This is a genomic window from Pseudomonas sp. (assembly GCF_017744435.1).
In the GTDB taxonomy this organism is placed as follows: domain Bacteria; phylum Pseudomonadota; class Gammaproteobacteria; order Pseudomonadales; family Pseudomonadaceae; genus Aquipseudomonas.
Genome location: NZ_JAGIBG010000048.1, coordinates 1 through 53228 on the forward strand (window position 1 = coordinate 1; position 53228 = coordinate 53228).

The 53228-nt window shown below is 64.4% G+C and carries 47 protein-coding genes; 22 read left to right on the forward strand and 25 right to left on the reverse strand.

The genetic code is table 11. The features are described 5' to 3' along the window. Positions 1 to 151: 151 nt before the first annotated feature. Together lpxH and J7573_RS24195 are read right to left on the reverse strand one after the other, a co-directional pair. Positions 152 to 874, reverse strand: coding sequence for a UDP-2,3-diacylglucosamine diphosphatase (lpxH, locus tag J7573_RS24190; RefSeq protein WP_294340884.1), 723 nt, complete (start codon positions 872 to 874; stop codon positions 152 to 154). Then, positions 871 to 1374, reverse strand: a complete 504-nt coding sequence (locus tag J7573_RS24195) for a peptidylprolyl isomerase (protein WP_079227872.1) — start codon at positions 1372 to 1374, stop codon at positions 871 to 873. The genes lpxH and J7573_RS24195 overlap by 4 nt, the downstream gene beginning before the upstream one ends. Before the next feature lie 234 nt (positions 1375 to 1608). On the opposite strand from J7573_RS24195, the gene J7573_RS24200 reads away from it, so the two are divergent. Next, complete coding sequence (locus tag J7573_RS24200; RefSeq protein WP_060507419.1) at positions 1609 to 3312, forward strand: glutamine--tRNA ligase/YqeY domain fusion protein; 1704 nt, start codon at positions 1609 to 1611, stop codon at positions 3310 to 3312. A gap of 9 nt (positions 3313 to 3321) precedes the next feature. Continuing rightward, entirely contained in the window at positions 3322 to 4704 is a 1383-nt protein-coding gene (cysS, locus tag J7573_RS24205; protein WP_103447067.1) for a cysteine--tRNA ligase, read from the forward strand. Positions 4705 to 4739: 35 nt separating this feature from the next. On the opposite strand, the gene J7573_RS24210 is transcribed toward cysS, so the two are convergent. The 6 genes from J7573_RS24210 to J7573_RS24235 form a co-directional block, all read right to left on the reverse strand. Next, complete coding sequence (locus J7573_RS24210; protein ID WP_294340887.1) at positions 4740 to 6131, reverse strand: HAMP domain-containing sensor histidine kinase; 1392 nt, start codon at positions 6129 to 6131, stop codon at positions 4740 to 4742. Then, positions 6109 to 6789, reverse strand: a complete 681-nt coding sequence (locus J7573_RS24215) for a response regulator transcription factor (RefSeq protein ID WP_103447069.1) — start codon at positions 6787 to 6789, stop codon at positions 6109 to 6111. Before J7573_RS24215 ends, J7573_RS24210 begins: the two co-directional genes overlap by 23 nt. A gap of 146 nt (positions 6790 to 6935) precedes the next feature. Continuing rightward, positions 6936 to 7955, reverse strand: coding sequence for a branched-chain amino acid aminotransferase (locus J7573_RS24220; protein ID WP_013972500.1), 1020 nt, complete (start codon positions 7953 to 7955; stop codon positions 6936 to 6938). Between the two features lie 157 nt (positions 7956 to 8112). Then, positions 8113 to 9717 carry an ATP-binding cassette domain-containing protein gene (locus J7573_RS24225; RefSeq protein WP_294340919.1) on the reverse strand — a complete coding sequence of 535 codons (1605 nt, stop codon included), beginning with the start codon at positions 9715 to 9717 and terminating at the stop codon, positions 8113 to 8115. A gap of 164 nt (positions 9718 to 9881) precedes the next feature. After that, positions 9882 to 10235, reverse strand: coding sequence for a hypothetical protein (locus J7573_RS24230; protein WP_294340920.1), 354 nt, complete (start codon positions 10233 to 10235; stop codon positions 9882 to 9884). Then, entirely contained in the window at positions 10232 to 10609 is a 378-nt protein-coding gene (locus tag J7573_RS24235) for a glyoxalase superfamily protein (RefSeq protein ID WP_294340921.1), read from the reverse strand. The genes J7573_RS24230 and J7573_RS24235 overlap by 4 nt, the downstream gene beginning before the upstream one ends. A gap of 272 nt (positions 10610 to 10881) precedes the next feature. Here J7573_RS24235 and J7573_RS24240 point away from each other — a divergent pair, with 272 nt between their 5' ends. From J7573_RS24240 to ureG, 8 genes are read left to right on the forward strand one after another with little or no spacing between them, the layout of a single operon-like run. Next, positions 10882 to 11715, forward strand: a complete 834-nt coding sequence (locus J7573_RS24240) for an urease accessory protein UreD (RefSeq protein ID WP_294340922.1) — start codon at positions 10882 to 10884, stop codon at positions 11713 to 11715. A 9-nt stretch (positions 11716 to 11724) separates the two neighbouring features. Further along, positions 11725 to 12027, forward strand: a complete 303-nt coding sequence (locus J7573_RS24245) for an urease subunit gamma (RefSeq protein ID WP_027916767.1) — start codon at positions 11725 to 11727, stop codon at positions 12025 to 12027. 19 nt (positions 12028 to 12046) lie between these two features. Beyond that, positions 12047 to 12364: an urease subunit beta gene (locus J7573_RS24250; protein WP_294340923.1), complete on the forward strand. Its 318-nt coding sequence runs from the start codon at positions 12047 to 12049 to the stop codon at positions 12362 to 12364. Next, positions 12361 to 14064, forward strand: a complete 1704-nt coding sequence (gene ureC / locus J7573_RS24255) for an urease subunit alpha (RefSeq protein WP_294340924.1) — start codon at positions 12361 to 12363, stop codon at positions 14062 to 14064. Before J7573_RS24250 ends, ureC begins: the two co-directional genes overlap by 4 nt. A 10-nt stretch (positions 14065 to 14074) precedes the next feature. Beyond that, entirely contained in the window at positions 14075 to 14566 is a 492-nt protein-coding gene (gene ureE, locus J7573_RS24260; protein WP_294340925.1) for an urease accessory protein UreE, read from the forward strand. A gap of 23 nt (positions 14567 to 14589) precedes the next feature. After that, on the forward strand, positions 14590 to 15135 hold the full coding sequence (locus tag J7573_RS24265) for a HupE/UreJ family protein (protein ID WP_294340926.1): 546 nt from the start codon (positions 14590 to 14592) through the stop codon (positions 15133 to 15135). Next, positions 15135 to 15809 (forward strand): urease accessory UreF family protein, encoded by a 675-nt coding sequence (locus tag J7573_RS24270; protein ID WP_294340927.1) that lies wholly within the window; start codon positions 15135 to 15137, stop codon positions 15807 to 15809. The genes J7573_RS24265 and J7573_RS24270 overlap by 1 nt, the downstream gene beginning before the upstream one ends. A gap of 11 nt (positions 15810 to 15820) precedes the next feature. Next, positions 15821 to 16444: an urease accessory protein UreG gene (gene ureG, locus J7573_RS24275; protein ID WP_027916761.1), complete on the forward strand. Its 624-nt coding sequence runs from the start codon at positions 15821 to 15823 to the stop codon at positions 16442 to 16444. Here ureG and J7573_RS24280 read toward each other — a convergent pair. The 3 genes from J7573_RS24280 to J7573_RS24290 all read right to left on the reverse strand — a co-directional run bounded on the left by J7573_RS24280 (position 16407) and on the right by J7573_RS24290 (position 19703). After that, positions 16407 to 18005, reverse strand: coding sequence for a sensor domain-containing diguanylate cyclase (locus J7573_RS24280; protein ID WP_294340928.1), 1599 nt, complete (start codon positions 18003 to 18005; stop codon positions 16407 to 16409). The genes ureG and J7573_RS24280 overlap by 38 nt on opposite strands. 101 nt (positions 18006 to 18106) lie before the next feature. After that, the gene (locus J7573_RS24285) at positions 18107 to 18835 is read right to left on the reverse strand and encodes a thioredoxin family protein (RefSeq protein ID WP_294340929.1); all 729 of its coding nucleotides are present in this window, start codon (positions 18833 to 18835) and stop codon (positions 18107 to 18109) included. A 208-nt stretch (positions 18836 to 19043) separates the two neighbouring features. Beyond that, entirely contained in the window at positions 19044 to 19703 is a 660-nt protein-coding gene (locus J7573_RS24290) for an HAD-IA family hydrolase (protein ID WP_294340930.1), read from the reverse strand. A gap of 92 nt (positions 19704 to 19795) precedes the next feature. Here J7573_RS24290 and lexA point away from each other — a divergent pair, with 92 nt between their 5' ends. Genes lexA through J7573_RS24310 form a run of 4 tightly spaced genes read left to right on the forward strand, consistent with a single transcriptional unit; the run spans position 19796 to position 25547 of the window. Next, positions 19796 to 20413 carry a transcriptional repressor LexA gene (lexA, locus tag J7573_RS24295; protein WP_294340932.1) on the forward strand — a complete coding sequence of 206 codons (618 nt, stop codon included), beginning with the start codon at positions 19796 to 19798 and terminating at the stop codon, positions 20411 to 20413. Continuing rightward, a complete protein-coding gene (imuA, locus tag J7573_RS24300; protein WP_294340934.1) occupies positions 20413 to 21033 on the forward strand; it encodes a translesion DNA synthesis-associated protein ImuA in 621 nt (206 codons plus the stop codon). Before lexA ends, imuA begins: the two co-directional genes overlap by 1 nt. A gap of 6 nt (positions 21034 to 21039) precedes the next feature. Continuing rightward, positions 21040 to 22458, forward strand: a complete 1419-nt coding sequence (locus J7573_RS24305) for a DNA polymerase Y family protein (protein ID WP_294340935.1) — start codon at positions 21040 to 21042, stop codon at positions 22456 to 22458. Then, positions 22455 to 25547: an error-prone DNA polymerase gene (locus J7573_RS24310; RefSeq protein ID WP_363264487.1), complete on the forward strand. Its 3093-nt coding sequence runs from the start codon at positions 22455 to 22457 to the stop codon at positions 25545 to 25547. Before J7573_RS24305 ends, J7573_RS24310 begins: the two co-directional genes overlap by 4 nt. A gap of 109 nt (positions 25548 to 25656) precedes the next feature. On the opposite strand, the gene J7573_RS24315 is transcribed toward J7573_RS24310, so the two are convergent. After that, entirely contained in the window at positions 25657 to 26478 is an 822-nt protein-coding gene (locus tag J7573_RS24315) for an aldo/keto reductase (RefSeq protein WP_294340937.1), read from the reverse strand. Next, positions 26466 to 27371, reverse strand: coding sequence for a LysR family transcriptional regulator (locus tag J7573_RS24320; RefSeq protein ID WP_152957890.1), 906 nt, complete (start codon positions 27369 to 27371; stop codon positions 26466 to 26468). Before J7573_RS24320 ends, J7573_RS24315 begins: the two co-directional genes overlap by 13 nt. Positions 27372 to 27511: 140 nt before the next feature. Here J7573_RS24320 and J7573_RS24325 point away from each other — a divergent pair, with 140 nt between their 5' ends. The 3 genes from J7573_RS24325 (at position 27512) to J7573_RS24335 (ending at position 30511) form a co-directional block, all read left to right on the forward strand. After that, positions 27512 to 28210: a CoA transferase subunit A gene (locus J7573_RS24325; RefSeq protein WP_027916752.1), complete on the forward strand. Its 699-nt coding sequence runs from the start codon at positions 27512 to 27514 to the stop codon at positions 28208 to 28210. A gap of 35 nt (positions 28211 to 28245) precedes the next feature. Continuing rightward, positions 28246 to 28902 (forward strand): CoA transferase subunit B, encoded by a 657-nt coding sequence (locus tag J7573_RS24330; RefSeq protein WP_159410121.1) that lies wholly within the window; start codon positions 28246 to 28248, stop codon positions 28900 to 28902. Between the two features lie 190 nt (positions 28903 to 29092). Then, positions 29093 to 30511 (forward strand): TIGR00366 family protein, encoded by a 1419-nt coding sequence (locus J7573_RS24335; RefSeq protein ID WP_294340939.1) that lies wholly within the window; start codon positions 29093 to 29095, stop codon positions 30509 to 30511. Between the two features lie 126 nt (positions 30512 to 30637). Here the strand turns inward: J7573_RS24335 and J7573_RS24340 are convergent, their stop codons facing one another. Beyond that, the gene (locus tag J7573_RS24340) at positions 30638 to 31525 is read right to left on the reverse strand and encodes a dihydrodipicolinate synthase family protein (RefSeq protein ID WP_294340940.1); all 888 of its coding nucleotides are present in this window, start codon (positions 31523 to 31525) and stop codon (positions 30638 to 30640) included. A gap of 33 nt (positions 31526 to 31558) precedes the next feature. After that, positions 31559 to 32341, reverse strand: a complete 783-nt coding sequence (locus tag J7573_RS24345; protein WP_294340941.1) for an aldolase — start codon at positions 32339 to 32341, stop codon at positions 31559 to 31561. A gap of 152 nt (positions 32342 to 32493) precedes the next feature. On the opposite strand from J7573_RS24345, the gene J7573_RS24350 reads away from it, so the two are divergent. Both J7573_RS24350 and J7573_RS24355 read left to right on the forward strand, forming a co-directional pair. Further along, positions 32494 to 33036: an XRE family transcriptional regulator gene (locus J7573_RS24350; protein WP_294340943.1), complete on the forward strand. Its 543-nt coding sequence runs from the start codon at positions 32494 to 32496 to the stop codon at positions 33034 to 33036. A 10-nt stretch (positions 33037 to 33046) separates the two neighbouring features. Next, a complete protein-coding gene (locus J7573_RS24355; RefSeq protein ID WP_294340944.1) occupies positions 33047 to 33874 on the forward strand; it encodes an AraC family transcriptional regulator in 828 nt (275 codons plus the stop codon). Between the two features lie 58 nt (positions 33875 to 33932). Here J7573_RS24355 and J7573_RS24360 read toward each other — a convergent pair whose 3' ends face one another. After that, positions 33933 to 34514, reverse strand: a complete 582-nt coding sequence (locus tag J7573_RS24360; protein WP_294340945.1) for a LysE family translocator — start codon at positions 34512 to 34514, stop codon at positions 33933 to 33935. A gap of 260 nt (positions 34515 to 34774) precedes the next feature. On the opposite strand from J7573_RS24360, the gene J7573_RS24365 reads away from it, so the two are divergent. Continuing rightward, on the forward strand, positions 34775 to 36346 hold the full coding sequence (locus J7573_RS24365) for a TerC family protein (protein WP_294340948.1): 1572 nt from the start codon (positions 34775 to 34777) through the stop codon (positions 36344 to 36346). Here the strand turns inward: J7573_RS24365 and rarD are convergent. Both rarD and J7573_RS24375 read right to left on the reverse strand, forming a co-directional pair. Then, positions 36309 to 37196 carry an EamA family transporter RarD gene (rarD, locus tag J7573_RS24370; protein WP_294340950.1) on the reverse strand — a complete coding sequence of 296 codons (888 nt, stop codon included), beginning with the start codon at positions 37194 to 37196 and terminating at the stop codon, positions 36309 to 36311. The genes J7573_RS24365 and rarD overlap by 38 nt on opposite strands. A gap of 32 nt (positions 37197 to 37228) precedes the next feature. Next, positions 37229 to 38815, reverse strand: a complete 1587-nt coding sequence (locus tag J7573_RS24375; protein WP_294340951.1) for a cyclic diguanylate phosphodiesterase — start codon at positions 38813 to 38815, stop codon at positions 37229 to 37231. Between the two features lie 302 nt (positions 38816 to 39117). Between J7573_RS24375 and hppD the strand changes: the two genes are divergently transcribed. After that, complete coding sequence (gene hppD, locus J7573_RS24380; RefSeq protein WP_079227918.1) at positions 39118 to 40194, forward strand: 4-hydroxyphenylpyruvate dioxygenase; 1077 nt, start codon at positions 39118 to 39120, stop codon at positions 40192 to 40194. A gap of 16 nt (positions 40195 to 40210) precedes the next feature. On the opposite strand, the gene J7573_RS24385 is transcribed toward hppD, so the two are convergent. Together J7573_RS24385 and J7573_RS24390 are read right to left on the reverse strand one after the other, a co-directional pair. Further along, positions 40211 to 41017, reverse strand: coding sequence for a CSS-motif domain-containing protein (locus J7573_RS24385; protein WP_294340955.1), 807 nt, complete (start codon positions 41015 to 41017; stop codon positions 40211 to 40213). Between the two features lie 131 nt (positions 41018 to 41148). Then, positions 41149 to 41835, reverse strand: a complete 687-nt coding sequence (locus tag J7573_RS24390; RefSeq protein ID WP_294340956.1) for a type 1 glutamine amidotransferase domain-containing protein — start codon at positions 41833 to 41835, stop codon at positions 41149 to 41151. Positions 41836 to 42153: 318 nt separating this feature from the next. On the opposite strand from J7573_RS24390, the gene J7573_RS24395 reads away from it, so the two are divergent. Continuing rightward, positions 42154 to 44142 carry a response regulator gene (locus tag J7573_RS24395; protein ID WP_294340957.1) on the forward strand — a complete coding sequence of 663 codons (1989 nt, stop codon included), beginning with the start codon at positions 42154 to 42156 and terminating at the stop codon, positions 44140 to 44142. Positions 44143 to 44148: 6 nt separating this feature from the next. Here J7573_RS24395 and J7573_RS24400 read toward each other — a convergent pair whose 3' ends face one another. The 5 genes from J7573_RS24400 to mexE all read right to left on the reverse strand — a co-directional run bounded on the left by J7573_RS24400 (position 44149) and on the right by mexE (position 52929). Then, positions 44149 to 45753 carry a response regulator gene (locus tag J7573_RS24400; protein WP_294340958.1) on the reverse strand — a complete coding sequence of 535 codons (1605 nt, stop codon included), beginning with the start codon at positions 45751 to 45753 and terminating at the stop codon, positions 44149 to 44151. A gap of 104 nt (positions 45754 to 45857) precedes the next feature. Continuing rightward, the gene (locus J7573_RS24405) at positions 45858 to 46913 is read right to left on the reverse strand and encodes a tetratricopeptide repeat protein (protein ID WP_294340960.1); all 1056 of its coding nucleotides are present in this window, start codon (positions 46911 to 46913) and stop codon (positions 45858 to 45860) included. Between the two features lie 167 nt (positions 46914 to 47080). Further along, a complete protein-coding gene (locus J7573_RS24410) occupies positions 47081 to 48499 on the reverse strand; it encodes a TolC family protein (RefSeq protein ID WP_294340962.1) in 1419 nt (472 codons plus the stop codon). Next, complete coding sequence (locus tag J7573_RS24415; protein ID WP_294340963.1) at positions 48496 to 51675, reverse strand: efflux RND transporter permease subunit; 3180 nt, start codon at positions 51673 to 51675, stop codon at positions 48496 to 48498. Before J7573_RS24415 ends, J7573_RS24410 begins: the two co-directional genes overlap by 4 nt. Positions 51676 to 51687: 12 nt before the next feature. After that, entirely contained in the window at positions 51688 to 52929 is a 1242-nt protein-coding gene (gene mexE / locus J7573_RS24420; RefSeq protein WP_294340964.1) for a multidrug efflux RND transporter periplasmic adaptor subunit MexE, read from the reverse strand. Positions 52930 to 53228 lie beyond the last annotated feature (299 nt).

Below are 53228 nucleotides of genomic sequence, written 5' to 3' on the forward strand. Positions count from 1 at the left end.
TCCTGAAAGTCCGAGCCGACTGCTTCGCGGGCACGTCGAATCGCCGCACCGCCGCTCCCACAGGTCCACCACATACCTTGGAACTGTGGTGATCCTGTGGGAGCGGCGGTGCGGCGATTCGACGTGCCCGCGAAGCAGTCGGCTCGGACTTTCAGGAGAACTCGAACGGCTCCAGGGCAAAGCCTTGGGCATCGACCTGCAAGGTCCAACCCCGCCGGTCCCAATCCCCCAGCACAATGCGCCGTGCCGGTTCGCCATCCACCACCAGCTTGTGGATCGCCGGCCGGTGGGTGTGGCCATGCACCAGCGTGCGCACGCCGTGCGCCGCCATCACCTTCGGCACTTCTTCCGGCGTGACGTCGACGATCTCGGTGGCCTTCATGCGCGTCTGCGCACGGCTTTCGCTGCGCAGCTTGCGCGCCAGTTTCTGCCGGGTGGCCAGCGGCAGGTGCCGGAGGATCCACAGGCTTACCGGGTTGCGCAGGTGGCGGCGCATCTTCATGTAGGCCAGGTCGCGGGTGCACAGGGTGTCACCATGCATCAGCAACACCTGTTCACCGCCCAGTTCGATCACGCTCGGGTCGGCCAGCAGCGTGCAGCCGGCGGCCGCGCAGAAGTCGTGGCCAATCAGGAAGTCGCGGTTGCCGTGCATCAGGTAGATCGCCGTGCCGCTGTCGCTGAGCTGGCGCAGGGCCTGGCAGATCGACTGCTGGAACGGGGTCATGGCATCGTCGCCGATCCACGCTTCGAAGAAGTCGCCGAGGATGTACAACGCCTTGGCGTGACGGGCGCGGCCGTCGAGCAGATCAAGAAACGCCCGGGTAATGTCCGGGCGTTCTTCTTGCAAGTGCAGATCGGAGATCAGCAGGATCACTCAATGATCTCGGCTTTCTCGATGATCACGTCTTCTTTCGGCACGTCCTGGTGGCCAGCTTTGGAGCCGGTGGCAACTTTCTCGATGGCGTCGACGACTTCACGGCCTTCGATCACTTCGCCGAATACGGCGTAGCCCCAGCCCTGGGTGTTCTTGCCGCTGTGGTTGAGGAAGTCATTGTTGGAGGCATTGATGAAGAACTGCGCGGAAGCGGAGTGCGGATCCATGGTGCGGGCCATGGCGATGGTGTACTTGTCGTTCTTCAGGCCATTGTCGGCTTCGTTCTGGATGCTGGCACGCTTGTCACGCTTTTCGTTCATGCCTGGCTCGAAACCGCCGCCCTGGATCATGAAACCCTTGATCACACGGTGGAAGACGACGTTGCTGTAATGGCCGGCCTTGACGTACTCAATGAAGTTGGCCACGGTCAGAGGGGCTTTCTCGGCGTTCAGTTGCAGGACGATGTCGCCGTGGTTGGTGCTCAGTTTGACTTTGGACATGCTGAAATTCGCTCTTTCAAGGCAATCGGAATAGGGTGCGCAGGGCGCGGGTTATCACCTGACGCAAAATATGATGACCGCGACACATGGTGCGCAGCGGCCATTTTGCACGGATCGCGATAAATCGCGCCAGTTTGTCGGTGCCCGGCTGTCAGCAGCTTGACTGCTTCGGCTATGATAGGCCCTTTGATTCAATCGGCCTACCCAGGCCGGACACGTGCATTCAAGGATCCTATGAGCAAGCCCACTGCCGACAACGCGCCCAACGCCGCTGCCAAAGGCGCCCCCGCTGTCCCTGCGAACTTCCTGCGGCCGATCATCCAGGCCGACCTGGACTCGGGCAAGCACAGCAGCATCGTCACCCGCTTCCCGCCGGAGCCCAACGGCTACCTGCACATCGGCCACGCCAAGTCGATCTGCGTCAACTTCGGCCTGGCCAAGGAGTTCGGCGGCGTCTGCCACCTGCGCTTCGACGACACCAACCCGGCCAAGGAAGACCAGGAATACATCGACGCCATCCAGAGCGACGTCAAGTGGCTGGGCTTCGACTGGGCCGGCGAGGTGCGCTATGCCTCCAACTACTTCGACCAGCTGCACGACTGGGCCGTTGAACTGATCAAGCGTGGCAAGGCCTATGTCTGCGACCTGACCCCTGATCAGGCCAAGGAATACCGCGGCAGCCTGACCGAACCCGGCAAGAACAGCCCGTTCCGCGAGCGCGGCGTCGAGGAAAACCTCGACCTGTTCGCGCGCATGAAGGCCGGCGAGTTCAAGGACGGCGAGCGCGTGCTGCGCGCCAAGATCGACATGGCCTCGCCGAACATGAACCTGCGCGACCCGATCCTGTACCGCATCCGTCATGCCCACCACCACCAGACCGGTGACAAGTGGTGCATCTACCCGAACTACGACTTCACCCACGGGCAGTCCGACGCCATCGAAGGCATCACCCACTCGATCTGCACCCTCGAGTTCGAAGGCCACCGCCCGCTGTACGACTGGTTCCTCGACAACCTGCCGGTACCGGCGCACCCGCGCCAGTACGAGTTCAGCCGCCTGAACCTGAACTACACCATCACCTCCAAGCGCAAGCTCAAGCAGTTGGTCGACGAAAAGCACGTCAGCGCCTGGGACGACCCGCGCATGTCGACGCTGTCGGGCTTCCGTCGCCGCGGCTACACCCCGGCGTCGATCCGCAACTTCTGCGAAATGATCGGCACCAACCGTTCCGACGGTGTGGTCGACATGTCGATGCTCGAGTTCAGCATCCGTGACGACCTCGACCGCACCGCGCCACGTGCCATGTGCGTGCTGCGCCCGCTGAAGGTGGTCATCACCAACTACCCGGAAGGCCAGGTCGAGCAGCTCGAACTGCCGCGCCACCCGAAGGAAGACATGGGCGTGCGCGTGCTGCCGTTCGCCCGCGAGCTGTACATCGACCGCGATGACTTCATGGAAGAGCCGCCAAAGGGCTACAAGCGCCTGGAGCCAGCCGGTGAAGTGCGCCTGCGCGGCAGCTACGTGATCCGCGCCGACGAGGCGATCAAGGATGCCGACGGCAACATCGTCGAGCTGCGCTGCTCGTACGACCCGGACACCCTGGGCAAGAACCCGGAAGGCCGCAAGGTCAAGGGCGTGATCCACTGGGTGCCGGCCGAAGGCAGCGTCGAGTGCGAAGTACGCCTGTACGACCGCCTGTTCCGCTCCGCCAACCCGGAGAAGACCGAAGATGGCGGCAGCTTCCTCGACAACATCAACCCGGATTCGCTGCAAGTGCTGACCGGCTGCCGCGCCGAGCCGTCGCTGGGCCAGGCCCAGCCTGAGGACCGCTTCCAGTTCGAGCGCGAAGGCTACTTCTGCGCCGACCTCAAGGACAGCCAGCCGGGTCGCCCGGTGTTCAACCGCACCGTCACCCTGCGTGACTCCTGGGGCAGCTAAGGAATCGCCGTGCTTACCATCTACAACACGCTGAGCAAGACCAAGGAAGCCTTCAAGCCGCTCGATGGCAACAAGGTGCGCATGTACGTGTGCGGCATGACCGTGTACGACTACTGCCACCTTGGCCACGGCCGCAGCATGGTGGCGTTCGACCTGGTGACCCGCTGGCTGCGTAAAAGCGGCTACGACCTGACCTACGTACGCAACATCACCGACATCGACGACAAGATCATCAACCGCGCCAACGAAAACGGCGAGGCGTTCGACGCCCTGACCGCGCGCATGATCGACGCGATGCACGAAGACGAGCGCCGCCTGAACATCCTCAAGCCGGACCTGGAGCCGCGTGCCACCGACCATATCGCCGGCATGCACGCGATGATCCAGACCCTGATCGACAAGGGCTATGCCTACGCGCCGGGCAACGGTGACGTGTACTACCGGGTCGGCAAGTTCGTCGGCTACGGCAAGCTGTCGCGCAAGAAGATCGAAGACCTGCGCATTGGTGCGCGCATCGAGGTCGACGAGGCCAAGCAGGACCCACTGGACTTCGTCCTCTGGAAAGGCGTCAAGCCGGGCGAGCCTTACTGGGATTCGCCGTGGGGCCCTGGCCGTCCGGGCTGGCACATCGAGTGCTCGGTGATGTCCACCTGCTGCCTGGGCGAGAGCTTCGACATCCACGGTGGCGGCAGCGACCTGGAGTTCCCGCACCACGAGAACGAGATTGCCCAGAGCGAGGCAGCCACTGGCAAGCAGTACGCCAACAGCTGGATGCACTGCGGCATGATCCGTATCAATGGCGAGAAGATGTCCAAGTCGTTGAACAACTTCTTCACCATCCGCGACGTGCTCGACAAGTACCACCCGGAGGTGGTGCGCTACCTGCTGGTGGCCAGCCACTACCGCAGCGCCATCAACTACTCCGAAGACAGCCTGCGCGATGCCAAGGGCGCCCTTGAGCGTTTCTACCACGCCCTGCGTGGCCTGCCACGGGTTGCCGCCAAGGGTGGTGAAGCGTTTGTCGAGCGCTTCAGCGTGGCGATGAACGACGACTTCGGTACCCCGGAAGCCTGCGCCGTGCTGTTCGACCTGGTGCGCGAGATCAACCGCCTGCGTGACAGCGATGTCGACGCGGCGGCTGGCCTGGCCGGTCGCCTGCGCGAGCTGGGCGATGTGCTGGGCGTGCTGCAGCTGGAGGCCGACGACTTCCTGCGTGCCGGCGCTGAAGGCAAGGTCGATGCGGCTGAGGTGGAAGCCTTGATCCAGGCGCGCCTGCAGGCGCGTGCGGACAAGAACTGGGCGGAATCCGACCGCATCCGTGACCAGATCACTGCCATGGGCGTGGTGCTGGAAGACAGCAAGGGTGCCACTACCTGGCGTCTGGCTGACTGATCGGCATAACTGGGGCCGCAAAGCGGCCCCAGCTTTTACTTGGCTAGCCCGGCAAGCGGGCAATGTAGCACCAGCTTCGCCCCACCCAGCTCGCTCTCGCCAATCTCCAGCCCGAACCCATGCAGGTCGACGATCGCCGCAACGATCGACAAGCCTAGCCCGAACCCGGAATGGCGGTGGCCTTCCTCGCTGCGATAGAACCGCTTCAACACCGCAGTCCGCTCTTCTTCGGCAATCCCCGGCCCGCTGTCTTCAATGGCGATGTGCACACCCAGCTCATCCTGAGCCGCCTTGATGGCAACCCGGCCGCCTTCGGGTGTGAACTTGATGGCATTGCCCACCAGGTTGGCCAGCGCTTCGAACAGCAGCTCGCGATCACCATGCAGCGCCGGCAACTGGGCAGGCTGTTCGAGATTCAGGCGGATGCCGCCATCCTCGGCCAGCGGCAGGTAGAAGTCGTGCAGTTCCACCAGCAAGTCGTGCGGATCGAGCTGAACGAAGCCGGCGCGGCGCTGGCGGTCTTCCAGCTCGCTGATACGCAGCAAACCACGGAAGCGTGCCATCAACGTGTCGGTCTCACCGATCGCCTGGTCCAGCGCTTCGGCTTGTGGCGAATCATTTGCGCTCTGCTGACGAATACGGTACAGCTGCGCCCGCAGGCGGGTGAGGGGCGTGCGCAGGTCGTGGGCGATGTTGTCACAGACGCCTTTGACTTCATGCATCAATCGCTCGATGCGGTCGAGCATGGCGTTGACGATGTCGGCGAGCATGTCCAGCTCATCGCGGCGGGCCGACAACGGCAAGCGGTGGGTGAGGTCGCCGGCGACGATCAGCTCGGCCTGGGCCTGAATCGCACGAATGCGCTTCAGCGGGCGGCGGCGCAGCAGGTACCAACCGGCAAACCCTGGAATCAGGGTCAGCGAGATACCCCACAACAACGCATGCAGGATGATGCGGGTGACCACGAACAACGAGCCATTGTCGCGGAACAGCACCAGCCAGCGGCCATCCTGCACTTGGATCGCCACGGCATCGCAGCTGTCACGTGGCATGTGCGGGTCGTCAGCGTCCAGGCAGCGCTTGAGTTCGTGCACCTTGCCGTCCAGGCCAAGGTCAGGGGGGATCGAGCGGATGCGCCCACCCACGGGGTTGAACTGGGCGTCGAACAGGCCATAGGCATCGAAACTGCGTTCTTCGAACGCCTGGCTGGCGATCAGGGCATCGTCCAGCTGCTTGCCGCTCATGTGCGCGAACAGGTGCTGGCGCTGCAGCATGGAGTGGCGGGTGAGCTTGTTCAGGTAACTGGAGACCTCGAAATACAACACCCCCATGAGGATGCTGCTCCACGCCACGAACAGGAAACTGTACAGCGCCAACAGGCGACTGGTGGACGAACTCCAGCCCTTAGACGGGTTCAGCAATGGCATAACCCGAGCCCCGTACCGTACGGATCAGCGGCGACTGGCCGGCGGAGTCGATCTTCTTGCGCAGGCGGCCGATGTGCACGTCGATCAGGTTGGTGCCCGGATCGAAGTGGTAGCCCCAGACTTCCTCGAAGATCATCATCCGCGTGATCACCTGGCCGCTGTGGCGCATCAGGTATTCCAGCAGCTTGTACTCGGTGGGCAGCAGGTTGAGGGTGTGCTCGCCGCGGCGGGCCTCGTGGCTGATCAGGTCCAGCTGCAGGTCGGCGACCTGCAGGCGGGTCTGGGTCATGGGTACGCTGTTGCGCCGCAGCAGCACCTCGACCCGCGCCGCCATCTCGTCCGAGGCGAACGGCTTGGTCAGGTAGTCGTCGCCACCGGCACGCAGGCCGCGCACGCGCTCGTCCACGTCGGAGAGGGCGCTGATCATCAGGATTGGCGTCGCGATCTTCAGGTTGCGCAGGGTGGTGACGATCGTCAGGCCATCGACCTCGGGCAGCATGCGGTCTACGGTGATCAGGTCGTAACCGCCGGCAATGGCCTTGGCCAAGCCCTCGCGGCCATTGTCGGCCCAATCCACTTCCAGGCCGTGGCTGGAGAGTTCGGCGACGATTTCCTGGCCGGTGACGGCGTCGTCTTCGATGGTCAGTACGCGTGGCATGCTCGTTCCTGGGCGTCTATTTGGAGATTTGATTGTGCCAAAGAATAGCCAAACGGCGATTTAAGAAAAATTCATCTACGCCGGGTAAAACAAAACGGGGCATGCCAGTGTCTGGCATGCCCCGTCGATCAGCATGGCGCAGCGGCTCAGGCGACCTTGACGATCCAGCCTGCCGGTGCTTCGACGTCACCGCTCTGGATACCGGTCAGCTCGTTATAGAGCTTCTGGGTGACCGGGCCGACCTTTTCCAGGTCGTGGAACACGTGCAGCTTGCCGTTGTACTCGATGCCACCGATCGGGGTGATCACCGCAGCGGTGCCGCAGGCGCCGGCTTCGATGAAGCGGTCGAGCTTGTTGATCTCGACGTCGCCTTCGATCACGGTCAGGCCCAGGCGCGATTGCGCCAGTTCCATCAGCGACAGGCGGGTGATGCCTGGCAGTACCGAAGCCGATTTCGGGGTGACGAATTCGTTGTTGGCGGTGATGCCGAAGAAGTTGGCCGAACCGACTTCCTCGATCTTGGTGTGGGTCAGCGGATCGAGGTAGATGGCGTCGGCGAAGTTGGCCTTCTTGGCTTCAGCGCCCGGTTGCAGGCTGGCCGCGTAGTTGCCACCGACCTTGGCTGCGCCAGTGCCCTGAGGGGCGGCACGGTCGAAGCTGGAGATCTGGAAGTTGTGCGGCTTCATGCCGCCCTTGAAGTACGAGCCAACCGGGATGGCGAAGATCGAGAAGATGAACTCGGGGGCGGTGCGCACGCCGATGTTGTCGCCGGTACCGATCACGAACGGGCGCAGGTACAGGGCGCCTTTGCCGTGCGGCGGGACGAACTTCTCGTTGGCCTTGACCACTTGCTTGCACGCTTCGATGAACACATCGGTCGGCACCTGCGGCATCAGCAGGCGCGCGCAGCTGCGCTGCATGCGGGCGGCGTTCTGGTCTGGGCGGAACAGGTTGATCGAGCCGTCCTTGCAACGGTAGGCCTTGAGGCCTTCGAAGCACTGCTGGCCATAGTGCAGGGCGGTGGAGCCTTCACTGATGTGCAGCACGTTGTCTTCGGTCAGGGTGCCTTTGTCCCACTCACCATTGCGCCACACGGACAGATAGCGCTTGTCGGTCTTGATGTAGTCGAAACCCAGCTTGTCCCAGTTAATGCTTTCGTTACTCATGACACCCTCGATTGTCTTGCAAGTGCCCGATCGCTCGGGCTGCTGTTATATGCGCACCACGCCACGATAATACAAACCTTGCGGATCGGGAACCGTGGCAGCGGCCTTGCGTCGCGAAAGGCAGCGAAGCCCCCCGATCGGAGGTCACGTTGCAGCCCTATTGCGACACAGAGTCGCTCTCACAAACGAGATGCAGGTAGCCGTCAAGTTTGAGACGCTCGAGAAACACCGCATCATGGGAGCTGACCAGCAAAGCCCCCTGGAACTGATCCAGCATGCGCTCCAGGGCTTCCAGCGAAGGCAGATCGAGATGATTGCCAGGCTCATCGAGCAGCAACAGATCGACCGGTCGTTCGCCATACAGGATGGCGGCCAGCGCCGCCTTGAGACGTTCGCCACCGCTTAGCAGGCCACTGGGGAGCTCGATGCGAGAAGCATCCAGGCCCAGTTGGGCCAGGCGAGTGCGCAGGGTGGCCTGGTCCTGCGCCGGGTGGGCCGCTGACAGGTGGTCAAGTGCGCTGTGCCGGCTCGGCAAGGCGCTGCAATGCTGGTCTAGCAGCGCCACTTCGCCGTTTTGATGCAATTCGCCCGCCTTGAGCGACAGATTGCCGAGCAGCACCTCGAACAGAGTGGATTTGCCGCTGCCATTGGCCCCGGTCAAGGCCATCCGCTGGCCCAGGCATAGGCGCAGGTCGATCGCCTGGGCACTGCCCCTGGGCAGTTGCGCCCCTTGCAGCCGCAACACTTCACCTCCCGCATGGCGTCGAGGTACTGGCGGGAGAACCACGACCGGGCTGTCCTGCTCGACCTGGCGAGCCGCCTCGCACACCTGCGTCTGCAGCCCTTGCAGGACCGTGCGATGGTCGCGCCGTTGCTTGCCTGCGGTGGCTTGGCTGCGTTCCTGCTGGCGGTCGACGAGAATCTTGGCCTGGTTGGCATGCTTGGCCTGGCGGCCGGCACGTGCCTGGTGGCGCTCCAGGCGCTCGCGTTGGCGCTGCAGTTCGCGGGCCTGATGCTGGCGTTCCTGTTTGGCGCGGTCGAGTGCCTGCAAGGCCTGCTCACGCTGCTCAGCCTTGTTTCGTTCATAAAAGTCGTAATTGCCGCCGAACGATTGCAGGCCCAGGCCCGATAGTTCGACGATGCGCGTCATGTGCCCGAGCAGCTCGCGGTCATGGCTGATTACCAGCAATCCCTTGTCCCAGGCCTGGAGCATGCGCAGCAGTTCGGCGCGGCCCTCGCGATCCAGGTGGTTGCTGGGTTCGTCGAGGATCAGGTAGTCGGCCTCGCTGAGCCAGGCACCCAGCAGGGCGATCCGCATGGCCTGGCCGCCGCTGAGGCGGGCGACCGGGTGGTGGTGGTCGAGGTGCCCCAAGCCCTGCTGTTGCAGGTGCTGGTGCAGCTGTTCGCGAACGTTCCAGCGCTCGCCCACGGTCTCGAAATCGTCCGGGTCGACTCCGCCTTGCTCGATGCGCTCCAGCGCGGCGATCACCCCGGCAACCTGGGCCAGGTCGGCCACCCGCGGGCTGTGTTCGATCGCCCGCTGGTCCAGGTAATGGACCCGCCCCTGGCGCAGGCAGCGGCCACTGCCGGGCTCGCGCCGGCCGGCCAGTATCTGCCCGAGCAGGCTCTTGCCCACGCCGTTACGCCCGACCAGGCCGGTACGGCGTTGGTCGAACGACAGGTTGAGGTCGGTAAACAAGGACCTGCCGTCAGGCAAGGCCAGGCAGACGCTGTCCAGCGTCAGGATCGACGTATTCGTCATGCAAAACTCCACATATGCCGCGACATCTCCGGGGGCCGGAGGCTGAAGTCTGGCCGTCGAAAGGACGGCGGCATCAATGGCGCATTGGACGAATACCTCGTGGAAGTGGATGCGAAAGCCTAACCGAGCGGCGAGGGCGGGTAAAGGCCCTGCGGGCCGCTTCCTCAACGCAAGCGCCTGCTCCAGTCACCTGCGTGGCTGCGCGAGCAGGCTTCTTCACTGTCGAATCGTACATGCCAGGCAACGTGGTCCAGCTTCATGCCGGCTTCGTCGAGCGCCTGGGCCGTCAGCGCCAGCATGCGCGCCTTGGCCTCACCCGCCAGCGCCGCTGCTTTATCGGCCTCACGCTCGAACACCCAGGTAATACGCAGGCTGGCCGGGTAGTCATCCGGGTCCAGCCTATGGGTCAGCCAGGTGAAGCCGACGATCTCGCCTTTTGCGGTTTCGCAGGCTTCGGTCAGGCAGGTGACCAGCTCGCGCTCCAGGCGCGCCAGGTCGCGCTTGCTCATGGCTTTCACTGGGCATCCTCATCATCGATCTGCTGGCAGAAGCGCAGCAGATTGCCGAACGGGTCGCGAATCTGCATCTGCAGGCCCCAGTCGACCCGTTCGGCTTGGGGGCGGGCATAGCCGTACTGCTTGTCCAGCAGTTCCCGCTCCAGTGCGCGCAGGTCTTCGGTGCGGGCGAACACCGTCGAGCCTGGGCAGGCATCGCCGTGGTGCTCGCTCAGGTGCAGGATCAGGCCGTCGCGGTGAATCTGCATATAAAGCGGCAAGTCCGGGCTGAAGCGGTGCTGCCAGTCGATCTGGAAGCCTAGGAAGTCGAGGTAGAACTCCCTGGCTTTGTCGACGCAGAAGATTCGCAAGACCGGGATGGCGGGGGCGAGTGACATGGCGATTCCTTGGCCGAGGGTAATTGGAAGACTTTAGCGCAGCACCGAAACAGGGCCAAGAGCCGCCTCCGCAATGTGCATCGCAACCCTGTATGCCCCACGCCAGAGCCCTCGCCACGAAGGTTTCATCTTCATTCACCTGCGTAGTTGGCCCGCAACCTGCTATATCCAGCCAGCGAAATTTGATCGAGTGGTCAGCCTGCTATCGCCCGCAGGTGCTGAACATGACCCTCTGAACGGCCGTCAGGCCACGGATATGAAGGGGCCGCAGGATGTCGCTCGCGGAGCAGATCGAACCCACCGAACAGGACGCCGGCTGGAGCGCCCACCTGCATTTGCGCTTCGTCGAGCGCAATGGCGTGACCCGCCTTGGTGCGCGCCGGCATTTCGGCCCGCTTTTGGTGCAGCGGCCGTTCTACCCGGAAGGTGCGCCGTGCCACGTTTACGTGCTGCACCCACCCGGCGGCATCGTCGCTGGCGACCGCCTGGAGCTGGACATCCACCTCGAACCCGGCAGCCACGCGCTGCTGACCATGCCCGGCGCCAGCAAGTTCTACCGCAGCATCGGCCCCACCGCGCGGCTGGCCCAGCGCTTTCACTTGCAGGCCGGCAGCACGCTGGAATGGCTGCCCCAGGACAGCATCTTCTTCAATGGCGCCCGCGCCAGCCTCGACAGCCGCTTCACCCTTGAGCCCGGTGCCAGGTTGCTGGCCTGGGAAACCCTGTGCCTGGGCCGGCCGGTGATGAATGAGCGCTTCGAGCAGGGCGCACTGGACAGCCGCCTGTGCATCGAGTTGCCCGGCGACCCCGGCCTGCACGAGCGCCTGCGCATCGCCGGCGGGCAACTGGCCAAGGTCGGCGGCCACCCGCTGGTCGCCACCTTCTGCGCAGCGCCGGCAACTCCGGCTGTGCTGGAACAGGTGCGCGCGCTACTCGATGAGCTCGACACCCCCGCAGGCGCGACCTTGCTCGGCTCGCTGCTGGTGATCCGCCTGCTCGACCACGACAACCAACACCTGCAACACACCCTGCAGCGCCTCTGGCATGCCCTGCGCCCGGCCGTTCTCGGTCTGGCCGCGTGCCCGCCGCGCATCTGGGCCACTTGAGAGAGCGCCATGGAGCTGACCCCGAGAGAGAAAGACAAACTGCTGCTGTTCACCGCCGCGCTGCTGGCCGAACGGCGCCTGGCCCGTGGCCTGAAGCTCAACTACCCGGAGGCGGTGGCGCTGATCAGCGCAGCCGTGCTCGAAGGCGCCCGCGACGGCCGCACGGTGGCCGAGCTGATGAGCCTGGGCCGCGAGGTGATCGGCCGCGAGCAGGTCATGGAGGGCGTCGCCGAGATGCTGCATGACGTGCAGGTCGAGGCGACCTTCCCCGACGGCACCAAGCTGGTGACCGTGCACGACCCCATCGTCTGACCTGGAGCAGGAGCCCAGCATGATCCCAGGTGAAATTCAGGTCGCCGCTGGCGACATCGAACTCAACGTCGGCCGTGACACGGTCAGCGTCAGCGTGGCCAACCATGGCGACCGGCCGGTGCAGGTCGGTTCGCACTACCACTTCTACGAGGTCAATGCTGCGCTGGTGTTCGAGCGTGAGCCGACCCGTGGCTTTCGCCTCGATATCCCGGCCGGCACCGCCGTGCGCTTCGAGCCGGGCCAGTCGCGCACCGTGCAGCTGGTGGCCTACGCCGGCAAGCGTGAAGTGTACGGCTTCCAGGGCAAGGTGAATGGCGCGCTGGAGGGCAGGGCATGAGCCGCATTTCCCGTCGGGCCTACGCCGACATGTTCGGCCCCACCGTCGGTGACCGCGTGCGCCTGGCCGACACCGCGCTGTGGGTGGAGGTCGAGAAGGACTTCACGCTCTACGGCGAAGAGGTCAAGTTCGGTGGCGGCAAGGTCATCCGCGACGGCATGGGCCAGGGCCAGATGCTCGCCGCCGAGGCCATGGACCTGGTGCTGACCAATGCCCTGATCATCGACCACTGGGGCATCGTCAAGGCCGATATCGGTGTCAAGCACGGGCGTATCGCCGTCATCGGCAAGGCCGGCAACCCCGATGTGCAGCCGGGCGTGACCGTGCCAGTCGGCCCGGGCACCGAAGTGATCGCGGCCGAAGGCAAGATCGTCACCGCCGGTGGCATCGATTCGCATATCCATTTCATCTGCCCACAGCAGGTGGAGGAGGCGCTGACCAGCGGCGTCACCACCTTCATTGGCGGTGGTACCGGCCCGGCTACCGGCACCAATGCCACCACCTGCACACCGGGGCCTTGGTACCTGGCGCGCATGCTCCAGGCTGCCGACTGCCTGCCGATCAACATCGGCCTGCTGGGCAAGGGCAACGCCTCGCGCCCCGAAGCGCTGCGCGAGCAGATTGCCGCCGGCGCCGTGGGCCTCAAGCTGCACGAGGATTGGGGCTCGACCCCGGCTGCCATCGACTGCTGCCTGGGCGTGGCCGAAGAAATGGACATCCAGGTGGCGATCCATACCGACACCTTGAACGAGTCGGGCTGCATCGAAGACACCCTGGCCGCCATCGGCGACCGCACCATCCATACCTTCCATACCGAAGGAGCCGGTGGCGGCCACGCGCCGGACATCATCCGCGCGGCAGGGCAGGCCAACGTGCTGCCATCCTCGACCAACCCGACCCTGCCGTACACGGTCAACACCGTCGACGAGCACCTGGACATGCTCATGGTCTGCCACCACCTGGACCCGAGCATTGCCGAGGACGTGGCCTTCGCCGAATCGCGCATCCGCCGCGAGACCATTGCCGCCGAGGACATCCTCCACGACATGGGCGCCTTCGCCATGACCTCGTCCGATTCCCAGGCCATGGGCCGGGTCGGTGAAGTGGTGCTGCGCACCTGGCAGGTGGCGCACCAGATGAAGCTGCGCCGTGGCCCGCTGGCGCCGGACACGAGCTACAGCGACAACTTCCGGGTCAAGCGCTACATCGCCAAGTACACGATCAACCCGGCGCTGACCCACGGCATCGCCCATGAAGTCGGTTCGGTCGAGGTCGGCAAGCTGGCCGACCTGGTGCTGTGGTCGCCGGCGTTCTTCGCGGTCAAGCCGGCCCTGGTGATCAAGGGCGGGATGATCGCCACCGCGCCGATGGGCGACATCAATGGTTCGATCCCGACCCCGCAGCCGGTGCACTACCGGCCCATGTTCGGCGCCATGGGTGCGGCCCGCCACGCCACGCGCATGACCTTCCTGCCCCAGGCCGCCATGGACCGCGGCCTGCACCAGGAGTTGGGCCTGCAGAGCCTGATCGGTGTCGCCCACGGCTGCCGCCGGGTGCGCAAGGCCGACATGGTCCACAACACCTTGCAGCCCGTGATCGAAGTCGATTCGCAGACTTACCAGGTGCGCGCCGATGGCGAGTTGCTGGTCTGCGAGCCGGCCAGCGAACTGCCGCTGGCCCAGCGTTATTTCCTGTTCTGAAGGAGTGAACATGATTGTTTTGACCCGCCGGATCGAGGCATCCGAGAGCGCCACCGGTACCGTGACCCTGGATGTCGACAGCCGCATCAAGAGCCGCTTGCGTGTGACCCTGGACGATGGCCGCGAAGCCGGCCTGATGCTCGAACGTGGCCACCTGCTGCGCGGCGGCGAGTTGCTCGCCGATGCCTCGGGAGAGCAGGTGATCCGCGTACTGGCTGCACCTGAGGCGGTGTCGACCGTGCGTTGCACCGACCCGCACCTGCTGGCCCGCGCCGCCTATCACCTGGGCAACCGCCACGTACCCCTGCAAATCGATCCGGGCCTGCTGCGCTATCAGCATGACCATGTCCTTGACGACATGCTGCGCGGCCTGGGCCTGACGGTGGAAGCCGAGCAGGCACCGTTCGAGCCGGAAGCCGGTGCCTATCAGAGCGCTCCGCACAGCCACAGTCACAGCCATGGCCACGACCATCCGTTCGTGCGTCTGCCTGCCCATTCCTGAACCCTTCATTAAAGGAGCCAACAATGAAAAAGATTTTCGCCCTTGCCCTGCTGATGGTCGCACTGCCGGCCTTCGCCCATCCGGGTCACGACGGCAACCCGTTGCACGACGGGCTGTTGCACCCGCTGACCGGCCTCGACCACCTGCTGATGCTGCTGGGGACCGGTGTGCTGGCCGCGCTGACCCGGCGCAATTTGACGCTGCCGCTGGCCACCCTGGCCTCGATGTTCGCCGGTGCCGTGTGCGGCCATGTGTTTGGTGATGTGCTGGGGATGGAAACCATGATCGCTGTGTCGGTGCTGGTGGCCGCCGCCGCCGTGCTGCTGCCGAGCCGTCAGTTGCTGTTGGCCCTGGCCATGCCGGTGTTCGCCCTGTTCCACGGCTGGGCCCACGGTGTCGAGGCGACGCCGAGCGCCTTCTGGCTGTTCAGTGCCGGCTTCGTCACCGTCAGCGGCCTGTTGCTGGCCGTCGGCTTCGGCGTCGGCTGCCTGCTGCGCCGCCACAGTGGCCTGCAGAAGGCCTTCGGTGGCGGCATGCTGGCTGGTGCCGCGCTGGTGCTGGCCGGTTGATGAACAGCGACCTGGCACTGCTGCGCTTGCTGCAGCTGGCCAGCCCCGGCCTGCCGGTGGGTGGCTTCACCTACTCGCAAGGGTTGGAGTGGGCCGTCGAGGCGGGTTGGGTGCAGGACACTGCCGGCTTCAGCGCCTGGCAGCGCGAGCAGATGCACGACACCCTGGCCTGCCTGGACTGGCCGGTGCTGGCGCGCCTGTACCGCGCCTGCGAGGCGGGCGACGCGCAAGCATTCAGCCACTGGAGCCACTTTCTGCTGGCCAACCGCGAAACCGCCGAGCTGCGCCTGGAAGAACAGCAGCGCGGCTCGGCCCTGGCGCGCCTGCTCGATGGCTGGGAGCTGGGCCAGGACCCGGCCTGGCGCGCCAGCCTCGAACTCAGCCAGCTTGGCGGCATGGCCTGGCTCGCCGTGCATTGGCAGATCCCGCTGCGTCAACTCGCCCTCGGCCATGCCTTCGCCTGGCTCGAAGGCGCCGTGATGGCCGGGGTCAAGCTGGTGCCGTTCGGCCAGCAGGCGGCGCAGACCCTGCTGCGCGACCTGGGTGCTGAACTGCCCGGCGTGCTGAATCAGGCACTGGCATTGGCCGACGACCAGCTCGGCGGCGGCCTGCCGCTGCTGGCAATCGCTTCATCGCGTCACGAAACCCAATACACCCGTTTGTTCCGTTCCTGAGGACTGCCTTCATGCAAAGCTATCAGCAACCCCTGCGCGTCGGGGTCGGCGGCCCGGTCGGCTCCGGCAAGACCGCGCTGCTCGAATGCCTGTGCAAGGCCATGCGCGATCACTACCAGATCGCCGTGGTGACCAATGACATCTACACCAAGGAAGACCAGCGCATCCTCACTGAGGCCGGTGCCCTGGAGCCTGAGCGGATCGTCGGTGTCGAAACCGGTGGCTGCCCGCACACCGCCATCCGCGAAGACGCCTCGATGAACCTGGCTGCCGTCGAAGCGCTGGCGCGCAAGTTCGGCAACCTCGAAGTGATCTTCGTCGAAAGCGGTGGCGACAATCTCAGCGCCACCTTCAGCCCGGAGCTGGCCGACCTGACCATCTACGTCATCGACGTGGCCGAAGGTGAGAAGATCCCGCGCAAGGGTGGCCCCGGCATCACCAAGTCGGACTTCCTGGTGATCAACAAGACCGACCTGGCGCCTTACGTCGGCGCCTCGCTGGAGGTCATGGAGCGTGATACCCAGCGCATGCGCCCGCAGCGGCCCTGGACCTTCAGCAACCTGAAGAAGGGCGAAGGCTTGCAGGCGGTGATCGACTTCATCGTGGAGCGGGGGATGCTGGGTGTGAGGGGCTGAAGTCCAGCACCTCGACGCGGTTGCGGCCATTCTGCTTGGCCTTGTACAGCATCTCGTCAGCCTGCTTGAGCACGGTCTCGGCCAGCTCGGTGTCGGGCTGGCGGCAGGCCACGCCGACCGACAGGGTGAGCGTGCCGCAGTGGGGCGTGTCGGCCTGCTCGACCGCCTCACGAATACGCTCGGCGATACGCCGGGCATCGGCCAGGGTGGTGTCCGGCAGCAGCATGGTGAACTCCTCGCCGCCGACCCGGCAGGGCAGGTCATGTTGCCGGGAATTCTGCCGCAGCAACTCGCCCAGGTGCTTGAGCACGTCATCGCCGGCGTCATGCCCGTAGGTATCGTTGACCCGCTTGAAGAAATCGATATCCAGGGCCAGCACGGCGAATGCCTGCTGGCTTTCCATCAAGGCGGCCAATGCCAATTGCAGCGCCCGCCGGTTGGCCAGGCCGGTGAGGGCATCGCTCTGGGCTTCCTGGCGCAGCTTGCCGAATTTTTCCTGCATCAGGCGCTCGGCAGTGAGCAGGGCGCGGCGGATGGCCGCGGCCTCCACGTACCAGGCGTCGATGCCGCGCAGTTCATTGGCGGTCTCGCTGGCTGAAAGGTGCGTGGCGCCGTGTGCCAGCTGGCGCAGTGGCTTGATCAGCCGGTAGGTCATCCACAACACCAGCGCAAAGCCGATCAGGCTGGCCGGCAGAATGTACAGCAGCACCTTGCGCATCAGCTCGTGCAAGGGCGCCAGGGCCAGCGCGCGCGGTTGCTGGGCGACCACGGCCCAGTGCGCGTCCGGTACCGGGGCGAAGCCGGCGAGCATGGGGATGCCAATGTAGTTGGGCGCATCCAGGTTACCGGTCTCGCCGCGCAGGGCTGCCTCGATGGTCGGGCTGCCGGTGGCCAGGGCGCCGATGCGTTCATGGTCGGGGTGGTAGAGCAGGCGCTCGTTGGCATCGGCGACGAAGGCAAAGGTGCCGTCATGCTGGTAGTGCTGGCCGATCACCGTGTGCAGTTCGCTTTCTTTCTTGAGAAACACCGAGCCACCGACAATGCCCAGGTAGCGGCCGTCCGTGGCGAAGATCGGCTCGGAGATGAACACCACCAGGTCGCCGCCCCGTGAGGTGTAGGCAGGGCTGACCTGCGGCTTGCGGGCATCGACGGCCTGCAGGATCTCCGACGCACGCTGGCGGTGGCTGGCGATCTGGCGAATGTCCGGATACGCCACCAGCACTTGCCCCTGGGCATTGACGATGACAATGGAGTTGAAGTCTTCGTCCTGGCTTTGCAGGCGCCTGGCTTCGGCTTGCAGTAACGCTGGGTCATCCAGGCCGGCGGCAAGCTGCCAGGCACTGTAGGTCAGGTGGCTGCGGGCCGAGCGCAGGAACTCGGTGATGCTCGAGGCCACCTTGCTGGCGTAGGCCTGGTTGGCTTGCAGGGAGAACTGCACCAGGGTGGCCAGCTGCACTCGGTAGGCGACATACAAGGTGTTGAACAAGGTGGCCAGGCAGGCCAGCACGACGATGCCGACTACCAGGGTTCGCAGGTCGAGCAAGGGTAAGCGCTTGGGCATGGCGGGCCTGTCTGGCAAGGGCGACGGGCTCAAGTATGGCCGGTTTCTGCGCGGCTGCTGCCCAAGTGCCGCTACGCTGCAGGCGGCACTTGGGCGACGGATCACTCATGGCAGCAATGGGGTTTGCCGGGCTGGCCCTCGTAGCGATCGTGGTGCCGCACCCAGTCCATGGTCCCGGCTTCGTTGCGCCCCAGTGGCGCGATGTCGAGGAAGTTGTAGGTGTTGACCAGGATGTCCAGGCCGCGGGCGTAGGTGGAGTAGGTATGGTAGAGCGTGCCATCCGGGTCTTTGTAGAAGGCGCTCAGGCCTGGCAGCTCGGCTTCGTTGCCGGTGTAGGGTTCGTAGTTGTACTGGCGTTGGCCCTCTGTGCCGACGCTGACGCCGAAGTCCTCGTTGAAACCGCTGCCGTTGGATGAATACCAGGGGAATCGCCAGCCCATGCGCTGGCGGAAGGTCTGGAATTCAGGGTAGGGCGCGCGCGACACGGCGACCAGCGAGACGTCGTGATGGGCCAAGTGCAGGTTGGCGCCATCGAAATGATCGGCGAGGAACGAGCAGCCTGGGCAGCCTTCGCTCCAGCCCTCGGCAAACATGAAGTGATAGACCAGCAGCTGGCTGCGCCCGGCAAACAGGTCGGCCAGGCTCAGTTCGCCGTCCGGGCCCTGAAATCGGTAGGGTTGCTCGACCTTGACCCAGGGCAGGGCACGACGGGCAGCGGCCAGTTCATCGCGCTGGTGGGTGAAGGCTTTTTCGTGCAGCCACAGCTGGCGGCGGGCGGCCAGCCATTGCTCGCGCGAGGCGGTCGGGTGTTTCTGATCGGGGGTGCTCATGGGGGCTGACTCCGTGGGGGATTCAGTGAGTGGTCGATTCGAAGGGGAGGTGGATCGACAGGCTTGGAGCAGGGCCGACGAGTGGTTTGCGGGTGTAGGGCGGGAGGGGGGTGGCGCCTGTGAGATCGAGCGCCGCCCGCGATGCGCCGCGCGGGCGGCGCTCGATCTCACAGGCGCTGAATGCCTCCCGGCGGGCACCTAGGGGCCATCACCCGTGCATGGTTTCGATCAGTTCCCACAGCTGCGGATCATTGAAATCCCTCACCACCAGTTTCGCCCCGGCAGCCAGCAGCCGCTCCGGCGTCTGGGTAGTGGCAACCCCAACGGTGAAGATCCCGGCCCCGCTCGCCGCAGTCACGCCCGGCAACGAATCCTCGAACGCCAGCGCCTCGCCCGCCGCCGCTTCCAGGCGTTGCAACCCGGTCAGATAGGGCAGTGGATCAGGCTTGGCCCGCTCCAGTTCCTCGGCCACCAGCACATGCTCGATGCGATCGCCAAGCCCCATGGCCGTGAGCATGTGCTTGGCATTCAGCCGCGGCGCATTGGTCACCACGCACATGCCGATGTCCCAGGCTCGCGCATGGTCCATCAGGCGCAGCAGGCCGGGCATGGGTTGCAACACGGGTGACAGTTCACGGAAAAGCGCTTCCTTGCGCTCGGCCAGCGCCTGGCGCTCGGTTGTGTCGGCAAGCGGAAACAACTCGGCAAACAGTTCACCATTGGCCCGGCCGCTGACTTGGGCATCGAATTGTTCCTGGGTCAGCTCCCGGCCGTCATAGTCATGCAGCAGTTGGCGGAAGGCCTGCAAGTGCAGGGTGTCGGTGTCGGTCAAGGTTCCATCGAGATCGAACAGCAAGGCAGTCAGCATCAGGTATCCAGGTATTCAAAACAAAAGCCCGGGGATGATAACCAAACCTGACGACAAAGGGGGCTGTTCAGCGTACACCGAAAAGAGTACAAATGTACTCCATGGACAATCTCACCCCAAAACGCCGTGCAATCCTCGAATTCATTCGCGAGCGCATTGCCGACCACGGTCAGCCACCGAGCCTGGCCGATATCGCCAGCCGCTTCGGCTTCGCCTCGCGCAGCGTCGCGCGCAAGCACATCACCGCGTTGTGCCAGGCCGGCTACATTGACGTCACGCCCAACCAGGCGCGGGGCATTCGCCTGGCCGAGCCCCTGCGCCGGCCGGAAATCCTCGAGATTCCCGTGCTGGGGCAGGTGGCCGCCGGTGCGCCGATCGGCCCGGACCTGGGCATTCACGAGCAATTGCTGCTCGACCCCAGCCTGTTCCGACGCACACCGGACTACCTGCTCAAGGTGCGCGGTGATTCGATGATCGACGACGGCATCTTCGACGGTGACCTGGTCGGCATCCGCCAGCAGGGCGAGGCACGTGACGGCCAGATCGTGGTCGCACGCCTGGACGGCGAAGTCACCATCAAGCGCCTGCAGCGCCAGCCCGGTGGTTACCGGCTGTTGCCGCGCAACCCGGCCTATGCGCCGATCGACGTGGGGCCCGAGCGCGACTTCTTCATCGAAGGCGTGTTCTGTGGCCTGTTGAGGCGCGACTGATGGGCGCGGTGGTCGATCTCGATCGGCTGCTCGACCAGCGTCAGGTCTGGCGCGGGCGGCAGGGCCAGGTGCGCCCGGCCGGGCTGCAACCCACTGGCCATGCACTGCTCGACCAAGGCCTGCCGGATGGCGGTTGGCCGGCCGCAGCCCTCAGCGAGTTGCTGTTGGCCAGCCCGGGCTGTGGCGAGTTGCAACTGCTCTGGCCATCCCTGGCACGCCTGACGGCTGAAGGCGGGCGGGTGGTGCTGGTGGCGCCGCCGTTCATTCCCTATGCACCGGCCTGGCAGGCCGCTGGCGTGGACCTGCGCTGGCTGGTGCAGGTCGATGCCGCGCAGGCCGATGCCCTGTGGGCGGCCGAACAGTGCTTGCGATCCGGCAGCTGCGCGGCGGTGCTGTGCTGGCCGGAGCGTGCCGATGACCGCGCCCTGCGTCGCCTGCAGGTGGCCGCCGAGACAGGGCAGGCACTGGCCTTCGCCTGTCGGCCGCAACAGGCTGCGCACAACCCGTCGCCCGCTGCGCTGCGTATTGCCGTGGATACGCGCCCGGCGCAATGGCGTGTACTCAAGTGCCGTGGCGGCATGCCACCGGCCATGCCAATCGCCTGCCCAGGGCGGGGTTGATGCAGCATGCTCTGGGCCTGCATTCTTCTGCCCCAGCTGGCGCTGGACTCGATCCTGCGCGAGCGTGACGACGCCGATTCGCCGCTGGTGCTGATCGGCGGCCCCGTTCAACGGCGTCTGCTGCAAGCTGTCAATCCCGCCGCAGCGGCGCTTGGCCTGCGAGCGGGGCAGACGCTGACGGCCGCACGGGCCCTGGCCGACGGGTTCCACTGTGTCGAGGCCGACCCGGCCCGCATCGAGCAGTTGCAGCAATTGCTGGCGGCCTGGGCCTACCGGTTCAGTGCCCAGGTGAGCCTTCACTACCCGCGTGCCCTGTTGCTTGAAGTTGGCTCAAGCCTGCAGCTGTTCGGCCCTTGGCCGCTGTTCGAGGCCCGCCTGCGCGAGGAGCTGGCTGCACTGGGCTTGCGCCAGCGCATCGTGCTGGCGACCAACCCGGTAGCGGCCCGCATGCTTGCCAACGGCCATGATGGCCTGGCACTGACTTGCGCCGAGCAGACCCGGGCGGCGCTGACGCGCATGCCGATCGAGCGGGTCGGGTTGCCAGCGGACGCTGCCGAAGCTTTTGCCCGCATGGGCCTGCACCGGTTGGGGCAGGTGCTGGCCTTGCCACGTGATGCGCTGGCCAGGCGATTTTCCGCCCAGGTGCAGTTGCACCTGGACCAATTGCTCGGGCTGCGCACCATGGGGCTGGACTACTATCAGCCACCGGACCGCTTCGAAACGCGCCTGGAACTCAACTTCGACGTCGAATCGCACCAGGCCTTGCTGTTCCCGTTGCGGCGCATGCTCAATGACCTGGCGGCCTTCCTCGCCGGGCGCGACTGCGGCGTGCAGCGCTTTTGCCTGTACCTGGAGCACGTCGAAGGGCCGGACACTCAGTTGCAGGTTGGCCTGCTGGCTGCCGAGCGCGACGCCGCCATGCTGTTCGAGCTGGCCCGTGGGCGCCTGGAGCCGCTGCGCATCCCGGCACCGGTGCGCAACCTGCGGCTGGTCGCCGATGACTTGCCAGCCTTCGTCCCCCAGCACCAGGCACTGTTCGATCCCCGCGCCAAGCAGGCACAGCCCTGGGAGCAACTGCGCGAACGCCTGCGCGCGCGCCTGGGTGATGAAGCCGTCAAAGGGCTGCGCGCCGAGGCCGACCATCGCCCCGAATGCGCCTGGCAGCAGGCGGAGCAGGGCGCCCAGGGCAGCCTGCCAGCCTTGCCCGGTAGCCGCCCAGGCTGGTTGTTACCCACGCCGCAGGCCCTGGATGGGGCTGGCCACAGGCTGCTGGGCCAGGCCGAGCGCATCGAGTCGGGCTGGTGGGACGGTGGCGACGTGCGCCGGGACTACTACCGCATCGAAACCCGCGATGGCCTGCGCGGCTGGGCCTATCACGACCTGGCCCAACCGGGCCCGCTGTGGCTGCAGGGCTGGTTCGCATGAACGCGACGGGCTATGCGTCGGGCTATGCCGAGCTGCATTGCCTGTCCAATTTCAGCTTCCAGCGCGGTGCATCGAGCGCCGATGAGCTGTTCCGCCGTGCTCGCGAGCAGGGCTACCAGGCATTGGCGATCACTGACGAATGCACCCTGGCGGGTATCGTTCGCGCCTGGCAGGCCGCCAAGGCGCAGCAGTTGCGCCTGATCGTCGGCAGTGAAGTGCGCCTGCAGGATGGCCCCAAACTGGTTTTGCTGGTGCAGAACCTCACGGGTTACCAGAACCTCTGTGCCCTGATCACCCGTGCCCGACGGCGGGCCGAGAAGGGTGACTACCAGTTGTTAGCGGACGATTTGCAGCCGCACCATGAGGGGTTGCTGGCGCTATGGATTGCCGATGATCCCGACGACCAGGCGACAGGCCGATGGCTGTGTGATGTGTTCGCCGAGCGCTTGTGGTTGGGCGTGCACCTGCACCGTGGCAGCGATGATGAGCAGCGCCTGACCCGCTTGCGCGAACTGGCGGCGCAACTGGGCATCCGCGCCGTGGCCTGTGGTGACGTGCACATGCACGTGCGCGGCCGGCGCGCCCTGCAGGACTGCATCACCGCCATCCGCCAGCACTGCAACGTGGCCGAGGCAGGGCGCCATCTGTTCGCCAATGGCGAGCGCCACCTGCGTGCGCTGGAGCAACTGGCCGAGCTGTACCCGGCAGACCTGCTGGCCGAGAGCCTGCTCATCGCCGAGCGTTGCCAGTTCGACCTGGGTGAACTGCGCTACCAGTACCCACGCGAGCTGGTGCCCGAGGGCCAGACACCCGCCAGCTGGCTGCGCGCATTGTGCGAGCGGGGTTTACCCCGGCGCTGGCCGTCAGGGCCGAGCAGCAAGGTACGCGCGGTGCTGGACAAGGAGCTGGCGCTGATCGAGGAGCTGGGCTACGAAAGCTATTTCCTGACCGTGCATGACATCGTCGCCTTTGCCCGCAGCCAGCACATTCTCTGTCAGGGACGTGGCTCGGCAGCCAACTCGGTGGTGTGCTTCGTGCTGGGCATCACCGAGCTCGACCCGATGGAGCATCGCCTGTTGTTCGAGCGCTTCCTGTCGCGTGAGCGCAACGAGCCGCCCGATATCGACGTGGACTTCGAGCATGACCGGCGTGAAGAGGTGATCCAGTACGTGTTCCGCCGTTACGGCCGGCACCGCGCCGCACTGACTGCCGTGGTCAATACCTACCATGCTGCCGGCGCAGTTCGTGATGTGGCCCGGGTGCTGGGCCTGCCGGCCGATCAGGTGGATGCCCTGGCCAAGTGCTGCGGCCGCTGGAGCGACCGTATCCCGGACGATCAGCGGCTGGCAGAGGCCGGTTTCGAACCCGGCAGCCCGTCGCTGCGGCGCATCCTGGTCCTGGCCGGTGAACTGATCGGTTTCCCCCGTCACCTGTCCCAGCACCCGGGTGGCTTCGTCATTTCCGAACAGCCGCTGGACCACCTGGTGCCGGTGGAAAACGCCGCCATGGCCGAGCGCACGGTGATCCAGTGGGACAAGGACGACCTGGACATGGTCGGCCTGCTCAAGGTCGATGTGCTGGCCCTCGGCATGCTCAGCGCCTTGCGCCGCTGTTTCGACCTGCTGCAGCGGCACCGCGGTCGGCAGCTGACCCTGGCGACCATCCCTGGCGAAGACCCGGCGACCTACGCCATGATCAGCCGCGCCGAGACCATGGGCGTGTTCCAGATCGAGTCGCGGGCACAGATGGCCATGCTGCCGCGGCTCAGGCCCAACACCTTCTATGACCTGGTGATAGAGGTCGCCATCGTGCGCCCCGGGCCGATCCAGGGCGACATGGTTCACCCTTACCTGCGCCGGCGCCTCAAGCAGGAACCGGTGACCTACCCCTCGGAAAAACTCAAGGAGGTCTTCGAGCGAACCCTGGGCGTGCCGCTGTTCCAGGAGCAGGTGATGGAACTGGCCATGGTCGCTGCCGACTACAGCCCTGGCGAGGCCGACCAGTTGCGCCGCAGCATGGCTGCCTGGAAGCGCCATGGCGGGCTGGAGCCCCATCGTCAGCGGCTGGTCGAAGGCATGCTGCGCAACGGATACGACCTGGCGTTCGCCGAGCGTATCTTCGAGCAGATCAAAGGCTTTGGCAGTTACGGCTTCCCCGAGTCGCACGCGGCCAGCTTCGCCTTGCTGTGCTATGCCAGCAGCTGGCTCAAGTGCCATGAGCCGGCGATCTTCACCTGCGCGCTGGTCAACAGCTGGCCGATGGGTTTCTATAGCCCGGACCAGCTGCTGCAGGAGGCGCGGCGGCAAGGGATCGAGATACGCCCGGTGGATGTGTTCCACAGCGAATGGGACTGCACGCTGGAGTCCGATCAACACGGTGTCTTGGCCATTCGCCTTGGGCTGCGGCAGATCCGGGGTTTCAGCGAGGTGGATGCCCGCAGGTTGGAGCAGGCGAGGGCGCAGCGCCCTTGGCGGGATGTCGAAGACCTGTGCCTGCGCGCCGGGCTCGACAGCCGTGCCCGCGCCCGGCTGGCCGATGCGGGCGCGCTGCGAGCCCTGGCCGGTGACCGCCACCAGGCACGCTGGCAGGTGGCGGCGGTGCAGCCGCAGTTGCCACTGTTCGCCGAGGTGCAGGCACTGCCGGAAGCGCAGGTGGCGTTGCCGGTGCCAACGGTTGGCGAGGACCTGGTTGCCGACTACGACACCTTGGGGACTACCTTGGGCCCGCATCCGCTCCGGCTGTTGCGTTCACGGTTGCGGGCACTGGGCTGTCGCAGTTCCGCCGAGCTGGCGGGGGTCGCGCATGGCGATGCGATTGCCGTGGCCGGGCTGGTGGTGGGGCGGCAGCGGCCACAGACTGCCAGCGGAGTGACCTTCGTGACGCTGGAGGATGAGTTCGGCATGGTCAACGTGGTGGTCTGGCGGGACCTGGCCGAGCGGCAGCGGCGGGCACTGGTGGGGTCGCAGTTGCTCAAGGTGAGCGGGCGGCTGGAGCAGGAGAGCGGGGTGCAGCATTTGATTGCCCGGCGCCTGGAAGACATCAGCCCCTTGTTGCAGGGGCTGGATGTAAAGAGCCGGGACTTTCACTGACCTTGATGGCCTCTTCGCGGGCATGCCCGCTCCCACATGGATAGCGCAGTACCTGTGGGAGCGGGCGCGTCGGGGCGCCGAACCGCCGCGAAGAAATCAACTCGGTCTGTCAGACCATCGCCAGATGCTGCTTGCGCGTCGGTGCCGGGAACGCCCGGTCGATAGCCCGCAGGTCTTCAAGGGTCAAGGTCAACGCCCCGGCAGCCGCATTCAAGCGCACATGCTCCGCAGACACCGCCTTGGGTATGGCAATCACATCGTTCTCCCGCGTCACCCACGCCAGGCTGACCTGCGCCGCTGTCGCCCCGTGGCGTTCGGCGATTTCGCTCAGCACCGGGTGCAGCAACAACCGCCCGGCCTGGGCCAGCGGGCAATAGGCCATGGTCGGCAAGCCCCGCTGGCGGCTCCACGGCAACAGGTCGAACTCGATGCCACGCTGCGCCGGGTTGTACAGCACCTGATTGGTGGCGCATTCGGGGTTGTGCAGTTCGCGCAGGTCATCGACATCGAAGTTGGACACGCCCCAACGGCGGATCTTGCCCTGCTCGCGCAAGCGCTCGAACGCCTCGACCGTTTCCTCCAGCGGATACTGGCCACGCCAGTGCAGCAGATAGAGGTCGATCACCTCGGTACCCAGGCGCTTCAGGCTGCGTTCGCAGGCTTCAGGCACGCCACGGCGGCTGGCGTTGTGCGGGTAGACCTTACTGACCAGGAATACCTGGTCACGGCGCCCGGCAATAGCCTGGCCGACCACTTCCTCGGCACCGCCTTCGGCATACATCTCGGCGGTGTCGATCAGGGTCATGCCCTGCTCGATGCCTTGTTGCAGGGCGGCCACTTCGGCGGCCTTGCGGGCCGGGTCTTCGCCCATGTACCAGGTGCCCTGGCCAATGGCCGGCACGCTGCAACCTGCCAGTTTCACGTAACGCATGTCACCTCCGGAGTCTGGGTATGGGAAAGCAGCACCTCGAGCAGCGCCTGGGCTGCGGTGGAAAGCTTGTGGTCGGCCAGGGCGATCACGCTGATGCGCCGTTCGACCGCGGGTTCGACCAGCGTCACGCAACGTGCGCCGAGTTCCTGCATCTGGTTGATGCACAGCGCCGGTACCGCGCTGACGCCAAGACCACTGGCAACCATGCGGCCGATGGTCGACAGCTGGTGGCTTTCGAATGCCACCGCCAGTTTGCCGTGGCGCGCCGCGACGTTCTGCTCCAGCAGCAGGCGCACCGCCGACGGGCGCTGCAAGGCAATGAAGTCTTCCGCCAGCAACTGCGCCCAGGTGACCTGGGTTTGCAAGGCCAGCGGTGAATCGGCCGGCACCACGGCGACGAAGCGGTCCATGTACAGCGGGTGGAAATTCAGGCCTTCGCTGTTATCCGGCTCGAAACCGATGCCCAGTTCGACGCGGCGATGGCGCACCAGTTCCAGCACCTGTTCGTTGATCACGTCGTGCACCGTGACGTTGACCTTGGGGTAACGCTGGCGGAACACCTTGAGCGATTGCGGCAGCAGATTGCCGGCAAAGGCCGGCATGGCTGCCACCGAAACGCGGCCAAGCTGCAGGGTGAAGCGCTGGCGCAGCATCTCTTCGGTGTCGTCCCAGTCGGCCAGCAGGCGCCGGGCCAGTGGCAGCAGCACCTCGCCCTCGGCGGTCAGGCTGACGCTGCGGGTGGTGCGGGTGAGCAGGGCGCCGCCGAGGTTGTCCTCCAGCGCCTTGATGGTCAGGCTCAGGGCCGGTTGCGATACATGCAGGTGCTCACCGGCCTGGGCGAAGCTCTGGTACTTGGCGACGGCGACGAAGGCGCGCAGTTGCTTGACGTTCATGACAGCCTCGATCGCTGTTTTGGAAAAGTTATCAATCGATGATGAAAACAAAATTAACAAATCAGTCGCCAGCGGTGAAGATGGCTGCACACGCTCACCGACAGCCTCGTCGGTTCAACAACTACAAAAGGCGGATCAGCATGGCCGGACTGGACAAGCGCGTAGCAACCTATGAAGAGGCCCTGGCAGGCCTGACCGACAACATGACGGTACTGGCCGGCGGCTTCGGCCTGTGCGGCATCCCCGAAAACCTCATCGCTGAAATCAAGCGCCTTGGCGTCAAGGGCCTGACCGTGGTCTCCAACAACTGCGGCGTCGACGGCTTTGGCCTGGGCGTGCTGCTGGAAGACCGGCAGATCCGCAAGATGATCGCCTCCTACGTCGGCGAGAACGCCGAATTCGAACGCCAGCTGCTCAGTGGCGAGCTGGAAGTCGAACTGACCCCGCAAGGCACCCTGGCCGAGAAGATGCGCGCTGGTGGCGCCGGTATCCCGGCCTTCTACACCGCCACCGGCTACGGCACCCCGGTCGCCGACGGCAAGGAAGTGCGCGAGTTCAAGGGCCGCAAGTACATCCTCGAAGAGTCCATCACCGGCGACTTCGCCATCGTCAAGGGCTGGAAGGCCGACCATTACGGCAACGTGGTGTACCGCAACACCGCGCAGAACTTCAACCCACTGGCGGCCACCGCCGGCAAGATCACCGTGGTCGAAGTGGAAGAAATCGTCGAGCCTGGCGTGCTGCTGCCCAGCGAGATTCACACCCCGGGCATCTTCGTCGACCGGGTGATCGTCGGCACCTTCGAAAAACGCATCGAAAAGCGCACCGTCAAGGCCTGAGCGCCGTCCATCAGAACAACAAAGAGATCCTGACCATGGCACTGACCCGCGAACAGATGGCGCAACGCGTCGCCCGTGAACTGAAGGACGGCTACTACGTCAACCTCGGCATCGGCATCCCGACCCTGGTGGCCAACTATGTACCGGCCGACATGGACGTGATGCTGCAGTCCGAAAACGGCCTGCTCGGCATGGGCGAATTCCCCACCGAAAGCACCATCGATGCCGACATGATCAACGCCGGCAAACAGACCGTCACCGCCCGCCGTGGTGCGTCGATCTTCGACTCGGCGCAATCGTTCGCCATGATCCGTGGCGGCCACGTCGACCTCACCGTGCTGGGCGCCTTCGAAGTGGACGTGGAAGGCAACATCGCCTCGTGGATGATCCCCGGCAAGCTGGTCAAGGGCATGGGCGGCGCCATGGACCTGGTGGCCGGTGCCGACAACATCATCGTCACCATGACCCACGCCTCCAAGGATGGCGAGTCCAAGCTGCTGCCGCGCTGCAGCCTGCCGCTGACCGGCGCCGGTTGCATCCGCAAGGTGCTGACCGACCTGGCCTACCTGGAGATCGAAGATGGCGCCTTCATCCTGCGCGAGACTGCGCCGGGGGTGAGCGTTGAAGAAATCATCGAGAAGACCGCCGGCAAGCTGATCGTGCCGGACGATGTCAAGGAAATGACCTTCTAAAGCAACACACTGTCCCCCTGTAGGAGCGGCCTCGTGTCGCGAAAGGGCCGCAGAGCGGCCCCGGCAATTTCGGCTTTGAAGCTGAAATCCTGGGGCTGCTTCGCAGCCCGTTCGCGACACGAGGCCGCTCCTACAGGGGTTTCTGCGTTTGTGCAGAAAAATCCGATAAGACCAATAAAAGGAAGTAACCGTGGCCGCTGAAATCCAAGACAGCCGCTCCGCCCGTTTTGCCCTGCGCTGTTCCAACTGGGCCGAACGCTGGTTCCCCGACTCCTGGGTATTCGCCGCCCTGGCCGTGCTGCTGGTGTGCATTGGCGCCCTGGCCATGGGCGCCAAGCCGACCGACACCGCCAAGGCCTTCGGCGATGGCTTCTGGAGCCTGATCCCGTTCACCATGCAGATGGCCTTCGTGGTCATCGGCGGCTATGTGGTGGCCAGCTCGCCACCCGCCGCCCGCCTGATCGACCGTCTGGCGCGCATCCCGAAAAATGGCCGCTCGGCAGTGTGCTGGGTCGCGCTGATCTCGATGCTGGCCTCGCTGCTCAACTGGGGCCTGTCGCTGGTGTTCGGTGGCCTGCTGGTCCGTGCCCTGGCTCGCCGTACCGAACTGAAGATGGACTACCGCGCCGCCGGTGCCGCCGCCTACCTGGGCCTGGGGGCTGTGTGGGCGCTGGGCCTGTCGTCCTCGGCCGCGCAGTTGCAGGCCAACCCGGCCAGCCTGCCGCCATCGATCCTGTCGATCACCGGCGTGATCCCGTTCACCGAGACCATTTTCCTCTGGCAGTCCGGCGTGATGCTGGCGGCCCTGGTGATTGTCTCGCTGGTGATCGCCTACGCCACGGCCCCCGGCCCGAACAGTGCGCGCAGCGCCGAAGACTGTGGCGTCGACCCCAGCTTCACTGCACCGCCGGCACCCAAGCGTACCCGCCCGGGCGAATGGCTGGAACACAGCCCGATCCTGATCCTGATGCTGGTGGTCCTGGCCGCTGGCTGGCTGTACCAGGAGTTCGCCACCAAACCGGCGATCACCGCGATTTCCGGGCTGAACACCTACAACCTGCTGTTCATCATGCTCGGGGCCTTGCTCCACTGGCGCCCGCGCAGCTTCCTCGATGCCGTGGCGCGCGCCGTGCCGACCACCACCGGGGTGCTGATCCAGTTCCCGCTGTACGGCTCGATTGCTGCGATCCTCACCCAGGTCAAAGGTGTGGATGAGCAGACCCTGGCCCATCACATCTCGCTGTTCTTCACCCAGATCGCCACCCATGACACCTACGCGCTGCTGATGGGCGTGTACTCGGCAGTGCTGGGCTTCTTCATCCCGTCGGGCGGTGGCAAGTGGATCATCGAAGCGCCGTACGTGATGCTGGTGGCCAACGACCTGAAATACCACCTGGGCTGGGCGGTGCAGATCTACAACGCCGCCGAAGCGCTGCCGAACCTGATCAACCCGTTCTACATGCTGCCGCTGCTGGGCGTGCTGGGGCTCAAGGCGCGTGATCTGATCGGTTTTTCGTTCGTGCAGTTGCTGGTGCATGTGCCGCTGGTGCTGGTGCTGCTGTGGGCACTGGGTACCACGTTGCATTACGTTCCCCCGGTGATGCCTTGAAGTAGTTGGGGTGCCTGAAAGGGCCTCTTCGCGGGCGCGCCCGCTTCCACAGGGGCAGTGCAATGCTTGAACCTTGTGGATTTCCTGTGGGAGCGGGCATGCCCGCGAAGAGGCCGGTGCAGATTTTCAGTCAGTCAGCTTTGCCAACAATGCCGCCAACGCCGTTCGACCTGGCTCGTCCAGCCCGAACACCGGCTTGCGTGGCTCACCTACCGGCAAACCGGTCATTGCCAACCCGGCCTTGATGGTCGCCGGCAACCCACCTTTGAGAATGAAGTCCAACAGCGGCAACTGCCGGTAGAACAGCGCCCTGGCCTGTGCCAGGTCTCCTGCCAGCACTGCCTGGTACAAGCCCTGGTTGAGCGCTGGAATCAGGTTCGGCGCTGCCGTGCACCAACCCTTGGCGCCAGCCACGAAGGCCTCCAGCGCCAGCGGATTGCAGCCGTTGTAGAACGGCACCTGGCCTTCACCGAGCAACTGCAGCTTGTGCATGCGCTGGATGTCGCCAGTGCTCTCCTTGACCATGGTCACGTTGGCCACTTCGCGGACGATGCGCAGGATCAGCTCCACCGACATGTCGGTGCCGCTGGTGGCCGGGTTGTTGTAGAGCATGATCGGGATATCGATGGCGTCACCGATGGCGCGGTAGTGCTGGAGGATTTCGGCTTCGCTGAGTTTCCAGTAGGCGGCCGGCAGTACCATCACCGCGTCGGCGCCCTGGGCCTGGGCAAAGCGGGCGCGGCGCACGGCACCGGCGGTGGTCAGGTCGGACACGCTGACGATGCTGGGCACCCGTTTGCCGATCTGGGCGAGGCTGTACTCGGCCACCTGCTGCCATTCGCTGTCGCTGAGATAGGCCCCTTCGCCGGTGCTGCCCAACGGCGCGATGGCCTGCACGCCGCCGTCGATCAGGCGCTCGATGGACTGGCCCAGCGCGGGCAGGTCGAGCTGTTCGCCGCCAGCGCTGAAGGGGGTGATGGTGTAGCCGATGATGCCGTGGATTTCTGTGGTCATTTTGAAAGGCTCCGCAAGCAAGGCATTCAGGGTTCAGTTCAGGCAGTCGGCGTGGGTGCGCAGGCACTGCCGGGCAAAGTAGTTGAAGGCAGCGGCATGGCGCTTGGGCCGGTCGATCCAGTCGTGGGCTTCGCGGCCCAGTGCCGGGGCGATGGGCTTGAGGGTACCGGCCGACATCGCCAGCAGTTGCAGGCGTGCGGCGCGCTCGATCAGCTGGGCATACACGCAGGCCTGCTCGATGCTGGTGCCGGTGGACAGCTGGCCATGGTGCGAGAGCAGGATGGCGCGCTTGTCCCCGAGCGCGGTGCTGATGATCTCGCCTTCCTCGTTGCCCACCGGCACGCCAGGCCAGGCTTCGAGGAAGGCGCAGTCGTCATAGAGCGGGCACAGGTCCATGTGCGAAACCTGCAGCGGGACTTCCAGCATCGACAGCGCGGCGACGTGGGTCGGGTGGGTGTGGATGATGCAGTTCACGTCGGGGCGGGCGCGGTACACCCAGCTGTGAAAGCGATTGGCCGGGTTGGGCATGCCCTGGCCTTCGAGCACTTCGAGGTCCTCGTTGACCAGCAGCAGGTTGCTGGCGCTGATTTCATCGAAACCCAGGCCCAGTTGCTGGGTGTAGAAGGTGCCAGGTTGCGGGCCGCGGGCACTGATCTGCCCGGCCAGACCGGAGTCGTGGCCGTGGTCGAACAGAATTCGGCAGGTCAGGGCCAGCTTTTCTCGCACAGTCCACGTATTATCGACAAGCGAGCCTTGCATCTGCGTCAGCGCCTGCTGGACCAGTTGGTCCTTGCTGTGTGTCAGGGTCTTGGCCATGGGGTTTTCCTCTGTGGCGTGATGAGCGATGTCAGCGCTGGCCTGTTCCAAAGCTTTGGTCGGTCGAGGAACGGGTCAGTGCGTGACACAAATAATCCTATATGACACAAAGTGTCATAGACAAGCCTGTGGATCCGGGAAATTCGCGTCGCATGCCTAACAGATTGAAATTATTAAGAAAAAAACTTGGTGTCACGCTTGAGACGCTGGCCGAAAAATCCGGCATGACCAAGAGTTATCTGTCCAAGGTGGAGCGCGGCCTGAACACGCCGTCAATCGCTGCAGCGCTCAAGCTGGCACGGGCGTTGAACGTCAATGTCGAAGAGCTGTTCGCCGAGGAGCACGCCGGGCAGAGCCGTTACAGCCTGGTACGCCAGGGCGAGCGCCAGGCGCTGGTGGGCGATGGCCAAGGGCCGGGCTATGCGGCGTTGACCCGCCAGTTCGGGCAACACAGCCTGTTGCCGTTCCTGATCCAGCCGCCGACCGAGTTCAGCGACCCGACGTTCAAGGAGCATGAGGGTGAGGAGTTTCTGTTCGTCCATGCCGGCCAGGTGGAAGTCGACTTCATGAATGAACGGGTGTTGCTGGAGCAGGGCGATGCGCTGCACTTCAATGCCCAGACACCACACCGCCTGCGCTCGGTCGGCGAGCAGCCGGCGCAGCTGCTGGTGGTGGTGCAGCACAGCAGCGAATGAGGGCAGGGCGATGATCGAAGTGTCGCGGTTCTGGCGGGACCCGGCATTGCCCTTCGTCGAAGCCCGGCGCGTGGGGGATGGGCGCAAGGTCTGTTATGCCGCCCATTCCCATGAGAGCTTTTCCATTGGCGTGATCACCGGTGGCTGCAGTACCTACCTGAGCGGCGCCAGTCAGGTCGAGGTGGTGGCCGGCACCACGGTATTGATGAACCCGGGAGTGGTGCACACCTGCAACCCGATTGCCGGCCAGCCCTGGTCGTACCTGATGCTGTTCGTCGACCTACCGTGGCTCCAGGCGCGGGGCTTCGAATTGCCAGCACAGACAGTCAGTACTTCGCCGGGTTTGTACAGCCGGTTGCTGCAGCTGTTTGCCGACCTGTTCGACAACGCGCTGGACGATCGTGAAGATCGCCTGGCGGTATTTTTCGGCGATCTCCCACGCTATTTGCAGCCATTGGCAGATCAGCCGCGAGTGGGCCATCCGCAACTGGACGCGGCAGCGGCGTTCATCCGTGCTCATCGCACAGACCCGCTGAGCCTTGAGGACATCTGCGCGGCCTGCGGCTTGTCGCGCTCTTATCTGATCCGGGCCTTCCGCCAGCGCTTCGGCCTGACGCCACACGGTTACCTGCTGGATCAACGGGTGCAACATGCGCGGGCGCAATTGCGCGAGGGAAGGGCAATCGCCGAGGTGGCGCAGGAGGCGGGGTTCGCCGATCAGGCGCACCTGCAGCGGGCGTTCAAGCAGCACCTGGCGGCTACACCCGGGCATTACCGCGATGCAGTGCCGGCCTCTTCGCGGCTAAAGCCGCTCCCACAGGTACAGCGCCGCACTTGAGCATTGTGATACCCCTGTGGGAGCGGCTTCAGCCGCGAAAAGGCCGGCACTGGCGACATCAAACGAGCAGATAGACCGCGCTTCCCACTAGCAATACTGCCAGCCCGCGATTCAGCAACTGAAGATACCGTGGCTTGCGCAGGTACTGCCGGATCACACTCCCGGCCCAGGCCCAGCAGGCTACCGAAGCGAAACAGATCGGCCCGTAGATCCAGGTGAACAACCACAACAGTTGCTGTTCGCCACCGGTATAGGCACCCACGCCCGCCACCGCCGCCAGCCAGGCCTTGGGGTTCAGCCATTGCATCGCCGCTCCCTGCCAGGCCGAAGGTGCACGCTGCTGATCTGGACCACCCAGCTGGCCATCGTCGCTGGCCAGTTTCCACGCCATGTACAGCAGAAACGCCACGCCTCCCCAATGCAGCGCCACGCCCAGCAACGGCCAGCGTAACAGCAGTTCGTGCAAGCCCAGGCCAACCAGCACCAGCAGCAGGCAGAAGCCCAGCGTCGCGCCCGTCACATGCCACAGGCTCGCCCGCAGGCCATGACGGGCACCGCTGCCGAGGGCGACGACATTGACCGGCCCGGGAGAAATCGATGCGGCAAGGGCGAATGCGGCCATGGAAAGGGACAGGCTCATGCTCCGTAACTCCGTGTGTTGGATGATGCCGCCATCCTGCGGCCTTACCCGGCTTGGGTATTGAAGAATAGTCCCCTGCGGCGCAGCTACAGCTTTTGTAATAGTTTCGCGCTATCAGAAAAACCTGCTGTGCTTGTAGGATCGTCTTCCCTATTTTCAATCAAGGTCTATATGAGCACCTTCGCGGAGCCCCCCAGTCTTCGGCCTTCCCGGCCATCCTCCCTCCGTCCTTGTGACGCTTCCTTCGTGAGTACCCGCTAATGGAATGGCTAGCCGATCCCACGGCCTGGCTGGGCCTGTTGACGCTTATCGTCCTCGAGCTGGTGCTGGGTATCGACAACCTGGTGTTCATCGCCATCCTCGCCGACAAGCTGCCGCCCCATCAGCGCGACCGCGCGCGGGTCATCGGCCTGAGCCTGGCGCTGATCATGCGCCTGGGCCTGCTGGCCAGTATCTCGTGGATGGTCACCCTGACCGCGCCGCTGTTCGAGGTGTTTGGCAAGAGCTTCTCTGGCCGTGACCTGATCATGCTGTTCGGTGGTGTGTTCCTGCTGTTCAAGGCCACCATGGAATTGCACGAACGCCTGGAAGGGCACGTCACCCAGGCAACGGGCGCCGTGCGTCATGCCTTGTTCTGGCCGATCGTGGCGCAGATCGTCGTGCTTGATGCGGTGTTCTCGCTGGATGCGGTGATCACGGCGGTAGGCATGGTCGAAGAATTGTCGGTAATGATGATCGCGGTGATCTTCTCGATCGGCATCATGATCGTTGCCGGCAAGCCGCTGACCCGCTTCGTAAACGCCCACCCGACGGTGATCATGCTGTGCCTGGGCTTCCTGATGATGATCGGTTTCAGCCTGACCGCCGAAGGCCTGGGCTTCCATATCCCGAAAGGCTACCTGTACGCGGCCATCGGCTTCTCGATCCTCATCGAGCTGTTCAACCAGCTGGCCCGTGCCCGCCGCAAGCGCAGCCTGCAGCAGCACCGGCCACTGCGTGAACGTACCGCGCATGCCGTGCTGCGCCTGCTGGGTGGCCGCCGGGTCGAGGCTGACGAGGTGGGCGAAGACATTGCCGACCTGGTCGAAGGTGGCGAGGAGCAGGTACTGTTCGACCGCCGCGAGCGGGTGATGATCAGTGGCGTGCTGAACCTGGCCGAGCGGCCGATCCGCACGGTGATGACCGCGCGTGCCGAAGTCGACGTGATCGACCTGGCGCAACCCGCGCACGCCATCACCGAAGCGCTGGCCAACTCGCCCTATTCGCGCCTGCCGCTGATTCGCAACGGCCATATCGAGGAACCGCTGGGCTTCGTGCACAAGAAGGAGCTGCTCAAGGAACTGCTGACCGGCAGCCAGCCGGACCTTGAGCGCATGGCCCGGGCGCCGTTGAACCTGCTGGAGAGTTTCAGCATTCTCAACGCCCTGGAGCAGATGCGCAGCCAGTCGACGCACATTGCCTTCGTGATCAACGAGTTCGGTGACTTCACCGGTTTGCTGACCATGACCGACATCCTCGAGTCGATCGCCGGTGAGCTGCCGGATGCCAGCGAGATCGAAGGCCCGGCGATCGTCGAGGAAGGTGGCAGTTTTGTCGTCAGTGGCGCCCTCAACCTGAGCCAGGTCCAGGCGCGCACGGGCTTCAGCGCCCGCGCCACCGAGGACTACCAGACCCTCGCGGGCCTGGTGATGAGCTTGCTGGACCGCCTGCCAGTGGTGGGGGATCAGCTGGCCTGGAATGGCTGGAGCATGACCGTGGTGGCGGTGGAGGAGCGCCGGGTGCGCCAGGTGCGCCTTACACCGATCGTCGACGCTGACGCAGCAGGTGCTTGAAGCCTTCGAGCACCAGCACCAGCACGGCGGCCCAGATTGGCAGGTAGGTCAGCCACTGATCCGGGCCGATGGTTTCGCCCAGCAGCAGGGCGACGCCCACCAGCAGGACCGGCTCGACGTAGCTGAGCAGGCCGAACAGGCTGAACGGCAACAGGCGGCTGGCCAGTACGTAGGCGATCAGTGCACAGGCGCTGATCGCCCCCAGCAACGGAATCAGCCCGTAGAGGCCTGGGTGCTGGTGCAGATCGGCCGTCGACAACGGCCCTTGGGTGACGAAATACACCGCCCAGGGCAGCAACAGGCACATGTCGCACCACAGGCCACCGAGGTGGTCGGTGCGGCAGCGACGCCGCAAGACGAAGTAGATCGGGTAGCCGATCGTCACCAGCAAGGTTTCCCAGGCGAAGCTGCCATTCTGGTACAGCTCGTGCCCGACGCCCAGCGCGGCGCAGCTGACCGCTACTTTCTGCAGGCGTGACAGGCGCTCGCCATACACCAGGCGCCCGGTGAGCACCATGGCCAGCGGCAGCAGGAAATAGCCCATCGATACTTCCAGGCTGCGCCCGTGCAGCGGCGCCCAGAGGAACAGCCACAGCTGCACCCCCATCAACCACGAAGTACCGACCATGCCCAGCAGCAGGATCGGCGCCTGACGCACGCGGGCGAGCAGTTCGCCGACGCGTTTCCAGTCTTTGCTGACCAGCATGAACAGGGTGAGGCAGGGCAGGGTGAGCAAGGTGCGCCAGCCAAAGATCTCTTCGCCATCGAGCGGCGACAGCAAGGAGGTATAGAAATACATCACAGCGAACAGACAGGACGCCATGACCGACGAAATAATGCCTTTTGACACGAATGCCTCGGATAGGGGAGTGAGCAGGTGGATCAGCCGCGCATGATCTCAGGGGGCGCGCCTTGCGGCAACCGCGCGCCGCCGGGTTGTGCGGCGAGTGCCTTGAGGAAGTCGCTTGCAGGCATAGGCCGGCCAAATAGATAGCCCTGCTGAAAGTCCACCCCGCTGCGCGCCAGGTAATCACGCTGGACTTCGGTTTCCACGCCTTCGGCAACGATGCCCAGGCCCAGCTTGGCGGACAGCTCGATGATGCTGTCGAGAATGTGCTGGGACAAGGCGTCGCCGCCGATCATGGCCACGAAGCTCTGGTCGATCTTCAGGTAGTCGACCTTGAACTGGCGCAGGTAGTTGAGGCTCGACTGGCCGGTGCCGAAGTCATCCAGGGCGATCATCACCCCCATGTCATGCAGCTTGGCGAACAGCTCGAGGGCTACCGGGGTGGCTTCGATCAGCTTGCGCTCGGTCAGCTCCAAGGTCAGCCGTACCCGCCCAGGGGGGAAATGCTGGAGGAAGGTCTGGCAGTCGTCGAGCAGGCTCAGGTCGCGGCAGTGGTCGGCGGTAATGTTGATGCCGATATGGAAGCCGTCTTCCAGCAGTGCGGTGTAGGGCGCCAGGCTCTGTGCGGTGTGCAGCATCAGGGCCCGGGTCATGGCGACGATCTGGCCACTGTGTTCGGCGTAGGGGATGAACAGGTCCGGACGTACCAGGCCTTCACGGGGATGGTTCCAGCGCATCAGCACTTCAGCCCCTGCCCAGCGGTAGTCACCCTTGCGCACCACTGGCTGGAAATACGGCAGAAACTCGTCCGCTTCCAGGGCCCGCCGCAGTTCGGCCCTGGGCGAGCTGGCCCGGCGAATCTGCCAGCGGCAGGCGCCGCCGGCCACTACGCCGAGAACCAGCAGCAGGCTGAGCAGGGCAGGGTAGTGGCTGCGCAGCAGTTCACCTTGCTTGCCGGCCTCGTAGCCACCGTGCACGCTGAACGGGTAGCGGGTCGAGCCCAGGGTCACATCGGCGGCGGCGGCGGCTGGTGGGACACCGTCTTGCACCGCGCCATCCTTGCCCATCCAGGCGTTGCCGACGCGGATCTGCAGCGCTTCCTCCGGGCCTATCAGGCGCAATGCGGTGAGCAGGTGATCGCCATCCACGGTAATGATCGCACCGCGATCGCCATCGCTTGCCCGGTACACCAGCAGGGCATGGCCAGGCGTTACCGAGTTGCCATTCATCAGCCAAAGCCGGCCGTCGGTGTAGTCATGGGCGTCGACGGGCTCGTCAAAGTCGCCGAACAGCGAGCTGCAATACAGGTTGTGGTGCTGGAACAGGTTGGTCGAACGGACGAAGGCATTGCGCGTGACCTGGCTGCGCAAGGCCAGCTGAGCGTCCACGCAAGGGCTGCCAGCCAGCGGCAGCAGCACCTGCGCGGCATTGGCGAGGTTGTCTAGAATATGATCGACATGTTCGACCACCTGGCGCGCAGTCGCCTGGCTGGCGGCGCGCAGTTCACGTTCGATCTGCCAGTTCATCACTGCCAGGCCACAGGCAAGCGGCACCACGCCGACGATCCAGGGCAGGAGCGTGCGCCAGCTCCAGCGAGCGGGGCGATTGACCGTGAGGGGCATGCTGGGGTGATCTTCCTGATGACTGACGTGCTGAGGATAGCCGTTTGTCGGCGCCGGTGGCGAACTAATGCGCGACAAAGCCATTTACGCAATGTAGAATCGATTTACGAATACAACAATAAGGTCCTTCGTTACTGAGGGATCAACCCCCGCCGAGAATGGGTCCATATGACATACCATGGGTTCAAGCTGATCATTGGTGACTTCCTCGCCCGCAGCGTGCGCGGTATCCCGTGCTCTCCACCATTGCCGTTCCACATCCTACGCATTCATTAATTTTCGCTGCAGATGAGGGTACGAACATGGCTGACATCTTTGACAATCCAATGGGCCTGATGGGCTTCGAATTCATCGAACTGGCTTCGCCGACGCCGGGCGTGCTGGAACCGGTATTCCAGATACTCGGTTTCACCAAGGTGGCCACCCACCGCTCCAAGGACGTGCACCTGTATCGCCAGGGTGGCATCAACCTGATTCTCAACAACGAACCGAAGAGCATTGCCTCCTACTTTGCGGCCGAGCATGGCCCGTCGGTATGCGGCATGGCGTTCCGCGTGCGCAATGCCCATGAGGCCTATGCCCGGGCCCTGGAACTGGGTGCCCAGCCGGTCGAAATCGAAACCGGCCCGATGGAATTGCGCCTGCCGGCCATCAAAGGCATCGGTGGCGCACCGCTCTACCTGATCGACCGTTTCGAAGAAGGCAGCTCGATCTACGATATCGACTTCAATTTCATCGAAGGCGTCGACCGTAACCCACAAGGGGCAGGCCTGAAGATCATCGATCACCTGACCCACAACGTCTACCGCGGGCGCATGGCTTACTGGGCCGGTTTCTACGAGAAACTGTTCAACTTCCGCGAGATTCGCTACTTCGACATCAAGGGCGAATACACCGGCCTGACCTCCAAGGCCATGACCGCGCCTGACGGCATGATCCGCATTCCGCTCAATGAAGAGTCGTCCAAGGGCGCCGGGCAGATCGAAGAGTTCCTGATGCAGTTCAACGGCGAGGGCATCCAGCATGTGGCCTTCCTCACCGATGACCTGCTCAAGACCTGGGATGCACTCAAGGGCTTTGGCATGCGCTTCATGACCGCACCGCCGCAGACCTATTACGAAATGCTCGAAGAACGCCTGCCTGGGCATGGCGAGCCGGTCGACCAGTTGCAGGCCCGCGGCATCCTGCTGGATGGCGCGTCCGAGCCGGGCGACAAGCGCCTGCTGCTGCAGATTTTCTCGGAAACACTGCTCGGCCCGGTATTCTTCGAATTCATCCAGCGTAAAGGGGATGACGGTTTCGGTGAAGGCAACTTCAAGGCGCTGTTCGAGTCCATCGAGCGTGATCAGGTCCGCCGTGGCGTGCTCAATGCCGAATAAGTGAAGCGCAGCGCCGTCAGCCCTTGCTGGCGGCGCTGCGAACACGCTGATTACGTTGTCTGAACAAACCCCAGTAAGTGATCGAGCCCGTAATGATCCCGACCAGCGCCAGGGAAGGGAAAAGTTGTTTCATCGTCTGGCGCGTCTCACGTGCCGAGTATCCTTGTTCATAGCCTGCCTTGACGGTGTAGCCGTACTTGTCCGAGACACCCGTCTTGAAAAATTCGACTTGTGATGGGCGGGTCGGATCGCGACTATCGCCGTCGGCCCAGATGTATGAGTCTTCGAACTCGAGCAATAAAGTCAGGCCGGTCTGGAACGCACGCAGCTCATTGCGCAGCAACACGCCATAGGACGTGGTAATGACCCCCAGATTTTTCTCGCTGAGCTGGTAGGCCAGCAACATTGCATCGAGGGTTGCAGCCGGGTCCAGCACCAGACGAAACTGCGATCGTGCATCCGGGAACACCTGTTGCACTGGGAACGGCATATTCAAGGTGCTGCAATCGGTGCGGCGGTCGACGGTCAATGCCAGCGAGCGCAGATGCGGTGCTTTGGCAACTTGATCGAGCAATTGCGTCTGGGCACGCTCGCAGGCAGTCCCTGCCAACATCATTGCAGTAGACGCAGACGCGTGTATTCGATCCAGTGCCAGGTCCACGGAATAGATCGCTTCATTGATTGAGATTCGCGCGGTTTCATCAAGCTTCTTGTCCTGCTGATAAGACAGGATCATCAGCCCGGTGCCGACAGGCAGCAAACTGATTGCCAATGTCAGCAACAGTTCTACCAGGCTCCGCCCTGCAGTTTTGATTCTTGACATAAGTGTTCAGCCCCCATTTACCGAGCTGACCGAGATGGGCAGCCCAGTGGAGAGCCTATGAATCAATTACTGCGCCTGCTGTAATCCAAAACCATGCATCTTTTGCGAACTGCGCTGCTGGGATGTAGGACTCATTTCGGCTTGAGTGCAGCAATGACCTTCTCGGCCAGCAGGCCTGTCGAGGCGGGGTTCTGCCCGGTGATCAGCCGGCCGTCGCGGATTACGAACGGCTTCCACGGGTCATCGTCCTTGCTGTAGTTGCCGCCCCGGGCAACCAGTTCGTTTTCGGTGAGAAAGGGCACCACCTTGTCCAGCTCTGCCAATTTTTCTTCGGTATTGGAAAACCCGGTAATCTGCCGGTCCTTGAGCAGCAGGCTGTTGTCGCTGAGCTTGATGTTCAACAGGCCGACCACGCCATGACAGACAGCGGCAACAATGCCGTTGTTTTCGTAGATCTTGCGTGCCAGTTCCTGCAATGGCTGGTTGTCCGGGAAGTCGTACATCACGCCGTGCCCACCTGTGTAGTAGATGGCGCAGTAATCACCTGCCCTGACCTTGCCCGGGCTTGACGATGCACCCAGCCGGTTCATGAACGACTTGTCGTCGTACCATTGCCAGTCCAGCTCCGGGGCCATCTGCAGGCTATGTGGGTCGATTGGCACATAGCCGCCATTCGGGCTTACGTAGTCGACTTCATAGCCGGCTTTCTGCACGACTTCGACAAAATGCACAGCTTCCCCCAGCCATAGGCCAGTGGCCCGTTTCAGGGTCGGGTATTTGGCCGTATTGGTCAGTACCACCAGAATCTTCTTGCTCATCACCACGCTCCCTGGTTGGTCGTTGAAGGGCAATGCGTTCCTTGGCGCGGGAAAAACCTATTGAGCATAGCTTCCGTTTGCCCAGGCGCCATTTCGCTAATGGCTCTATGCTATTGCTCGATGCCAGCGCGGTGCGTCGAATGTGATGCGGTTTACCGTGCAGCTATTGCAGGGGCAAATCGTCGGGCAGATGATGCGCAAACGGAATCTTTACCCAAGAACAATGGTGGAATCACGACAGTGTTCGTAAACGACACGCCGCGCAAACCGTCAATGCAATGCATGGAGCTCGCCACTCGGCCGTCAAAGGCAGAGGGCATGGCTGAGAAGGTCGCGCGGTTCGACTGGCGATACAGCACGCTCGGGCCGCTGCCGCACTGGCAGGCACCTTTGCGCATCGCGGTCGACATGATGTTGCTTTCGCCGTTTCCCTGCGCGGTGGTCTGGGGCGCCCAGATGACTGTGATTCACAATGATGCTTACGTGGATTTGCTCGAGTCTGACGGCCACGCCTTGGGGCAAGCGTTCGACAGGCTGTGGGCAAAAGCCTGGAAGGACATCGGCCCCTGGGTGTTCAAGGCGCTCGAAGGGGGTTCGAACTTTGTCGAAGACCAGCCGCTATGGCTTGCGAGCAAGCAAACCGGCAGCCAAGTCTGCTACGCCTTCAGCTACACACCGTTGCGCGATGAGCAGCACGAGGTGGTGGGGTTCCTGCATACGGTGATCGAAACCAGCGCCAGCGTCGATGCGCATGATGAATGGCGCGAGCAGGCGTTGGCGTTCGAGCGGCAGATCGAGCGCATAATGGCGGATCGTGATCATATCTGGCAGCTTTCTGGCGATGCCATGATCGTTGTTACCCGCGACCTGCGGCTGCAATCGGCCAACCCGGCCTGGCAGCGCGCGCTGGGTTTGACCGAAGACCAGGTACGCGACAAATCGGTTCTGGAGCTGGTTCACCCTGGCGATCGGGCCGAGGTGGAGGTTGCGGTGATGGGCTTCGTCAGCAATAGCGGTGTTGAGCAGCTCGAGACGCGCATGCGCCACAAGGACGGGCACTATCGCTGGTTCCGCTGGACGGCGAGTTTCGACGGTACATTGCTGACAGCCGTAGGGCGTGACATCACGCAGGACCGTGAAGATGCCTTGCGCCAATCTGACACCTTGTTGCGCGCCACCCAGCGGCTGGAGGCGGTCGGCCACCTGGCAGGTGGCATGGCTCACGAGATGAACAACCTGCTGTCGGGTATCGGCGGCAGCCTGGAGCTCATGCAGCGGCGCATGGACCAGGGGCGCCTGGAGCACATCGATCGCTATGTGACGCTGGCCAGCGATTCGGTGCAGCGCGCCATGACACTGACTCATCGGCTGCTGGCATTCTCCCGCCATCAGCCACTTTCCCCCAAGCCACTCGACATCAACCGCCAGTTGGCTGCCATGGCACCGCTGTTGTGCCAGGTGTTGGGGGCTGAAATGCAAGTGAACTGGGAGCTTGATGTAGAGCCCTGGACCATCTGCCTGGATGTCGCGCAGCTGGAGAATGCCCTGGTGAACCTGTTGGCCAACTCGCGTGAGGCGTGCCTCGGGAGTGGCGTGGTGACACTGCGCACGATCAACAAGCGCCTGGAGGCGCCATTCCCCGACGAGCAAGGCGTACCTCCCGGTGACTATGTCGCCTTGTATGTCACGGACGATGGCCACGGCATGCCTGAGGTGGATCTGGCCAGGGCGTTCGAACCGTTCTTCACCACCAAGCCGATGGGCCACGGTTCCGGGTTAGGGCTGGCGATGGTCTATGGCTTCGTCGGCCAGTCGGGTGGCCACATCTGGCTTGAGCCAGCGCCTGATCGCGGTCTCAGGGTCTGTATGTTGTACCCGCGTTGCCTTGAGCACATAGCGCAGGAACCCGCGCAATCGGTATCTGCTGTAACACGGGCCAGCGGCCAACGCGTGCTGCTGGTCGATGACGAGGAAAACCTGCGGTCGGTGATGAAGGAGTACCTGCAGGAGCGTGGCTTCGACGTGTGCGATGCGCGGGATGCAAACTCGGCGCTCGATCGCTTCCGCCACCATGGCCCTTTCGACCTGGTGATCACCGACATCGGCCTGCCGGGTGGTTTCAGTGGCCGGCAGGTCGCCAGGGCGATGCGCATGGTCGTGCCGGATCAGAAGATTCTGTTCATTACCGGGTTCAACGACCAACCATTAGGCCCGCAGCTGTCCGAGGCGCCAGGCACGGCGTTGATGCTCAAGCCTTTCGCCTTGGCCAGCTTGATGAACCAGGCCCTGCTGATGCTGAGCGATTGAACGGGCTCAGGGACTACCCAGCATGTGGGCAACCTGTGCCTGCAACTGCTTGAGCTCGAACGGCTTGCAGATCAGCTGCATGCCTGGCGCGAGAAACCCTTCGCGCGCCATCGCCGTCTCGGCGTAGCCAGTGATGAACAGCACCGGAAGGTGCGGGCGAAGCGTGCGGGCGATCTCGGCCAGTTGCCGGCCATTCATGCCCGGCAGGCCAACGTCGCTGACCAGCAGGTCGATCGCCTGCGTTGTACGCAACAGCTGCAAGGCCTCGCTGGCATTGCTGGCACTCAGGCAGGGATACCCCTCATCTTGCAACGACTGGCGAAGCAGGTCGCGGACATGGGGATCATCCTCGACCACCAGTACATGACGGCCTTTGCTGACAGGTGATGGGTGCGGTCGGGAGGCCTGGGGCTGTTGTGGATCAAGATGGCGTGGCAGGTAAAGGTCGACCTGTGTGCCATGGCCAATCTGGCTGAACAGTGCAACATGTCCGTGGGACTGCTTGCTGAAGCCATATACCATCGACAGGCCAAGGCCGATCCCCTGGCCCACTGGCTTGGTGCTGAAGAAGGGCTCGAAGGCGTGCTCGAGGGTGCTCGCTGACATGCCTTGGCCATCATCGATGAAGCTCAGGCAGGCATAGTCACCCGTCACCAGCCCGCCGACGGCGAACTGCAGCGCATCGATCTGACGATTACTGGCTTCGATGCGCAAGTTGCCCCCGTTGGGCATCGCTTCGCAGGCATTGACCAGCAGGTTGTTCAGCGTTTCCTGCAATTGCTCGTCGTCCGCTTGCACGGCCCAGAGGTCTGCGGGAAGGTTCAGTTGCAGGCATACCGCGTTGTCGAGCATGGCCTCGATACGTTGTGGTTGCAGCAGCGCCAGCAGGTCGATGCGCTGATTGTGCAGCGATTGCCGGGAAGCGAAGGCCAGCAGGCGATGGGTCAGCGTGGCTGCACGGGCAACGGCTTCCTGGCCTCTCTGCAGGATCGCTTCAAGGCCCTCGCTGCGGCCGTGTTTCAGACGCCTGTCGATCAACTCGAAACAGCCACCGATGCTGGTCAGCAGGTTATTGAAGTCATGTGCCACGCCACCGGCCAGCTGGCCGACCGCCTCCATCTTGCGGCTCTGCTGCAAGGTCTGGTCGGCGCTCGCCTGTTCTTCGGCGCGCTCATCCAGGCGTTGTTGCAGGTCGAGCATGTGGTCGCGTGACAGGTACTGGCGGCGCCGGTTGCGTAACGCCGACTGGGTCAGGATCAGCAACCGGTCATCGTCGAACGGTGCGGCCAGCAGGGTCAGGTTGCCCAGCGCAAAGTTATCGGCCGAGGCTGTGGTCGCAGCGGTTTGTGTCAACAACACGATGGGCAGGTCAGACCAGGCTGGTTGCTGGTCGATATAGACGCGCAGCAATTTGGCAGCGTCAACGGTAAGGGTCTGCTCGGCGATGATGGCCATGCCGGCGCCTTCGAGCAGGCAGGCCTGCAGCTTGGCCATATCATGCGTGCAGAGGCAATCGACACCGGCGGCCGCCAGCAACAGTGAAGTGTTTCTGGCAAGCTGTGCCGGCGCCAGGATCAGAGCACGTTCGTCCATCGTCGCCGAACTGGCCAATGCGATTCTCCTGAAACGGCCGGCAAGGCCAATGTGTGCCCTTGCTGCCGTCAACTGTCCGATACCCACTGGACCACGGGCACTGGCCCAGGGTTCAACGCAATCTACAGCCCCTGTTGCAGGAAGGGATCATCCGGGTTTTGCCGCTCCAGTTCAGCCAGCAGCACCTGAACGTTCTGTAACTGGCCGGATTCCTTCCAGTACTGGATCAGCAACACCCGCGCCCGGCGATTGGCTGGCTGGTGGCTGAGCAAGGTTTCCAGCTGCTTCTGCGCGGCATCGGACTGATCCAGCTCGTGCAGGGTCACGGCCAGCGTGTAGCGATAGTCGGCATTCTCCGGCTCCAGCTCCACCGCGCGCGACAAGGCCAGCAGAGCGTATTCGCGCTGATCATGGCGGATCAGCCACAGTCCAAGCTCGTACTGCAGGAACGCCGAATCCGGGCGCAGTGCCAGGGCCTTGGCCAGCACCTGGCGGGATTGGTCATGGTGGCCTTGGCGTTCCAGCAAACGCACCTGGGTGGCCAAGGCGTCGAGGCCATCCGGGGCCACGGCAAGGCTGCGCTGCAGGGCTGCAGCCGCCTGGTCGTAGTCATTTTCGTGCAGGTACAGGCGCGCCAGGTGCACCTGGGCCTCGGCGTCGTCGGGTTGTTTTTCCAGGGCCTGCTGGTATTGCTCCAGCGCAGTCTGCAACGGGCCGAAATACAGGCCGATGGCATCGGGGTCGAGGCCGAGCAAGGCATCCACGGCGGCGAAGCGCACGCTCTGCTCGTCATCGTCCAGCAGCGGCCCCAGCACCAGGCTGCGCTGGGAGGGCGGCAGCAGCTTGCGGATGCTGGCAATGGCTGCGCGGCGCACCAGCGGATCATCGTTTTCCAGGTCCAGGCGGGCCAGCTTCAGTGCCTGCGGCGATGGGTAGTTGGGCAATTCGGCATACAGTGCGGCGCGACGGATTGGCGTCAGGTCATCACGCTGCAGTTGTTGGTACAGCACCCGGGCGGCACCTGGCAAACCGTCATGTGCCTGGCGCAGTGCCTTGCCGTAGCTGTGTGGCGGCAGTACCGGCGCTGCGGGCTTGTCGTCGCGGCGCAGGAATACGATGGCGATCGTCACCAGGATCAGCAGCAGTAAGGCGATCAGGTAGCGGTGGCGTCTGGGCATCGGGCGCTACGGTCCATGGCGGTGGGAAGGCAGAGCTTGGGGCAGAATGCCCTGGGCTGCAAGCCGCAGGGTCGCCAAGGGGCCATAAAAAAGCCCCGCAGGCCAAGGCCGGCGGGGCAAACGGTTGGGGGAGGAACCAACCAAAGGAGTCGTTGAAACGGGTCGGATCAGCGTGCGCTGGCGACGGTCTCCGGCTGCCAGCCGCCGCCGAGGGCCTTGTAGATCGAGACGATGCCGCGGTACAGGTCGACTTCGCCCTGGGCCTGGGCGTCTTCGGCGCTCAGGCGTTCGCGTTCGGCGTCGAGCAGCACCAGGTAGTCCACCGTGCCCTCGCGGTAACGCACCGAGGCCAGGTCGGCCGCTTTGCGGCTGGCCTCGCTCTGGCGTATCAGCGACAGCAGCCGCTGCTGGGTCTTGTCGTAGTCGCTGAAGGCGTTGGCCGACTCTTCCAGGGCCAGCAGCACCTGCTGTTCATAGTTGGCCAGGGCGCCCTCGGCGTCTGCCTTGGCGCCGCGCAGGCGGGCCCGCACGCTACCCAGGTCAAATGCGGCCCAGGTGATGCTTGGCCCCAACGCCCAGGCATTGGCTGCCGAGGAGCCGATTTGCGAGCCACGGGCGGCGGTGAAACCGAGGAAGCCGCTGAGGCTCACCCGCGGGAACAGGTCGGCGGTGGCCACGCCGACATTGGCGGTGGCGGCGGCCAGCTGGCGCTCGGCGCTGCGGATATCCGGGCGGCGGCGCAGCAGCTCGCCTGGGTCGCCCACCGGCAAGGCCTTGGCGATGGCCGGCAAGGCTTTGGGCGACAGGTCGACGCTCAGCGCGTCCGGGCGCTGGCCGAGCAGGGTGGCGATGCGGTGCCGCGCCCGGGCCTGTTCGGCTTGCAGCTGCGGCACCGTGGCCTCGACACCCGCCAGGCGGGCATCGGCACGGACGACGTCGAGGTCGTTGCCAACCCCGGCGTCGCGCAGGGTCACGGTGATGCTGCGCGACTCTTGCTGGGTCTTGAGGTTGGCCACGGCGATCTTCTCGCGCAGTTGCGCCCCGCGCAGCTGGCCATAAGCGTCGACCAGTTCGGCGATCAGGCTGACCTGCAATTGTTGCAGGTCGGCCTGGGCCACCGCTTCCTGGGCCTCGCTGGCCTCGATCTGGCGCTGGATACGGCCGAACAGGTCAAGCTCCCAGGCCATGTCCAGGCCCAGGTCGTAGCGCTCCTGGTTGACGCGCTGGGTGGTCTGGCCGGGAACCTGGCCTTTGCCGATCTCGCTGCTGGCGCGGCTGGTGACCACCGGCAACTGGTCGTTGGCGACGTCATCATGGATCGCCCGGGCTGCCTTGAGTCGGGCGAAGGCCACGCGCAGGTCGCGGTTGCCGTCCAGCGATGCCTGCACCAGCTGGTTCAGCACCGGGTCGTCGAACTGCTTCCACCACACGCTTTCGAAGCGGCTGCGGTCGAAGGCGTCGGCCTGCACATCAGCGCTGTCGAACTGTGCGGGCTCGGTGTCCGGGGTCTTGTAGTCCGGGCCGACCGCGCAGGCTGCCAGGGCCAGCGCCAGCAGGCTCGGGGTCAAAGGTTTGAGCAGGTTCATGCATGGTTCTCCAGCACGGGGGCGTGCTCGGCCTTGCGGGCCTGGCGACGCTCGACGAAGCGGCGGATCAGGAAGAAGAACACCGGGGTCAGGAACAGGCCGAACACGGTCACGCCAATCATCCCCGAGAACACCGCCACACCCATGGCATGGCGCATTTCCGAGCCGGCACCGGAGCTGAACACCAGCGGCACCACGCCCATGATGAAGGCGATCGAGGTCATCAGGATCGGCCGCAGACGCAGGCGGCAGGCTTCCAGTACCGCAGCCAGCGGGTCGAGGCCCTTGGCTTGTTCATCCTTGGCGAACTCGACGATCAGGATCGCGTTCTTGCACGCCAGGCCCACCAGCACGATCAAGCCGATCTGGGTGAAGATGTTGTTGTCGCCACCCGACACGATCACCCCGGTGATGGCCGACAGCAGGGTCATCGGCACGATCAGGATCACCGCTAGCGGCAGGCTCCAGCTCTCGTACTGGGCAGCCAGCACCAGGAAGGCCAGCAGCACGCACAGCGGGAACACGAACAGCGCGGTGTTGCCCGAGAGGATCTGCTGGTAGGTCAGGTCGGTCCACTCGAAAGTCATGCCGTTGGGCAGTTCTTGCTTGAGCAGTTTCTCGATCGCCGCCTCGGCCTGCCCGGAGCTGTAGCCTGGGGCTGCGGCACCGTTGATCTCGGCGGTGATGAAGCCGTTGTAGTGCATCACCCGGTCAGGCCCGGAGGTGTCGCTGACCTTGAGGAAGGTCGCCAGCGGGATCATCTCGCCGAGGTTGTTGCGCACCTTCAACTGGCCGATCTGCTCGGCATCGAGGCGGAACTGCTGCTCGGCCTGGACGTTGACCTGGTAGGTGCGGCCAAAGCGGTTGAAGTCGTTGGTGTACAGCGAGCCCAGGTAGACCTGCAGGGTGTCGAAGATGTCGGTGATCGCCACGCCGTGGGTCTTGGCCTTTTCCCGGTCGATGGCGGCATCGACCTGCGGCACGTTGACCTGGTAGCTGGTGAACAGGCCCGCCAGTTCCGGCACGTTGTGGCTCTTGGCGATGATGTTCTGGGTTTCCTTGTACAGCGCTTCGTAGCCCAGGTTGCCGCGGTCCTCGATCTGCAGGCGGAAGCCGCCGATGGTGCCCAGGCCTTGCACGGGCGGAGGCGGGAAGATCGCGATGTAGGCGTCCTGGATGTCAGCGAACTTGGCGTTCAGCGCGGCGGCAATTGCCGCGGCCGACTGGCTCGGGTCCTTGCGCTCGTCGAACGGCTTGAGCGGGGTAAACACGATGCCGCTGTTCGGGCTGTTGGTGAAGCCGTTGATCGACAGGCCCGGGAAGGCCACCGAATCGGCCACGCCCGGCTGCTCCAGGGCGATTTCGCTCATGCGCTTGATCACCGCCTCGGTGCGGTCGAGGCTGGCCGCGTCAGGCAGCTGGGCGAAGGCCACCAGGTACTGCTTGTCCTGGGCCGGCACGAAACCGGTCGGCGTGGACGAGAAGCCCAGGTAGGTCAGGCCCATCAACCCGGCATACAGGAACAGGGCGATGCCGCTGGAACGGATGACCCGGCGCACGCCGCCGACATAACTGTGGCTGGCACGGTCGAAAAAGCGGTTGAACGGGGCGAACAGCCAGCTGCCCAGCAGGCGCTCGAGGAACCGCGAGAAGCGGTCTTTCGGCGCGTGGTGGTCTTTGAGCAGCACGGCAGCCAGTGCTGGCGACAGGGTCAGCGAGTTGAATGCCGAGATCACCGTGGAAATGGCGATGGTCAGCGCGAACTGCTTGTAGAACTGCCCGGTAAGGCCAGAAATGAACGCGGCCGGTACGAACACCGCGCACAGTACCAGTGCCGTGGCGATGATCGGCCCGGTCACTTCACTCATGGCTTTTTGTGTGGCTTCCAGCGGTTTCAGGCCCAGCCCGATGTTGCGCTCGACGTTTTCCACCACGACGATGGCGTCGTCCACCACGATACCGATGGCCAGCACCAGGCCGAACAACGACAAGGCGTTGAGCGAGAAGCCGAACAGGTGCATCACCGCGAAGGTACCGATCAGCGAGACCGGCACGGCCATCAGCGGGATGATCGAGGCGCGCCAGGTCTGCAGGAACAGGATCACCACCAGCACGACCAGAATCAGGGCTTCGAACAGGGTGTGTACCACGGCTTCGATGGAGCCACGGACGAACACGGTCGGGTCATAGACGATGCTGTAGTCCATGCCTTCCGGGAAGTCCTTTTTCAGCTCGGCCATCTTCGCCCGCACTTCGTCGGAGATCTCGATGGCGTTGGAGCCTGGGCGCTGGAAGATCGGGATGGCCACGGCCGGCTGGTTGTTCAGCAGCGAACGCAGGGCGTACTGGCTGGAACCGAGCTCGACCCGGGCGATGTCCTTCAGGCGCGTGATCTCGCCATCGGCACCTGCGCGGATGATGATGTTCTCGAACTCTTCTTCGTTGACCAGGCGGCCCTGGGTGTTGATCGACAGCTGGAAGCTGGTCGAACCGGGGGCGGGCGGGGCGCCCAGCTGGCCGGCGGCGACCTGGCGGTTCTGCTCGCGGATCGCGGCCACCACGTCGCTGGCGGTCAGGTTGCGCGACGCGGTCTTGTTCGGGTCGAGCCACACGCGCAGCGAGTAGTCGCCCATGCCGAACAGCTGCACATCACCGACGCCGCCCAGGCGCGCCAGCTCATCCTTGATGTTGAGGATGGCGTAGTTGGACAGGTAGAGCATGTCATAGCGGTTGTCCGGCGAGGTCAGGTGCACGACCATGGTCAGGTCGGGCGAAGCCTTGTCGACGGTGATGCCGATCCGGGTCACTTCCTCTGGCAGCTTGGGCTGGGTGCGGGTGACGCGGTTCTGCACCTGCACCTGGGCGTTGTCCAGGTCGGTGCCCAGGGCGAAGGTGATGGTCAGGGTCAGCTTGCCGTCGGCGGTGGACTGCGAGGACATGTACAGCATGTTCTCGACACCGGTGATGGCCTGCTCCAGCGGCGCGGCGACGGTTTCACCGATCACCTTGGGGTTGGCACCGGGGAAGTTGGCGCGCACCACCACGGTGGGCGGTACCACTTCGGGGTATTCGCTGATCGGCAGCTGGAACAGCGAGATCGAACCCGCGATCAGCAGCACCAGCGAAAGCACCGCGGCGAAGATCGGCCGGGTAATGAAGAATTTCGAAAAGTTCATCGGTGTGGTCCCTTAACCGCGTGGCGCCTGGGCGCTGGCGACTTTTTCGGTGGAGCCCGCTACTTTCTGCACCGGGTTGCTGGCCTCGAGGGCCTGGCGCTGTTGGGCGAGGGCGGCGAGGGTCTGTTCACTGGCCATTGGCGTCTCGATCGGGGTCACCGGCGAGCCAGGGCGTACGCGCTGCAGGCCCTTGACCACGATGCGATCGTCCTTGGCCAGACCGCTGCGCACGATGCGCAGGCCTTCAAGCTTCGGCCCCAGTTCCACGGCGCGGTAGGCGGCCTTGTTGTCCTTGTCCATGACCAGCACGAACTTCTTGCCAAGGTCGGTGCCGACCGCTTCGTCGTTGATCAGCACGGCGTCGTACTGGGCGCTGCCGACCAGCTTCAGGCGCGCATACAGGCCGGGTGTGAACTGGCCGTCGCGGTTGTCGAACACGGCACGGCCACGGATGGTGCCGGTGCGCGGGTTGACCTGGTTGTCGACGAAGTTCATCTGGCCCAGGTGCGGGTTGCCGGTTTCGTTGGTCAGGCCCAGGTACACCGGGGTGCTCTGGCCGCGCTGGCCTTCACGCGCCAGCTGGGTGTACTTGAGGTACACGCGCTCGTCGGCGTCGAAGTAGGCGTACACCTTGTCGGTGGAGACCACGCTGGTCAGCGGCGTGACATCGGCAGTGACGATGTTGCCGGCGGTGAATTCGGCGCGGCTGACGCGGCCGCTGATGGGGGCGGTGACGCGGGTGAAGCTGAGGTTCAGACGGGCCAGGTCGAGCTGGGCCTGGATCGCATCGACCCCGGCGCGGGCTTCGGCAGCGGCGCTGCTGCGCGACTCGGCAAGCTCGGCGGAAATGGCGTTGCTGTCACGCAGGCGCTCGCCACGGCGGGCTTCGTTGGCACTGCGGATGGCGGTGGCCTTGGCCTGTTGCAACTGGGCTTCAAGGCGGCGGACGTCTGCCTGGAACGGGCGCGGGTCGATCTGGAACAGCAGGTCGCCTTTCTTCACCTGGGCACCTTCGGTGAAGGCTACCAGGTCGATCTGGCCGGAGACCCGTGGGCGCACTTCGACGGTTTCCGGCGCTTCCAGGCGGCCGGTGAACTCGTCCCATTCGTTGATCGGCTGCTCGATGACCTTGGCGACGCTGACCTTGGGCGCGGCGGGAGCCTGCACGGCGTCGGGGGTGCGGCCACAAGCGCTGAGCACCACCACTGCCAGGGCAGCGAGGGGGAAGCGCAAGGGTTTGAGTGAGTGATCCATGGAGAACTCCGCCAATGTATTAGTAGTGGGCGGAGTGTGAGTGTCTTGCGCGTGGCGCACGAATCGAACGGAGCGAAAGCTATTATCACGCGCAATGATATGTCTGGATCAAACATCGATGGCGGGCATGTGACGGTGAGTGCGGGTAAGCTCTCTAAGGCTGTACCGGCCTCTTCGCGGGCACGCCCGCTCCCACAGGTACTGCACAAGCTCTGAAAGAAGTGCGGTCCCTGTGGGAGCGGGCGTGCCCGCGAAGAGGCCGGTACAGCCTTAGAGAGCTTACCCGCACTCACCGTCAC

Coding starts and splice junctions, on each gene's coding strand:
- J7573_RS24195 (WP_079227872.1), bottom strand. CDS start 1,374: ATGTCCAAAGTCAAACTGAGCACCAACCACGGCGACATCGTCCTGCAA.
- J7573_RS24200 (WP_060507419.1), top strand. CDS start 1,609: ATGAGCAAGCCCACTGCCGACAACGCGCCCAACGCCGCTGCCAAAGGC.
- J7573_RS24210 (WP_294340887.1), bottom strand. CDS start 6,131: ATGCCATTGCTGAACCCGTCTAAGGGCTGGAGTTCGTCCACCAGTCGC.
- J7573_RS24215 (WP_103447069.1), bottom strand. CDS start 6,789: ATGCCACGCGTACTGACCATCGAAGACGACGCCGTCACCGGCCAGGAA.
- J7573_RS24220 (WP_013972500.1), bottom strand. CDS start 7,955: ATGAGTAACGAAAGCATTAACTGGGACAAGCTGGGTTTCGACTACATC.
- J7573_RS24225 (WP_294340919.1), bottom strand. CDS start 9,717: ATGACGAATACGTCGATCCTGACGCTGGACAGCGTCTGCCTGGCCTTG.
- J7573_RS24235 (WP_294340921.1), bottom strand. CDS start 10,609: ATGTCACTCGCCCCCGCCATCCCGGTCTTGCGAATCTTCTGCGTCGAC.
- J7573_RS24240 (WP_294340922.1), top strand. CDS start 10,882: ATGTCGCTCGCGGAGCAGATCGAACCCACCGAACAGGACGCCGGCTGG.
- J7573_RS24245 (WP_027916767.1), top strand. CDS start 11,725: ATGGAGCTGACCCCGAGAGAGAAAGACAAACTGCTGCTGTTCACCGCC.
- J7573_RS24250 (WP_294340923.1), top strand. CDS start 12,047: ATGATCCCAGGTGAAATTCAGGTCGCCGCTGGCGACATCGAACTCAAC.
- ureC (WP_294340924.1), top strand. CDS start 12,361: ATGAGCCGCATTTCCCGTCGGGCCTACGCCGACATGTTCGGCCCCACC.
- ureE (WP_294340925.1), top strand. CDS start 14,075: ATGATTGTTTTGACCCGCCGGATCGAGGCATCCGAGAGCGCCACCGGT.
- J7573_RS24265 (WP_294340926.1), top strand. CDS start 14,590: ATGAAAAAGATTTTCGCCCTTGCCCTGCTGATGGTCGCACTGCCGGCC.
- J7573_RS24270 (WP_294340927.1), top strand. CDS start 15,135: ATGAACAGCGACCTGGCACTGCTGCGCTTGCTGCAGCTGGCCAGCCCC.
- ureG (WP_027916761.1), top strand. CDS start 15,821: ATGCAAAGCTATCAGCAACCCCTGCGCGTCGGGGTCGGCGGCCCGGTC.
- J7573_RS24280 (WP_294340928.1), bottom strand. CDS start 18,005: ATGCCCAAGCGCTTACCCTTGCTCGACCTGCGAACCCTGGTAGTCGGC.
- J7573_RS24285 (WP_294340929.1), bottom strand. CDS start 18,835: ATGAGCACCCCCGATCAGAAACACCCGACCGCCTCGCGCGAGCAATGG.
- J7573_RS24290 (WP_294340930.1), bottom strand. CDS start 19,703: ATGCTGACTGCCTTGCTGTTCGATCTCGATGGAACCTTGACCGACACC.
- lexA (WP_294340932.1), top strand. CDS start 19,796: ATGTACTCCATGGACAATCTCACCCCAAAACGCCGTGCAATCCTCGAA.
- imuA (WP_294340934.1), top strand. CDS start 20,413: ATGGGCGCGGTGGTCGATCTCGATCGGCTGCTCGACCAGCGTCAGGTC.
- J7573_RS24305 (WP_294340935.1), top strand. CDS start 21,040: ATGCTCTGGGCCTGCATTCTTCTGCCCCAGCTGGCGCTGGACTCGATC.
- J7573_RS24310 (WP_363264487.1), top strand. CDS start 22,455: ATGAACGCGACGGGCTATGCGTCGGGCTATGCCGAGCTGCATTGCCTG.
- J7573_RS24315 (WP_294340937.1), bottom strand. CDS start 26,478: ATGCGTTACGTGAAACTGGCAGGTTGCAGCGTGCCGGCCATTGGCCAG.
- J7573_RS24320 (WP_152957890.1), bottom strand. CDS start 27,371: ATGAACGTCAAGCAACTGCGCGCCTTCGTCGCCGTCGCCAAGTACCAG.
- J7573_RS24325 (WP_027916752.1), top strand. CDS start 27,512: ATGGCCGGACTGGACAAGCGCGTAGCAACCTATGAAGAGGCCCTGGCA.
- J7573_RS24330 (WP_159410121.1), top strand. CDS start 28,246: ATGGCACTGACCCGCGAACAGATGGCGCAACGCGTCGCCCGTGAACTG.
- J7573_RS24340 (WP_294340940.1), bottom strand. CDS start 31,525: ATGACCACAGAAATCCACGGCATCATCGGCTACACCATCACCCCCTTC.
- J7573_RS24345 (WP_294340941.1), bottom strand. CDS start 32,341: ATGGCCAAGACCCTGACACACAGCAAGGACCAACTGGTCCAGCAGGCG.
- J7573_RS24350 (WP_294340943.1), top strand. CDS start 32,494: ATGCCTAACAGATTGAAATTATTAAGAAAAAAACTTGGTGTCACGCTT.
- J7573_RS24355 (WP_294340944.1), top strand. CDS start 33,047: ATGATCGAAGTGTCGCGGTTCTGGCGGGACCCGGCATTGCCCTTCGTC.
- J7573_RS24360 (WP_294340945.1), bottom strand. CDS start 34,514: ATGAGCCTGTCCCTTTCCATGGCCGCATTCGCCCTTGCCGCATCGATT.
- J7573_RS24365 (WP_294340948.1), top strand. CDS start 34,775: ATGGAATGGCTAGCCGATCCCACGGCCTGGCTGGGCCTGTTGACGCTT.
- J7573_RS24375 (WP_294340951.1), bottom strand. CDS start 38,815: ATGCCCCTCACGGTCAATCGCCCCGCTCGCTGGAGCTGGCGCACGCTC.
- hppD (WP_079227918.1), top strand. CDS start 39,118: ATGGCTGACATCTTTGACAATCCAATGGGCCTGATGGGCTTCGAATTC.
- J7573_RS24385 (WP_294340955.1), bottom strand. CDS start 41,017: ATGTCAAGAATCAAAACTGCAGGGCGGAGCCTGGTAGAACTGTTGCTG.
- J7573_RS24390 (WP_294340956.1), bottom strand. CDS start 41,835: ATGAGCAAGAAGATTCTGGTGGTACTGACCAATACGGCCAAATACCCG.
- J7573_RS24395 (WP_294340957.1), top strand. CDS start 42,154: ATGGCTGAGAAGGTCGCGCGGTTCGACTGGCGATACAGCACGCTCGGG.
- J7573_RS24405 (WP_294340960.1), bottom strand. CDS start 46,913: ATGCCCAGACGCCACCGCTACCTGATCGCCTTACTGCTGCTGATCCTG.
- J7573_RS24410 (WP_294340962.1), bottom strand. CDS start 48,499: ATGAACCTGCTCAAACCTTTGACCCCGAGCCTGCTGGCGCTGGCCCTG.
- J7573_RS24415 (WP_294340963.1), bottom strand. CDS start 51,675: ATGAACTTTTCGAAATTCTTCATTACCCGGCCGATCTTCGCCGCGGTG.
- mexE (WP_294340964.1), bottom strand. CDS start 52,929: ATGGATCACTCACTCAAACCCTTGCGCTTCCCCCTCGCTGCCCTGGCA.